Consider the following 57,671-nt stretch of genomic DNA (forward strand, 5'->3'; position numbering starts at 1 on the left):
CCCGATCAGCAAGTAAAACTGTATCAGAAAGTCCGTCTGAAGGCTGCTTAATGCAAAATAAATTGGGAACATTATCACGACTTTTCTTAAGCAATATTCGCTTTTTGAAAAGTCCTATTTGCTATGTTCTTTTTATGTAATTCTTTTTTTATATTTGGGGCTTGACTTTAATTAGCTGGTCTCTGTTTTCTTCTTGGCTGTAAGTCCTTGGGCAACGAAACTTTGCGGTTTAATCAAAATACCCAGGTCGATGAATAAGTAATGTTGCTAATCTGCCCTCAGGGGCGTAAGCACTAATTCCAAATTTTCTCGATACCACAGAATCCTTCGTGCAATAAGCTTGACTGTCAATATTCGTTAGCATGGTTAAAAGTCCTTCGCTTGTATTTGGAAACAACACTTTATCGTCCAAATATACTTCCCCCTCAAAAAACTCAACGGCTTCCAGCATGTTTTCTTGATTGTAAAAAGCATGGTAATTACCAAAGTCATCTGTAGTATTTTTTGAGAATCGATTTTTCTTAAATTCTTGAAAATCCCCAATTTTCGCCCGAACATCGCCTCTCGGTTCACTAAAGCGAATATTGTCAAATCCAGCATTGGCTTCAACGATATATTTCTTTGTCATTAGTTTTTTCCTCCGTTTTTAATTTTCCTTCCGACTCTAGTTTATCAAGATATTCTTCCGCTTCAGCGATTGCTTCTTCATATTTATCTCCGAATTTTTCTCTAATATCCTCAACATCCATCTCGAAAGCCTCGCGAAAATTCCCTTCCTTAATAAGCTTTTGTTGCTCCTCGCGATACGCTTGGGCATCTTTAGAATTACCACAGCTTCCGGTCTTTCTGTGGTCTTTTTCATCCATTATGATGGCAGGACCATCGGCTTCCTTTAAGTGCGATACGTCTTTCGCTGGCATATGATGAACTTCTTTCCCCTCGCGGTCATCCTGCTTTTTCAAGTCACCATATCTGCCACCTTTTGCTTCTTGGATTTCGTTACCCTTAATAGAATCTTGAAAAAACTCCCCGGAATCATCCGGAAGCTCGTATTTGTATTTTTTTTCACCTGAATCATCGGGTAACTCGCTCCGCTTCTCGGAGGTGTCAATCGGTGCTTTTTCTTCGGATTTCTCAGCTAAGAACTCCCCAGAATCATCTGGAAGCTCGCATTTGTATTTTTTTTCACCTGAATCATCGGGTAACTCGCTCCGCTTCTCGGAGGTGTCACTCGGTACTTTTTGTTCGGATTTCTCAGCTAAGAACTCCCCGGAATCATCCGGAAGCTCGCATTTGTATTTTTTTTCACCTGAATCATCGGATAATTCGCTCCGCTTCTCAGAAGTGTCAATTGGTGCTTTTTGTTCGGGATTCTCAGTTAAGTCAATATCCTTGATCTTTATTTCCATCATTTCACATTACACTCCCATATTGACGAAGATCGTTATAATACACCTCATCGCCACGCACTTGTTCCGCTGCATAATAACAAACTATTCTGCGTATCTCTTCAGCTATTGCCTGCCCTACATCTAATGTGTTCATAATATTTGCATCCATTATAGCAGGAATCATATCTTTGTTTCGTTCTGACTTCGTTCGTTCCAGAAGAACTTTGCCCTTGATTGCGCAATACAACGCATATCCCTTTTCAGTCGCAGACAAATTTTCCTTAATGCCCCGATACAAGATTTCCTTTGCCGCGGCACTGGTATCCAACCAATCAATCCATCGACTGATTTGATCAACTTCATCCATTGAAAACCATCTGACTTCATTAGGAGGAGTTATAAGGTTTTGCAGATAGATTTTCTGTAACTGCTTTTCTTCGTCAATGGATTGTTGGTAGCTGTATGGTCGAACCCTTTTCTCTTTTTTAGGATCGTCGGAATCAGCAAATTCCTCGACCTTACACAATACAGGTTCCAACCACTCATTCTGATATACGGCGGCAACACCGGTTTCAAGTTTTGAAAGCTCGGCAATCTGATCGTCATTTAGCCCAGCTGCCTTTCCAACAAGCTGGCGGTCGCCTTCATCGGGTAAACGCATAATAATTTTCGTATTGGTATTGCGGATAACCGCCATATCCAACAGGCCGGGAGCCTGGTCGGCAATGATAAACCCCTCGCCAAAACTGCGCAATTCCGCAATGGCATTCGCTAGCATTTCCACCGACTTGCCCTGCAAATTAGAACTATCCTGTGTTTGCTCAGAAGAAGTACATCGGAGCAAATTATGCGCTTCCTCCAGCACAGTAATATGGGATAGTCCGCTGTTCGGATGATTCTTACCTTCAGAACGTTGCGCCATCCGATGCTCTCGGAGTTTCAGGATCAGGATACCCATCAGAAGTGCTTTTGTTTCCATAGAACCAACCCGACTCAGATCAACAATGACATTGCAATCAAACAGCTCTTCTGCCGTCAACTCATTGTATGCGCAAAGCACTTGTCCATTGATACCATTGGTCAACGACTCCACTCGGGTCAGAAGCGCACCTTTATAGTCGCCTTGTGTATCCTTTGAAAATCCCTTGCTGTCGATTACTTCGGGTAGGGCTTTCATCACATCCCGGAATGTTGGAAATCTCTTGTTGGGATGTGCGGAGGCTAAACAGATGGATGCGGTAAGACTCCAGCCCGCGTTGGTGTATGCTCTCTCTACAGCCGCCTTCAATACGGCAGGCATGGCAGCATACATCGGCCAGCAGGCATTGAAGATTTCAATCAGACGATCAATATGCTCCAGCACATGAGTATCACTTGGGAAAGAAAAAGGATTTAATCGCAGTAACGGTGTTTTTGATTGATTGGTGCCATATACAAACACATCTTCATATCCGCCAAGCACCTCTTTATACTCTCCCTTTGCAGGTTCGATTACGAGGAAACGAGGCACTCTATCCGTATTTGCAGACAGGCACAATTTGTCCAAAAGTGTATAAACCGTATTGGACTTTCCTGAACCCGTAGAGCCGGTGATAAAAGTGTGAGATGTCAAGCTGCTTTTATTCAAACACACTGAGGTTGCTTCCTTATTACGCATATGAACAATCGACCCAAGGTCGATGTGCTTTGATTCGCGTTCATTTTCCGCAGTGATTTCATCCGATTTGTCAGAAACAGATATTACATTCCGGGCAAATTCCGCGCACTGAAACACCGGCAAACCCGGAATTGACTTTCGCGGCATATTGAGTGCCTGAGCAACTTCTGTGCCTGAGATAAAAGATGAAGCATAAACAGGTTCTTCATTTGAATCATCGAGGTTGCGCTTAAAGAGAGGATGCTCTAACTGCTTTAGATATGCAAATAATATTTTGCGTGTGCTGTCATTTTTTTCATCCAGATTGCCCCAGATATTCACTGCCGTCTGTTCAATGTATGAAGAATTCCCCTGCGTTAGCGACCGATACATCTGTGCAATATTTTCTGCAACAGAATACTCATCCGAAAGTACATAGGCGGCAAAACGCCACATACCAAGCGCTTCACACTGTGCCAGCTTCTTCATCTGTTCATCCAGGCGTTCCAAAAGCGTCTTGACCTGATGGTTGGTATAGGAAAGCGTAGAGCCTCGCCCGCCTGTATAAGAGTCATTTATCCCGTGTTGATCCTGTCGGTTTGCGCCATATGCAGCAGTAGCCCCCATAATATGCGGTATACCTATGTTGATGCTTCCATTAAGATTTCGGCCTGTTGATACGCTCTCCATTCTGCTAACGGTTTCCGAACTATTGGCATTGGTCTGCCAAGTGGCAAAAGGACTCAAAGCGGTATAGTATTGCGAAACGATCTCTTTTTGCCGCTTGATTTCATCAGAAGATAGAGGCTCACACAGCAACATCAGCGTATATTCAGAGGATTCCCGCATTGGTGTATAGGCATCAATCAGCTTTTCAATCCCCTGGCTGATGAATTTTTCGGACTTCTCAGATGCGATATTTGTGACCACTGCTACTGCATTTTTCTCACGAATACCAATCTTAGATATATCCGTCAGTGAAGAACCCATTGACACCCCTGGGAAATTCCCCTTCAATGACTGTTTAAAACGGTTAATCAACGAATTTGCCACCGAAGGATCATCGCTGTTTTCAGTCGAATAGACCGCCATATAGACATCGTAGCCCTTTCGAGTGCAGTTGAAAATCAGAGCAAATCGGCAAGGTGATGCAGACAAGACATTATAAGTGTTTTTTAACTTGTCAATATCATGCTCTGACGGGTCGGTTACCCAACGTCCAATCTTCAAAATCCGAAGACGCTCTGCTTCTTCTTTGCATTGTTCCGGCAATTTACAAGGGTAAAAGTCGGTCTCAATGCGCGGGAGATATGATTTAAAAACTCGTTCTGAGATGCTGTCAATGCTTTCCTGCAGCGACAGCAGTTGCTCGTCATTGAAAGGCTTATCCCATTTTGCTGCTATTTCTGCGCAAATACGTTCTTTTGCTTTCAAGTACAGCGTATCATCGTCAGTGTTTTCAAATTGCGCCAGAAAGTCTTTTATTTTCGAGATCGGTTCATCTAACTTTTTTAAATCCATCTCTATTTCACCCCCATATTTTTCCCAGCAAAAGAAACAAACACCAACCAGCAGTAATAACTCCGACAGCCCACAGGAGAATCCGCCCGGCAGATTTTAGTCGGTGCCGCCAGCGATAAACATCAGCCGATACCTCTGCAATATGTAGCAAATCTTCCTTGGAGACACCATACCTCGCTGAATCGGTCATTTTCTTAAGATACCGCCTGTCCCAAGGCTTTTGTTTAGGCGTGAACTGGGTTATGAAAAATGGCTTCTCATAGTTCTTTTCAATTCCTTCAATTGCCTTTTTGCTGTTGCCGTAAGAGATTTTACCGTTCTCCATCTCCGATATCAAGTACATGATTTCCTTACTGCAACTTTGACGGAGGTTCATTTCAATACCTCCTTCGGGAAATTCAGCAAATCAATCAACTCCTGCTCCACGGAGGAAAGGTTTTCGATTCGCTCACTCATTTGCTCAATTTCGTCTGCCATCCTTCGGATGGGCTCATCATACTCGCGTAGTATTAGGCTCACAGTTTCAAGTTTATTGTTAAAGTTTTCTTTGGTTAACTTAACCCAATGGTTAAACTGTTCCCGAAAATTAGTATAGGGAGTGATTACACATTCGTCTGTATGGAAGGCATTGAAAGACACTTTCAACTTCTTGGAATATCTTTCAGGGTCAATCCAATGGAAGCAAAGAAAATTTCCAAAAGCATTTTCGTGGTCAAATTTTGGAGAATTACTGGTTTTAAATTTGGGTATTTCATAATCCATCTGGTTCCAAAAATTCTCTTTTGTCTCATCTGAAAGTTCAGGATCTGCCTGAATGATTTCGGATAATCGTTCCCATGCTTTCTTTGTCAAATCCTGATTGCGCTTTTCTAAAAAATTGATCCTATCCGGAAAAGTCTTTTGTACATAGCGATTACAATGTGCAACCATATGTACGTCCACTTTCTCCTGATTCTTTATTCCTTCATCCCCAAAATCGCGAAACAAGCTGAATGGTATTTGATCCCACTTATGCTTGGTTTCCGATTGTAAGCCATTCAAAAACGTTGTATCCTGACTGTCAAATTTCTCTTTCATTTCATCAAGAATAGAGCGATATTCTTCATCCTTGATTGTAAATTTATTCAGTTTCTTATTCAACTCGCCTTTTTTTCTAGTTTTGGATTCTTCGTGCTCCTTTTTGCTTTCCGCCTCCTTTGCTTTCATATCCTCAAGCTGACACTTTGCTTTTTGCAGAGCGTCTAGCAAGTAGGTACGGCGCTGACGGGCTTTCAGATACCAAAGGAATTTCTCGGCATATATTTTTATCTCGTACTCGACAGAAAAAATTCCACAATCGTGGTAGAGAGGTTTCTTCGCAGTTGCTGCGATTTGTTCTAATACGGCCTTCTCGTTTTCATCAGGCAAAATCGCATACTGATACAAGCTGCGATAAAAATCATTGCCTTTACAAAAACTGTCCTTATTCTTGGAATATTTCTCTTTATATGCATCAACTAATAAGTTTCCATCCTTTTTGATTCCAAGAGCTACAATGGAGGACAGGAAAAGAATTTTTTTGAAACTCCACTCGTTCAAAGCCTCCTCTTTGAATCCTGCTTTGAGATCGCTCAGGCTTATTTGGTCTCCATGCGTGATTACAACCAGCATATTGGCAAGATCCATATTGGTGGCATAGTCTTTAAGAAGCTTTTTGAGAGTGTCATTCCCCCTACTCGCCATTGCACTCCGCTCAATCACCAATATAGGCAGAGCATTTGTTTGCTGCCCCAACGCCTCCTTTAGCGTTTCAAGATGACTGGGAGCAGTAGTCGCATTGCTCCCCGGCGTGTCGAAAATGTTGATAGACAATTCGTCATTTGTAACATCTCCGATGCGGAAGGGAAGTGTAATCTGAAGAAGAGGGGCTATTGAACAACTGATTCCATTAGTCTTGAGATCATTAAAAAAGCCGATTACAGCGTTCATCTGGACAATAGGATTCTCTCCGCTGCGTTCCTCTGCACATTCTTTAAGCTCTTGCAACAAAGTAGAAGCTTCTTCACAGAGTTTGTCTTGATGGAATTGAAAGCTTCCGTCATCCCAACGCATCTCAATGGTTTCTGGGAGATCTGCGTCCTCAGCGTCCCGAACAACACTAAACCGGATGGAATAGCGAGACGCAGAAGAAATTTTAAAAATTTGTGCCGTGACTGGATCTTCCCCTTGCGGTAGGAGTTCTTCACCGATCAGAGCATTAATGAAGGTAGACTTGCCAGAACTGTACGTACCTACAATAACCAGATTTAATTCCGACTTCGTGGCATCGTTGTATTTTTTGATAAGACTTGCAATCTCCCTCGTTTTCTCCGTTGCGGCACTGCCTTCGGCAGGAAATTCGTTCTTGATTCGCTCATATGCACTTTCGATTTTTTTGAGGGCTTCAGTTGAACTAATAAGCTCATAGTGCAATTTCTCATACTTGAGATCGTTTTTACTTAATTTTTTTGTATAACTAATCAATGTGTTACAAAAATTAACGTAATCAGATGATGTGCCACAAAATTCCACTTTAATTCCATCAGAATCATGAGCGTATTCCTTGCTTATCTCATCAAAAATCTCTGGTAAGCAATTTAGCAACGCAATACCCCTGTTCGTATATTTCGCCAAAGTTGCTTGGTTAGCTATATTATTGAAATTTTCACCATCGGAGGCATACTGGAAGTTGAACTGTTTCTCATATGGGTTATAAAATATACGCATTCCCTTCATTTTAAGAGGCTCCTTGAATTTTTATTTTTTAAATATGTTTTTCACATACTCCCATTGGCTTCTCAAACACATGTCAATTCCTTTTCTAAGCTACCGTGTATGTATCATTTTATTCCGTCAATAAAGGGCTGTTGGCAATCTATCCAGAACAGCATCTATATCCATACCAGAATACTTGAACTTTACGCTCTGCAAATTACCGCTATGCATGAACTGAATCCGCTTTCAGAATTCTTTCTATTTATCTTATTTTTTATGTTTATCTTTCAAAATTTTAGATAACTATACAAAACTGACTGCAATTCCACCTATCGCTAAAAATGGTACACCAAAATAAGCAATCGAGCACTAAAAGCAGCTAAAGCTGCTTCATTTATACCTCCCGTAACTCTACTGTTTAGCCAAAACTTAAAATTCCTAACTATATTCCAGTTTTATACTTCGCTAAATTCTTTTACAATTCCTTTTAAAATACCAATCACGACAAAATATGGTTATTTTATATGGCAACTATTAATTCTAAAAACCGATCTTACAAAAAAGATCGGTTTTTTACTGACACACATAAATATATGTATTCCCTTACTTCTTCTTCCCCTTCTGTCCATTCTCATCGTTAATATAGAAATTAGCTATACTTGATGTCCCTATAGCGCGGGCAGCCATAAAGGAACCTAAACCAACACTAGTGCTCATAAAGCCGCCTTGATAACCGGAAGCATCGCCAGCGTCAAAGCTCATCACATTGCCCTTGGGAATATTAAGATCAGTAGCAAGCACGTGAAGATTCTTACGAGCACCCAAATAAGTTACTGTCCAACGCTTTGTCGCCTGGACTGCTTGTAGCCGTTCTGCTAAGTTCTTTTTGTTAGCCTTACGCGACTGGTTTTCTTCCCCATCTGTAATAATAACAAGAAGAAAGGCTGTGTTTGCATCCTGTGAGTCCTGCTGTGCCAGTCCTTCATCAAGAGCAGCATGCACTGCATCAAATAGTGCTGTCATGCCATCTGGTTTATAATCATTCGCAGTCAACTCTTTGACTACATCTACAGAAACATTCTCTAGCACTGATAATACATCTGAATTAAAAGTGATCAAAGAAACGTATGTCTCCATCCCATCCTTAGTCATTTTGCGTAATTCCTGAACCTGTTCATTGAAGGCTCCAATGGTTTCTTTTTGGGCAATAGCCATAGACCCGGACCGGTCGAGCACTATTTTCACATAGGTTTTCTTATTAATCATTATTCCTCTCTCCTTTTAATATGTTATACCGCAATGAACTTCATTTTTCAAAAAGGATAAATTCTTGGCTGATGCACAATATTATTATGATTTCTGCCACTAGCATAACATTGTCCAATGGACATTAATTGTCTACTTGGCACATTATTTTCAAGAAAATATCTACTGTATAATAACTGTGAAATAATCTTACTCCATAAGTACCTCACGTATATTTTCATAAATCGTTTCTCGACGAGCCCTTTTCTCTGATACATATTATGATCAGCCTGCTTGATCACCTCTCTGAGGGTAGTAAAATCATATACTGTGGTAGCAAAACCAATCGACATGCTAAGGGGTAGGCTAGGATGCTCGTAATTATTATTTTCAATATGATTTTTGATGGAGTTGTGAAGACTCACCAACTCTCCCTCCGTTAGAACCTTTGGGATTAATACAATAAATTCATCTCCTCCCATACGAAAGATTTGCGCATTAACGGGAGATGCTTTACGCAAGACTTCGGCGGCTTTACGAATGATTTTATCACCAACCACATGCCCCAATGTGTCATTTATAATTTTAAGACCATCGATATCACATGCAAAAACAGACACTGGAGTCTTCTGTTTTTGGATCTGCTGGGCAAAGATTGCAAAAGAATTACGATTTTTGAGGGTAGATACCACATCATAGTCACTTCGAATCTGAAGTTCTTGCGTCAATTTTTCTTGTTTTTCAAATTGCTGGCAAAGTTGGTGATTCTGCCAGGCAAAAAATACTGCTACCCCCATGCCAATAAGCGTAAAAGAAATGAGCATACGAATCACCTGACGAATACGCAATACATCATGGTTGTCTATTTCTAATAACCATTCACCAAAAGAACAACAAATAGACACAACCACTATACTTAATAAAATCGCTATACTAATCGCTGGATAATTAGGTTTTGCTATGCCTTGTCAATACCGTTTCAAAATTCCCCAAAATCATCGGTCGAAAATTACTCATTTAGTCGGTTGAATTTGACTCAAATTTGCTAACATCATAAAATCCAGCCTTCTTTTTCTCCTTGATTCGATAGCTGTCACCCTTGATATTAATTGTTGTGGAGTGGTGAAGTAACCGATCCAAAATTGCTGTTGCTACTATGTTATCTCCGAATACATCACCCCAACTACCATACGATTTGTTAGAAGTCAGAATGATCGACCCTTTTTCATAGCGGTTTGAAACAATCTGGAAAAAGTAGTGGGCAACATCGGGCTCCATTGTAGCATAACCGACCTCATCAATGATTAAGATATCAGGTTTGCTGAGAGCTTTCATTTTTCTGTGAATACGCCCTGATTCGATATTTTCTTTGATCATCAAAATAAGTTCATGAGCACTTAAAAAATAAGCTGTGAACCCATTTCTGATGCCTTCTACTGCAAGCCCCACAGCTAGATGCGTTTTACCAACACCTGGCGGGCCGAGAAACATAACATTTTCAGAACGCCCAACAAAACTTAGTGTCTTCAGTTCATTGATTTTGCGTTGATTAGCACTTGGTTGAAACTCAAAGTCAAAGGTATCTAGTCCTTTCACATAAGGCAACTTAGCTAATTTTAAGTTTGTTTTCGCAGCCCTCTCACGTTTGAATTCAATTTCAGCCCAAAGTAGCTTGTCGAGAAATTCTAGATAGGATATACTGTCCCTAGAAGCTTCTTCTGCGTGGTGATCATAGACTGCGGCCATATGAGCGAGCCCAAGTATTTCAAAGGCTTGACCTAATTGTTCGCGAATCATACCATCACCTCGTTTGCAAGCGAGTCATAGACCTCTAGGGGTCTTTGATGCACTTTGAGTGTTTGATCCGGAATCAGAATTGGTGCTGTGGCGGCAACGTTCTTCTGAGACCAGGATGAGATTCCCTCAAAGTGCTTTTTATTTTTCTGATACTGATACTTTCCGACGAGTTTAGGGTGATTGGCAATGCAACGACCTAACTCATCATAGATTGCAATTGTACCATTTCGTAGATCTCTAATACCGACCCGACGGCCAGTATACCTGAATGGAACGGAGTAGTAGTTACTTTCAAAGCTGATCACGCAATCGTTCGCAACCTTTCTTGATTGAAGATCGGTCAGCAGGAATATTTCCTGATTTATGGTTCGTAAAGTTTCTAGTTTATGCTCGCTTAGCGGTACTTTTCGAGTTGTTCTATGTACTCTCAAATTACAGGTTGTATCCAGCCAGAGTCTTACTTGCGTATTTAAATCAGCTAATCCTGTCACGGTCTTAATTCTTGGCCAAAAATTCATTCGCAAGTATTTAACTCCGTTTTCAACCTTTCCTTTTGTTTGCGGGTGATAAGGACGACATCGTAGCGGATTGAAGCCGTAATGTTTAGCAAAGCGCAGAAACTTGTCATTCCATTTATTTTCGCCTTTTTCATGACTGTGTTTAACGACGGTTCGCATGTTGTCATACAAAATGGTTTCTGCAACACCGCCGAAGAATTGGAATGCTCGTTCATGGCAACCAATGAGTGTATCGATTTTTTCATCTTCTGTAAATTCGACGTACTTCATTCTGGAATAGCCTAGTATCATGACAAAAGCATGTACTTTACGAAATGATCCATCTGCACAAGTTAATTTAAACTCACCCCAATCGACTTGTGCCTGTTTTCCTGGTGGTGTTTCATAGCGAATGCTTGCTTTGGACATGACGGATTGTCGGTGAGGTTGCATAAATACTCTCAAAATTGTCATTTTCCCTTGATAGCCTAGCGCAGTAATTTCGTCAAAGATAATGCTCGCATTGATGCAACCTTCATTTATACGTGAAAGGATGTAACTTTTGAACGGATCGAGTTTGCTCGGCAAAGCAACTTGTTTTTGATATTGGGGGATCTGATCTGTGTGAAGCCACTTGGAAACTGTTTTTCGATCGATACCGAGCGTTTGTGCAATTTGAATGTTTGAGAACCCTTTGCTTTTTAAATCTCTAATCATGAAAAACTCCTCACGTTGTACCATATACTCCTCTCCCTTCTAAGAGGATGGTACGTTTTTTGTGGGTATTTTTCAACCGATTATTATGGGTAGTTTAGCATCGTTTACGACAGCCTTGCTTTAAATAAAAAATAATGCATTCCCCCTATAGAATCGTCTTCCATATCATAATAACAAAAGCAGATAGACCTTTTACGTCCATCTGCTTAAAAATTCTTATAAAAAGAGGTGACTTTTTTATTTGCCACCTAAAACTTATAACTGCAGGATTAATACATATAATTTTATGATTCGAGGAGTGGTTCCGCCTTACGATAAATTTTATTCATACGCTCAATGGTATCTTCTATCTCCGCCCGGAATTCCGGCGGACTTAATACTTCCAGATATTCTGCCTGACTCAGCAACCACATTTTAATACCCCGCCCAAATACTTCAGCTTCAATATACCTAATATTATCTTCCCTTTTAACCACTCTGGCATTAGGTAAACGATCCAATATGGCTTCTTCCGACACTCCCCAATATTTGAACTGGATTTTGATCATCTTCCCCGTCTGCATAAACTGAACCCGCTTGCGAAATTGCCCCTCCTCAAATCGATTGACATAAGGAAAAGAGAATTTATCTTCAGTAATTTGATAACTAAGTATCCTATCTATCCGATATACACTGGGGTCATTGAAATCTTTATCATGAATATTTCCAATCAGATAAAAATAATATTCAGCAAACATGACGCCCTGTGGCTTTATTAATCGTTCTACCACTTCTTGATCGATCCGTCGATAACTAATTTTTACTAGCTTTTGCTCACGCACCGCTTGGCTCAGCTCCCAAATAGACTGCAAAAGCGGTTTCCCATGCTGGACAGCGACATAATGATGTAGCTCGTTGCTGATGATTTCTTTTATTCGTTTAGCTTCCGCCGGATGGCACTGAAGGACTAGTTTCTTCAATAATTCATCCATTTCATTTTTTGAAAAAGCACGACTTTCCAATAAAACTCTTGCCGCCGCTAAAATTTGCTCATTAGTCAGCCAGGTTTCAGAATTTCCTATCAGCATATAGCCTTTATTTTTCTTACAATACTTAATTTCACCTAATCCTTGATTATTTTCAGAATCTCCCCAATACGTTCTAAGCTCCTCGATATCACGTTGGATGGTTTTCTTATCAACACGAAATCGTTTTGCTTCTTCCTCTTTACACAATATCTCTTTTCTGCTAAGCCGTTCAAACATGGATAATACCCGAAAACTTCCACTATGCCCATTTTCTTTCGTATCGATGATCCTCAGCACCTCCAAGCGCATGCTTCTATAATAATATCTACAAGTTAATCGATTAACCCTGATCCACAAATTATATAGCAAACATGACTCATAATGTTTGCAATCTTATTCCGCAAGACTACTGGTAGCACAGTTGCTATTCATCTCTTTTCCTTTCTTGTTCAGTCCTGTTTGCAAAGCAACATACCCATCATAAGTTTTTACCCCAGTAATAACAACAACATCAGTCAATGAAAATCCGCCTAACTTAAAACTACCAGCATGTGTGGCCAGTAATCGTTGTCGAAAATCAATCGTTATTATATTTCCATTTATATCGACTTCAAGTCCTTCGCCTAAGTCAACATTCCCAAATATTGCGTTAATTATGCCGAGACTTATCAATGAAAATATCCAAGATAACATTGGTTTATCTAGTAGTTTTTTCTCCAATAATTCGATTTTCATTACCGATTCAGTGCAATTATGCTGTAAGTCACGAATACGACAGTGCAATCGCACGTTTCCTAATTTCGTAGTTTCCAGATCCAATTGCAACTGCTGACCTGGCATTGACTTCACAATGATATTACTTACCCCTTCACTGTTAGTATTTTTCCGAGTTAAAGCTAAACCGCTATTAATTGCATCATCCTTAACTGATAGTTGTCCAGCTAGCAATCCGGCAAGAGTTTTTTTATCTACTATATTTTCAAGGATTGGGATAATATTTACAATGTCTTGAGGATCAATATCTTTAATACGCTTGACTTGAATTGCAACCTTTTTAGCTGCTTCTAAAGCATCCGTAAATATACTCATAATATCATTCCTCCTGCTTCATTTTGGCTATTTAACTTTTGACTTACCACTAATATTACTACTATTCCTTATAATCTCTCTGTTTTCCCCTCACAGCACCAGCATTTTTTTGCGTTGCTTCTACATGCTAATACAATCACAGCCAATTTATTCGACCAAAACCAATAATAACCTTTATTTCCAATACAATATCTTCCTAAATTCATATACAATCAATTAACACCCCACTTATATTTCATATAATAGCATTATTACATAGACAATAAATGTCCTTTTAAATTATCTACAGCACAAACAAAAAAATACCAGTCAGAGTGCTATCAAAACACCTTAACTGGCAGATTCCCTAAATCTCACATTCAATCGTTGTACTATCCAGTAAACTCACAACCACCCTACCACCATCATAAACCGTCATCTTCTCCACCAGCGCAAAGTACAAATCCCGTCATTACCTCAGCCTCCTTTATCATTGCAATAAGCTGCCTCGCCTTATATCTCTAAGCAAGTTATCATCCACCAAGCGTTCCTGCCATTTCTCAAGAATTATAATCCCTCGCCTTTAACTGAAACAACGTGAGTAGCGCTTTGTCAAAGCCCATTTTCGCGACTACTTTACTTCCTTGAGATTCAATAGCGACTATTGACAGCCCCTCTGGATTAGGCGGACTTATCTTCATTGAACTGCTGATGGCAATACTCTTTCCTTTTAATGATTGTTGTGTCAAGATGGCTTCCTCCTGTACATTTATTTCAAATCTCCCAGCATACATGAGGGTGTTGTATTAATTCATCCATTTCTTTATAAGTTTTTTCTTTATCATTATTACGATTTTCCCACAACTGTTGCAAATTAGCGATGGTATTATCACCCTCTGGAAAATATGCCAAGGCTTGATACAAAAAAGCTAATGCTTGATCAATATCCCCGATTTTATAAGATAAATCCGCTTTAAATCTGTATGAGTAATATAAGTAACTATTATTTTTAAACCTAACATCCCTTTCTGAAATTTTTTGATTGACCTCAAGCATTGCTTTATCTGCCTGATCTATATGATTCAACAACCACCAGCGATCATACCACAATTCACCTCGTTCAACAAAAGGGAATTTATCCGGTATGTATTCTGCCACTTGAATACTCATATCAATATATTTTATCGCTTTATTCGCGTCTTCTTCTATATGCCAAATACACAGCCCTAACTCCCACAACGCCCATGCCTTGTTTTCAATATCTTCAGGTTCAGTTACCTCTATATCTACTATAGAATAATATAAATCCATAGCGGGATCTAACTTATTAATGTTCTTACGCGACAATGCCCGCCCTAGCAAAATTCTAGCTTTCCAATCATTAATGCCGTTTTCAAAAAAAGCTTTTGGCATAGCAGTCTTTTCAACAATGTAATCCACCCATTTTTCAAACTCGCTATTATTCATGCATACCATCTCCTTTAAACCTTTTTCATAAAATTAACATAAAATGTCCTTTACAAACTCTGACATATATACTTCTGACTAATCTATTTTTCTTAATACATAGCATAAACTGCTTCACTGTTTAATATTTCGTTGCTGTTGGAGACGTTTTTTCAGAAATCTTGTATGCCTATACGAGATTATCCATGTTGATAAGATGGTATCACTCTCTGAGCAAACTCGATGATTCCAACCTTTCTTTGTAGTGGCAATTTTTTTACTGCTCTTTCTATGAATGCTAACTCAGCCTGTCCCGTTTTAAGACATACGCTAAAATCACGGACCAAAGAAACTGCCATCTTCTGATCATTAGGTAAACCACGCACCAATTCTCGATAAATAATTCTCATGCTTTTTTCTTGTATTTCATACCCGTTAGCCAACCGCATAACGTACATACCCAGCAGCCAAAACACATCAAAATCCTCATAGATAATATAGTTAAGTGAGCTTTCCCTTACTGCTAAAATTCCATTGCGTCTGGCTATACTTAAAATATCAATCATAATTAGTAATAATCGCTCATAATCATCACGCTGTCTGTCTAACGGTAGCTCATTGGCCATTTGCTTATAGTAGTTAAACGTTCGTGCTAAAAGTTTTTCTGCTATCCTGCACGGAACCACCCGTTGTATATTATCACTGCTGCTTTTTAAAACAGAGTTTGGTCTTATAATGAAATTGGATAGTTGTTCGGCTCTATATTTTATTGCTGTGATAAATAGCTTAGTACTTGCCCCATAGCTCCAATCGTTAAGTGGCTTTCCCTCTTTTTTAATGTCGTATTCACAAAAATATCTAACCCAGTATTTAATATCCTCCGGTATTAGGCTACGTTCTAAATCCTTTAAAGAATTACCGTCGGGCAGAGGCAACTTTTGATATTGTTGACAGTAACTGTTGCAATACCTAGGCAAAAATTTGCTTATATCATATAATGTTTCATTTAGATACTTCATTGCTATAGCACATTTAACTTGTGTAGAGTCACATACTTTTTTCACAAAACCACCTCCTTTGCTACCATGATGGACTCCTAGAAGGCGGTACCCTCCATTTACTAAGGGTAAGCTCGATTTCTTTTGGTGGTCGTGAGCTCTTTACTAAGTGTACATTTTCCACCGTCCAGTTTAAACTCTACAGTACCATACCAATGACGATGAGGTGATGCTTTAATTGTCACTATATATTCATTATTTATGTCCAGCACCGACTGAGTTACGGATTTATCATTGGAGGTAGTTGCCAGAGTAACAATAGAACTAACATATACTTGATACTGCCCCTGCCTTAAATATTTAGTCATTTCTACTGAGGATTTATTTTTAGTTCCGAAACCTTCATCAATATTGAATGATTTTGGTGTGTGGCTTTCTGTCACAAAATTTTTCTGAATCCAAGCTAACCGATCTTGGAATAGGACATGCTGAACAGCAACCTCTTTGGCAGTATCCCGATATAGTTCGGATGTAAAGTCAGTATCATTAGGCATATGAAAAGTCAGCGTCATCTGAGAATATAGCCAAAATAGGACACCTATTACAGCCAAATACACAAATTCTGAACCGCCTCCGCTCAGATCTTGGACAAAATACCGTTTACCATTGACTACATATAATAGGTCTTGATTTTTTGCCATAAGAAGCCCTCCTTCACAATACTTTTCTTGTTGCTTTATAAGTATTCCGTTATCAAAGGACGTTGTTATATCTTTATAATAACTAAAATAGATAGACAATTAATGTCCATATAAAAAACAATCCTATTCCAGGTGTAAATATCTTTTCACACAAATTCCTTAATTAATTTTAATTTTAAACAAAATTAAAAAAGCTCCGGTTTAACCAGAAGCTTTTTGTCTAACGAAAGGCCGAGCTATCGCGATGTTATATTTTATTTTCAAAGACTTATTCAGAAACCACTTTATTTACCATCGACTTATAAAAACAGCTAGCATTTATCATTTTTAATTATCCCAGTCTATTTTTTCAAATTCTTGAATGATCATACCCAATTTTTCATTTTTAAACTTAATATATTCTTTTCTAATTAATTCATTTATTTCTGAACTGTCTAGTTCCTGATATTTAGATTTCTCAACAATCGTTTTCTTAAATATACATATCCATTCTGCACTAGACTTTTGCGTAATGTTAAATAAGTCATTACCATTCGCCATATTGTATATTTTTTCTCTTATAGTTTGACTTCCTGGTCCATAATATAAACATAATTTTACTTCACAATTGTTATCTTTAGAATTCTGAAATTCGAACAGAACAATTCTATTTGACTTGGTCCACCCTTTGGCCATACGGGGAACAAATTCTAGCTTCTTCGGAATGAAATTAATTAATCTTTCACCTTTACGCTCTTCTAAATCCATTTCTTTGTCGTCTTTGAGCATGCTCACGATAAAATCAGCCACATCTTTGCGTCGAGAGCTTCCTAATGTCTTTTCTTTGACCTTATGCTCATTATTATTCAATTTCGCCTGATCTTCTTTAACTTTTAGAGAAGGAATAACCTGCTGATTTCCCATAATATCATAGTCCTCATTCTGGCCTCTTAATAATTGTCGAATCTTAAGTACGACACTCCCCACCTTCGGATCACTCATTCCAAAAGAAGATAAATGATCCATACAAACGATAAGACTTTGACCACCACAAGACTCTACTTTTGCCCAATAGATTGTCATATTTGATGGCAATTTGCTCTTAAAAAAGATAGGCTGCTTATCTTTAAAAATATGCTCAAATACCTTTTTCATAATGTCTTTTTTTAAACCTATGATTATAGAGAAGGGATAACTATTAAGTACACTCTTATAAATCTTTAACCTTTCATCACGCAATTTTTCATAGTAATCAATAGAAGGTTTAAAATCAAACGAATTTATATAATCCTCCTCACTTCCAGGAAAAAACCAGATTCCTTCCTTCTGCCTTGGTAGCGGTCTCCAGTCAGTGTAGGCAACACTTTTTCCCTTATTTGCATACTCATCTTTTCTTTTTCGATTATTCGGATCTTTACTAAACCACCTCATTGCTTCTTGGTCACAATCTTCAGCTAATGATAATAAAATTTTCTGCGTGAAATAAACATATGGTGTTGCTCGTGGTTCAGAGTGGGTAATATTTAAATCGCGATAACATTCTTCCCTAAGCATATCTGAATCCAGTCCGCTAGCCCAGTATCCATTATGTTTATTTTGTCCATCAAAATAAAGGCTTGCATCTTTTCCAAAGTAATCAATCCGTAACTTTATCTCCCCCAACTGTTTCTTAAGAATATCATCCGCTGCATGCCCCCCTAAACCTTCTTCAATTCCAAATACCAACACGTCGGTTCTAGCGAAATCACCAAACCCAATAAACGCATTTAATGTCATCATATCTGTCTCACTTAGAACAACTTTTTTATCCACAATACTAGCCATATGCCCCCCTTATTGTTTGAACGTCGCCCAATAAACTCTATCTATAATCTGGTTTCTAATTTCTTCTTATTGCCTTTACTTCCCTGCCACATCATCATAATTATTGACAAAATATCAGTTTCTGAAACATTTCTTCCGTCAAACAGTAAATTTACACGTTTATATTCTTACTAAACAAATATGAAAGGAACTTCAACCTCCTCCTTATTTTGCTTTCAAGTACTCCGCCAAGCCCTTAACAACCTCAGCCATTTGCTGATAATTAAGTGTATCCCAAATATCTGTAGGTCTATGATAATGAGAATTACGCAAAAAGGCAGTATCTGTAATCATCAAGCCTGGATAGCCTTGTTGCCAAAAGGACCAGTGATCTGAAAAACTAACCTCCTCGACTACGAATGCTAAGTTATCGACAATCATTGTCTTCATTGGAACTGTTGACGTCTCACTAAATTTTTCTTCCAGTTCATCTATCATCACAGTAGCTACCTGGTTCGCAACACCCATAATAAAGTTTCCTGTGGTAGGGAAAGAACATTCTTGTAGTGGCAAGGGTATCTCTTGCGAATTTGGTTCGTTGGAGTAGTAGCCTATCATTTCCAAGATTATGGCTAACTTTATATCTTCATTTCACTGTCTGGCATCTTTCGAATAAACTAAGCTCCCCATCATATCAGTATGAAAGAATGGTGGCTCCTCATTGGCAAAGGCAATGAATTTTATTGTTCTCTTAGTAGTTATTCCTGATAACAACCGAGCTATTTCTAACATCCCAGCAATACCACTAGCGTTATCATCAGCCCCAGGATTTTCACAAGTATCATAATGAGCACCGATGATCATTATTTCGTTTGGATATTCTTTTCCGATTTTTGTTGCAATGATATTACAAGCTTTAACTGATGGAGTATCCCTATTACCCTTGTCCATGCAGAATGGCTCATAATATGCTTCGCCTGAAACGCTATAGCATTGCCGATCAACTTGGTACCCATAGTCTTGAAATTCTTCATCAATATAGTTGGCAGTTCTATCCAATGCTTCTTTCTGCTCCACATTGCGATTACCAATGGTTTGGGATAAAGAAAATACATGTTTAATCAATTTTTCAGCTGTTTTTTCCATTTTATCGCCTCCCCAAAATTTATATTGATAACCGCCCTAAATATTGTTTTTCCTGGAGTCTCTATTAATTATTTATTCGGCTATACCAATTCGTCACGTTTCACTACTACAGCTCATTTTCATATTTCCCACACGTAATATTTCAATGGTCTATCTGTCCGTTGATATTTAATTGTCAAAGAACCATTTGGGCATAACGATACCTCACATTTTTCATTTCTTCTAAAAAAGCACAAAAAAAATAGACCTCACTCGAGGAATATACTTTTTTCACCTATATTATTTTCCACTTCAATTATCTTTTTTTCTACCCCCTTCACAAGTCTATATTTAACTTGTGCATATCATAGCAAAATAGATTTTAAAAGTCAATGATTCGTATACATTGTTGTCGAATTGTTGCATATTTCGACATTTCAAACATAAAATTTGAGTAAAATAAATGGTTCTGGTGCAAAAAATAAAGCCGTGATATAGTCGTTACCCTAAACTTAAAAGTTGAGGTAAAAAGAATGTCACAGCATTTATTTAAAGGGAAGCATTTCGAATCTGAAATTATAATGTTGTGTATTCGTTGGTACCTCAAATATCCACTAAGCTACAGAATGCTTGTTGAAATGATGCAAGAGCGAGGATTGAACCTAACTCACACAACAATTATGAGATGGGTCCATCAATATTCTCCAATTATTAGCGAGAAGATCAGAAAGCATCTTCAACCAACTAATGACTCGTGGCGAATGGATGAAACCTATCTGAAAATCAAGGGTAAAAATGCCTATTTATATCGAGCAGTAGATTCTCAAAGAAAGACTATCGACTTTTTTGTATCTGACCATCGTGATAAAGATGCCGCGAAAAATTTCTTTAAAAAGGCTTTAAAAGCTAGACATAATCAGCAACCAAGAGTAATAACAACTGATAAGTACGCTGCAACTGAAATTGCTATTTATGAAATGATTTATAGTGGCATCATTTCTGTCAAAACAATACTTAGGAAAGTAAAATATCTTAATAATATTATTGAGCAAGATCATCGATTTATTAAGCGAAAGATCAAACCAATGCTTGGATTCGATAGTTTTGAAACTGCTGAGAAAACAATTTGTGGAATTGAGGTTATGCATATGATCAGGAAAGGGCAGATTGAAGAAATTCAGTCTGCCCTCGCTGAGGTTGAGTTTATAAATAAGATTATGGGAATTTCAGCTTAACATTCTAGTACAAGCAGAGGGATCTCTGACTTTTTCAAGTTTTCGCACCAGAACCCCCATTATTAGCGAGAAGCTCAGAAAACATATTAAACCTACGAATGATTCTTGGCGGATGGATGAAACCTATCTGAAAATCAAAGGCAAAAATACATATTTATATCGTGCAGTAGATTCTAAAGGAAAGACAATAGACTTTTTTATATCTGAGCACCGCGACAAAGATGCCGCTAAGAAGTTCTTTAAAAAAGCTTTAAAAGCCACATATAATCAGCAACCAAGGGTAATAACAACTGACAAGTATGCTGCGACCGAGGTTGCTATTCACGAAATGATTTATAGCGGAATCCTCTCTGTCAAAACAACGCTTAGAAAAGTAAAATATCTAAACAATATTATTGAACAGGATCATCGTTTTATTAAACGAAAGGTTAAACCAATGCTTGGATTTGATAGTTTTGAAACTGCTGAGAAAACAATTTGTGGAATTGAGGTTATGCATATGATCAGGAAAGGGCAGATTGAAGAAATTCAGTCTGCCCTCGCTGAGGTTGACTTTATAAATAAGATTATGGGAATTTCAGCTTAACATTTTAGTACAAGCAGAGGGATCTCTGACCTTTTCAAGTTTTCGCACCAGAACCCCGAAATCGACCACGCTATTAAAAAACGGTTTATCTATATCTAACAGTAAGTCTGCTCATGTGCAGGAGATTGAATCTCAATAATGTCGTTAATACTGCCTTCTTGTAATATATAGATTCACTTGCCCGTCCGTATGGCCGCCGCTGGTGAAATTAACTCACTTTTTTCACGTACCTTGTTCAGCGATTCCTAGATAAATTCTTTCAGATCTTCATCTATTATATCATCAATAGCTTTAATATAAATTTCTTCTGCCAACTTGGCTCAACACATTGGCAGCTGTAATAAGCGAATTTCCCTCGATACCCTTTGGCAATGCCATCATTACATTTTCTTTGCCGGGTCTTTTTCCCCAGTTCCATTAGCTCATAGGCCATTGTGACTAACTCTTTTCCTGTGTAAACCCGGGACTTAACTGCCCGCTTCCTTAAAAAGACTAACCAAATCAGATGGTGATTCATTTACACTCAACATTATAGACAGAAGACTACATACTTGAGCAAGTTTATGTAGTGCAGTAATACTTGATGGGGAGGCTAGTCGCTCATCAGTAATCACAGCCATAGGCGTAGGACCTACTTTCTCACCAGCCTTATGCACAGAGTAGGTTTTTTAGTAGTTCCTCAATTATTCCAGTATCTCAATAAAATTTTCATTTAAAGACCAACGCTAATTTAACATATAAGAAACAATCAAAACTTAGCCGGACAGATTCGTTCGGATCATGAGCTAATGCTCATAACCCTTCGAAATTCTTATTAAAGATTTTTTTCACAAATAAAGCTTTCTCAGCCAACTGCAAAAGTTCGCTCACTAAGGTATCGCATATGATTATTTAAGGGGCAGGTTGAAGAAATTCAATCTGCCCCTCTGAGGTTGAGTTTTTTAATAAAATTATGGGTATCTCAGCTGAATATTCTTATGAAGATAGGTTGTCTTTGACTTCTTAAATTTTTCGAATCAGAACCCAGCTTTTCGCTATTAGATCATAATGACTTAAGCAATTTCAATCCACACCTGACTCCCCTTCCCTGCGGATTCGGCCGGTTCGACTATCAACCGACGTGGCATGCGTTGCTGAAGCTCAGCAACATGACTAATGATGCCAATCGTCATTCGCTCTAAATGCAGTGTTTCTAATGTCGATATCACCATATCTAGTGAACTTTGGTCCAATGAGCCAAATCCCTCATCAAGGAAGAAAAATTCTAATGGATGTTTACCCCTTAATTGAATCTGCGTCGATAAAGCTAAGGCTAATGCTAACGATGTTTGGAACGTCTCTCCACCGGACAAAGTTGCTACTGGACGCCTGACTCCGCCATTAGCATCATCTCTGATCATAAATCCGCCGTCCGAATCTATTTCCAAAGCGTAACGATTACGCGTAAGTTGCTTTAGCCTTTCCGAAGCATACTGCAAAACAAGCTCCATTTGTTCCTGGGCCAAGAATTCCACAAACATGTTGCCCTTTAGCAGATTTTTCAACATCTGTAAATGTCCAAGTTCGACCCGAACGTCTGCTAGTTGGATTTCCAGTTTCGCCCACCGCTGGTGTTTTGCTTGCAAATCACGGTACTCCTTATCAGCCACTATACGTCTTTCGATTATTTTATTTGTTTCATCAATAGCCTGGGCTAATTCCTGCTGAATATCTATCCACTCTTGAGGTAAAATTCTTTTGCCACCAAGATTACTAACAATTTGATCACACTGAGCTGACAATCGTTTTTCATAATCTCGATAAGTATTTATTTTATTCCTTTTTACCTGTAGCTCGGTAGGTTCTATGGCTGCTTCGCCAACTTCATCCGCCGAACTAAATCCTTTTTCTTTCAATTGATCGATCAGTTTTTCATTAACTTGTTGAAGCCTTTCTACCAGATTTGATAACTGTGCTTCAGCCTTAGCTTGCTCTTGTTCAGCCTTCACACAGGCTATATTATTTTCATCATAAGTATTCTTGGTGTCTTTTTCTGTCTGCTTAATCTGAAATAAATTATCTTCAACTTGTGACAATAGGCCCTTTACTGGAATACCCTCAGTAATCTCATTTAATTGTGACCACTTATCCTTTACAATTCGTTCTTCAGATTCAATACGAGATTGTAACCCTGATAATTCTACCCTTAGTTGCTGTTCAATCTTCTGTAAATTATCAACTTTCACCTGAGACGAACTAGCTTCCTGCCGCAATCGATCTAATTTAATTCGCAACTGCTCGGCGTACTGGTCTTTTTCGGTAACTTCAGTTGCTAATTTGCGAATACATTGTACACCAGTAATACCTATATCCTGAATAGTTATACCTAATTTTTGTAAAACATTAGCAAGCAAATCAATATCAACGCTAAGCCGTTTTTCAGTTTCAGCTAGTTCAATATTTGCCCTTGCTAACTCCTGTTCTTTCGAATCACCCTTTTGCTGTTCCCCAATAACCTTAGATTTAGCATCAGCAGCCTGTTGGCGCAATTTTTTCAGTATATCTTCAGCTTTTTTTCGAGCCTCACGCCATGTTTTTAAATTATCCTTTTGACCCCGTATATAGCTTTCTTGAGTTATAATCAAATTTAGAAAAAAGTTAGTAAATGGTCTGCCTGATGCATCTTCCCCTAATTCATCTGCTAATACACTCCTAATTGCCTCAATACTGTCACTCAATACATTGCTGTTTGCTAATACTGATTCTAACCTCGTCTGTTCTGAGATAATCCTATCCGCAATCTTACGTAATTCGGCTTCAGCGGTGTCAGCTCTGAGCTTAGTCTCTTCAATTTCTTTTTTCAAATCATCCTTATGGCTAGAGCTATCTTCAACCTCGTCAAAAGCAACTGCTACACAAGGATGATCTAGCGCACCGCATACGGGGCAAGTCTGTCCTTCTTCTAGTTCTGCTGCCAACTTTGCTGCTAATACTTTCTTATCACTTAATATAAATTCCGTTAGTTTCTTATTTAGAAATTCCAACTTTTCTTTATTATCTTGATATATTTTCACAGCTTCAACTTGCATTTGCTTAGATGTATGTAAACTTGTTTGTAAAGTCGTTATAAGCTTACTCTCAGAATCTATTTTTGATTCAAGCTCTCTTAATTGATTAACCTGGATCTTCATGCCAGCCAATCTTACGTCTACTTGCGCCAACGTCTCCTCATTAACTAAACTCTGTTTCAACGCCTCATCCTCACCATGTTCCACCAATAAAACTTCTTGCTCATTTTTTAGTAGAATTTGTTCCGCATTGACTTGATCTGCCCTTATCTTAGCGAGTTCATTTTGTCGATCCTTCACACTCTTCTTTTCTTTGAGTAGAATTTGCATTTCACGTTCGACAGCATTAGCTTTCTGCATCCCATCTTGTATCTGAGCACGATGCTCAGTTTCAACAGTATTTTGATTTAATTCAATTTGATCTTTACGAATCGTTTCAGTGAGTTGCGCCAGAATATTACTATCATCTCTAATGCTAATGACAATTTGCTGTTGTTGCTGAATTTGCTCCATATATTCTTGACGAACCTGATCAATGATTCCTTGCAACACACTCACTTCATCTTCCATTTTTCTGGCTGATTCAAGTTGAGTCATGCGTACAATTAGTTTAGGTTCATTTTCAACTCGTTCCTTGTGCGCCAAATCATACTGTACCTGCAGACCTTCTGCCATTTTTTTTAGCCGCAATGTCTCCTGGCAAGCTCTTCTGCAAGTTACTTGCCCTGTAGCCTCCTCCATTGCTAACTTATTTCGTTCTTCAATAACTGGAAGAATAATCATAGCTTTTTCTGCTAAACAAATCTCGTTAACTATCTTTTCAATTTCGGACTGTTGCTCCTTATGTCTTTCAAATTCCTGCTCTTTATTATTCAATTCAAGTTGTAAATTATAAATCTTTTTCGCTTGTTCATAGCTCTCTTTTATCGACTGCAATTGTTGATCAGCTATTAACTCTGCAGCTTTAACTTGTACCAAAGTTTCTTCAGATTTTTGTAGCACTACACTTGATGCATCACCCAGTCCTTTTTGTTCACCTTCAAGTTGATCGCGGCTACTTGATGCTTCATTCAATCTAGTCTTTAATTTTTCCTCTAGCCCCTTACCATACTGTTCCAGTGAAAATAACCGTTCTAACATTTGCCGCCGATCCTTGCTATTCAGTGTTAAAAATTCGGCAAAACGTCCTTGGGGTAATACAACAGCACGCGTAAAGTCGTCAGGAGTTAACCCTAATAATTGAGTAATGTGAGCCGTCACTTCTCCATCTTTCTCTGCAACGACAACGTCCGTATCATCTATCGTTTCAATCAAACGACTCTGTACATTAGCGACCGAAAGATGATCCTTTGTTTTATAACTACGCTCTACTCGGTAAATTTTACGGTTAGGTGCAGTTCCTAAAGCAAATTTAAAAGAAACTGCTAGTGTTTTTTCCGCATGATTAATAATTCCCTGCTTATTATTTTTAGCTCGCACAACTGTACCATACAGTGCCAAGGTCATAGCGTCTAATATTGAAGATTTACCGCTACCTGTTGGTCCAAAAATACCAAATACACCAAGATCTGATAATGTATCAAAACGAATTTCCTGTTCGTCACGAAAGCTATGTAATCCAGAAACTTTTAAACAAAGTGGCTTCACGCAATTTCACCCTCCAAATCTTTGACTGATTCCTCTTTGTCAGCACTTTGGGTCAAGTCTAAGAATAACTTAACAAGGGCATCATCTGGCTTTAGTCCACTATTATACCGTTCGAAAAAACGAATGAACATTTTATCAATTGGTAGATTCCTTATCTCTTCTATAGTCAATACACTTTCTTTCCCATTTTGACTAATGACTGGTCTAATATGAATAAATCGAGTATATAGACTACGTAATTTCTGGATTTCATCCATTGTTAGCGGCTTAGTAATATGAACTTCAACGTCAATCCATGCATCTCTATCTAGGCCACTTTCGACCCAATGGCACACCTGAGCGATACCTTCCTTAGCCGACCATTTTACTAATGGCCTACCTGAAGATAGGTAAATTTCACGCACTTGGGCTTCCTGCCCAGGTAAAGCCTCTACTAATGTTACTGATTTCCTGTACCCTACTTCAGAGAAACTATAAGCAAGCGGTGAACCAGCATAACGACCAGGTGCAATACAACCATCTATTTTCTGTGGCCGGTGTAAATGCCCAAGAGCAACATATTGCGCTCCAGAAGGAAACACTAAAGGGTCGACTGCATATGCTCCGCCTACCTGTTGGATTTTATTTTCTGAGTCGGCACCTGATTCAATTCCTCCCTTAACGAAGATATGGCTCATGGCTAGATTTACTGTATCACGCCGATAATTAGCACTTAGTCTAGCCATCGTATCAGCTATACACTGATTGTAGCCTTTCTGCATATCAACTTCGAGTAAATTCTGCGTAATAAGTTGTTTCAATCTCCCCTCTGATGGGTACGGTAATGCCGCAATAATTGCTGAATCTTCACATCCTGGAATAACCAATTCTAACCACGATTGACCACATGCAATTCGTTGCACCCGCTTACCATTTCCCCGTGAGGATATCCTAATTTCATCTTTAGGAAGTCCAATTAATGTAATTCCCAAGCGCTCTGCCAAGGGTGAAGGGGCGCATAAACGCTCAGGATTATCGTGGTTTCCGGCAATTACAACTACTCCCCGTGTACCATGATTTGACAACCGATCTATAGCATCATAAAACAATTCTTCCGCAGCCGCACTAGGATTGGATGATTGGAATACATCTCCAGCAATCAATACTAAATCCACTTTTTCCTGTTTGCAAATTTCACAGATTTCCTCAATAAATTGCACCTGTTCAGGAAGTCGATCCCTGCCTTCTAGAGTTTTACCAAGATGCCAATCAGCGGTATGTAGTATGCGCATCAATATCCCTCCCGTGAGTTCATGCTATATAACACGTGTAGAAATTCTCATTTAATTCATATATAGTAATTTAATATTGGAAGCCATGATACTAGCAACAGAGAAAACTATCTAATTTTCAACAATGGTTGTAATTTTTTAAACCATACGTTCTGCACTCACACCATTTTTTCGAGCAATTAATTGGTATATCTTAGATGGAACTCCTTCGTTTTCTAGTTTTCTCTGAAAAAATTTAGCTTGTATGGAATCATGAGTACTCATCATTACTTGATAATCCAAGTCTATAATGTAATCTCTTAACACGTCAAATACTGACGATGCATGAACAAGATCATGATGTTGAGTAGGATCATCTAAAAGTAGAGCTTTCCATTGGGTCCATTGATATTTATTAGCCATTGATAGCATAAGAGTTAATTGTAGGTCAGTAAGTTGAGCTTCACTTGCTATATTTGCAATATCAGTATTTTGTTTATGAATAGTTGCAGAAGTTTTAGCTATTGGCTTATTCCTTAAAGTAGAATTGCTCAATAAAGGAGCAGTAGATATCAATGGATTAATAACAATCCTCTTTAACAATCTTTTCCAAGGCTCATTAATGGAGTTTAATTGTTCATTAATCCGTTCAGATTCTAATGTAACTTTTGAGAAAAACAAATCCATAGCCCTACTTTTTTCTTGAATCTTAAGTAGTGTACTATTTTTTTTGTCTACAGAGATTCTAAGAAAATCCAAATAGGCTTTTTCACTAGAATCACCTATTTGTTTTTTTATCTCATTTTCAGCATCCTGAAACTTTTCAGCCGTTCGCCAGCTAGCTAAATCTTGTTCGATTACATTTAAACTTGTATCTACTTTTTCTAATTCATCAATCGCTTTTAAAACTATTTCGTGTTTTGCATCTAATATCTCTTTATTTGGTTGCGCTTCAAGTCCAGCTTGTTTCCATTCAGTACTGATACCCTCTTGACTACCTTTTATTTTGGAAATGGCTTCATTCTCGCTTAATAAGGATTCCTGACATTCTTTGAGTTCCAATTCATTTTTAGATAATTCTGCATCCGCCTTCTGAATGAAATCTATCTTTTCTTCCTCTTGGATTAACTTTTGAGAAATCATTTCAGAAATTTCTTTTTTTTCTTTCCCACTCAAAGATTCATTAATATTGTTAATATCTGCTATTTCGATTTTAATCTCATTTTGCAAATTTCTATTTTTAATATTTAATTCATTTATAGATCTTTCGTCTTCACTTTTCTTCAGATTGGCATTGTCTATTTCTTGAATAGCCACTTCTGGCTCAAGCTCACTTTTACTAGCCTCTAACTCACTAATCTGAGATGTAATTTGAGCAATCTGTTCCTCAATATATGTATTAGCTTCCTCAGGGGTTTTTAAGCCAGGAAATTGTGGGAGGAAACTTTCCGAAATTTTCTTTTGATTTGCTTCTAATTTGATATGCTCTACATTTAATTCAGAATCAATATCAAGTAGCTTTTGATTTTCGCTTTTTCTTTTTTCTTTAGCAGCTTCAAGAGCCGCTAAGGAGTTTTTCTCTTCAATAATAGCTAGTGGTGTAGCGGGATTTAATTTATTAAGCGATACTTCTATTCGCGTAATTAATTCATTCGGTTCATAATTGGCTTGACAAACAGGGCAGTATTCTTGATTCTCAGTTAAGTGCTTTCTAATATTACTAACAGCATCTTGTATAGCGCCAGTGGCCTTATTTAGAGACTCAAGTATATTCTTTTTCGTCAAATATACTTCTTCTGCTTTAGAAACTTCATTATCAAAGCCAAATATTAATTTTAAATATTCATCTTTTTTCTTTTCAAATTCAGGTATTCTTTTTTCAAGAATTTCTTGGTTAATAGTTGAAAGATTTTGCCATTTCCCTTGAAAGTCTCTCTTCAATTCTGTTTGAGTTAGAAGTTCTTTTTCCTTTTGAATTGCATCCTCTGTAAGCTTATGTTGATCTCGAAGTCGTTCATTTTTTTTAAGGTATTCAATCGTCGCCCCATAAGATTTCTTTAATTCATCTAGCACTTTTTCATTCTGCTTTAGCTCTGTTTCTTTTATAATAAGAGATACTTTTTTATGTTCAACTTCTTCGAACATAGATTTGACTGAGTTTAGTTTCTTTATTTCATCTTTAATACTAGATAAACTATCCTTTACACCTTGGATATCTTTTTTTATCTGTTCTACAATTGGCGTTAACTTAGCTATTTTATCCGAACATTCAGTAATAACTCTGTATTTATAATTCAATAACTCTAAATTTGAAATATAAAGTGGCACTCGCTCTTTTAGAGTATTTAGCCTTATAACTAAGTCTTTTTTAATGTTGTTCTTTTGTTTAATTGAAACTCTAATTTTTTCAAAATAGGTATTAATAGGTGTTACATTATGCTCATCATTATAATCTTCATAATCAGTTAATTTACTAGCAAGTCGAAGTTTTTCTACGATTTCTTCTAATGGAGTGAGCGTGGAAACGGTAGCAAGTCCATCTCTTTTGGCTATTAACTTTTCAAATTCAAAAAGAATTTTTTTTGACTCATTTAAAGCATTTTCTGAATTGGTTTCAGTTCCTCCAAGTGCTCTTAAAAAACTAGTCTTTTTCGACATAATATTTTGTAAATCTTTTCCAATCGGTAGTTGAGTGAGAAGACTACCTGCAACTTTATCATCTTGTTCAACCAACCACTCTTTGCAACGTTGTTCAAGAAAATGAGTTAGCCTAAATAGATAAGGCAAGGATACATTATTTTCAGTTTCAAATAATTCTCCATAATTGCCTTCTTTTATGCATACCCCACCTCTACTATAGTTAACTTTACAATATTTACCTTTTGAAAATTCTAGTCGGACATTCATTTCTGATAATCCATTTCTGATAATAGCATCCGAGAAATTTTCAATTCGTTTAATCCTGCCAGTTAAAGCCAACTCAAGGGCTTCAAAAACAGTAGTTTTGCCCGTTCCATTTGGAGCGAGAATGATTGTAGCTCCTGTACCGAAATCAAATTCAACATTTTCACCTAATCTACGTGCATTGTTTATTATAATTTTTTCTATGTGTTTCATACTAACTCCTCCTCTTTGAGAAGTGCATCAACAAGTTCACTCCCTGAAAGATCAGAAAATGCTTTCTTCCATGTTTTTTGGATTTCAGGAGTTAACCATTTGTATTTTGCAGCAGTTTCAGAAAATGCTCTTTCCAATGGATCTTCACCATCAATAGTGGCTCCGCTATTGATGAGTTTTTGAAGAAAAGTGCGGTTCACAAATTCAGAAATTTCTTCACCTGGTAATAGAACATATTTACGACAAAACTGCTCTGTAGATTCAATACGGAGGCATTCTTCTATACAAACCTCACCATTAAATGCTAAAAAAAGATACAGATCGGTACTCTCAGTTCCTAAAAGAAATTCTTTTACAGCGGCTAGCCAGCTAATGGCTTTTTTTAGTTCAACTTTAATGTCATTTTCATCATCGGCTTCTATTTCAACTAGTGCAAGGGTTTTCCAGCTATCAACTTTTATGCCCAAACGTTTAATTCGAAGAATTCCCTTATTCTTGAGATTTTCATCAGCAAGACTTAGTAATTCACTTTCAAAAATAGCATTATCCTCAAATTCAAAGCGATCATTGATCATATCACGGATTTTTGATTTTATTCTATCGAATTTCATACTACCACCTCATCTTACTACTTCATTGACTGCAGATTCTCTAATATTTTCGTATTTATCTAAGCTACCTTGGAAATACTCTCTTAACTCTGAAATAATACCATCTGCTAGCTTTTTTTTAAAATTTCTGTCTTTCGTAATCAATAATTTGGGGTAATTGGGATGTGTCAATAATCCTCGTTTTGTCGTATCACCAGATATATCATCTTTAAAAAATTCTGTATCCGTAAGTTCTGACTGGGGAATTATTATTATTTGCCCTGATTCATTTTCAAGTAACTTACCGATACCACTATCATCATCAATTTCAATCACATTACTTGTTCCTTCTGCAGGGCCACTCCAATAAACAAGACCAACCGAGGTCATTTTTAACTTATTTGTTACGGCCACCCAGCTTTTGTTATCTTCATCGCTCAAACATACAGATACTATTAATAAAAGGAAAACCGCCTCACATAATAGCTCTGCCGTTTTGGGGCCAACTCGTAGTTCTCCAGAGATTGATTTTCCTTCAGCTTTAGGATGAAGTATTTTTGAAAACAGTTTTCTTTGTTCTTCTACATTGTTTTCAAGTAAATATTTCCAAGTTGTCCACCGGCTTTCTACTTCAGTTCTGAGCTCACCTCTGTTCATTTCTCGAATCTTATCCAACATTGCACTATTTACAAGTTTTAAGGTGGCCTTATGCATTTCATTATGTAGTTCTTCAGCAAGTTTTTCCTTTGCATCAATTGTAGTAAACTCTTTTTTCTCACTTGGCGAAGAGGGTTCTAACCCATCCAATATCCGTAAATCATTGAAATCATTTTTTGCTAAGCCAAGAGTTCCTCCTGTTTTGGTTTTAATTGAATTCTTCCAACCAGATTTATCAGAACATAGAATATCAAATGAGCCTTGAGGGTGTAGTGATAGACGCATTAAGCTCTCCGAAACAAGGCAACTCTCTGGACAATCTCCATAAATTTTTAAAAAACGGGCATTTGGATTGCCTGTAGCCCATAATGAAGGGACAATAACAGAGGATCTTTCAATCTCATTATTATCTTCTAAATCATGGATCCCTGATATATCCCATGATGAACCATCTGTCTTGAATTGCGTCCATCTAAAAATATTAGGAAGTAAATAACCTTTCAATTCATGCAATAAGTGGCGAGGTTTTATTGCACCTGCAAAGGTTGCATTTTCGTCTAAATATGAAAGAATCAACCTGTGAACTTGTTCAATTTCTGTTGTTTTAAATATTTGGCTAAGGTTACTTTTCACTCGAGCATGAATATCCGTTTCAAACCCAGATGTTTTTATTTTCAGGATTCTAAATGCTCTAAGGATATGCTCCCAATTTAAAAAATCACACCAAGTTGTTAACCACAAGTAAATATTATGAGCGTTTGAATCCTTACTAGCTAGAGCTATCAGATCGGCTGGAGTAGTAATATTTTTAATTTGAACTTCACAAAGGTTTCTCAAATGCCTAATTTCAAGTCCTTCTTTAATTTTTGTTGAACTTTCCGGTAGTTCTAACCAAAACTCCTTTTGCAAATCATTTGAACCAGATTGATTTCTTATTCTTTCTCCTAGACTTTTGAGTGTCTCATCAAGAGGAGATAGATCTCTAGGTATATCTTTTCTTTTTCCTTGAACATACCTATCTCGTGTAATTGGATCAGAAGAAAAATCAGTTATTTGCCTTTTAACTTGCACATGGATATACCGACCGGAATTGGTCTTAATTACTAAATCATCCCATTTATCAATATCGCCTTGTTCAGCACCAATTGCTAGATGGTGTGGACGACCATTTACAAATGATACCAACATTATAGATATTTCTTCTAAGGCAAGGCATTTCTCATATACCTTGGTTTGATCAAGCCCAAGTTTCTTTAACATTTTATCATCTCCAAATTACTCCACAATTCACAAAATCGGTTTCACAATCAGAACTATTAAATATTTCACCGTGGTGAAGGTTCTTTCTTAAATTCGAGTATGGTAGCATAAAAATAAAAATCTAATATAATACTTTAGCCCTCAATAAATGATCATTTATATATAGTTATCTTCATCATTTTTAATCAATTATCTAAAGCGATCCCCTATTAACCTGATGTCCTGAATCGACATAATTAACCAATAACAATAACTATAACCATATGTATTACTTCTTCTCATTGGATTAAATCACCTGCCAAATTATTAAAAATATTGACAAAATTTTACTGATTCTACAATGCGCAACAATCTTCGATCCTAATGAATTTCTGCATTGTAAAATTATACGTTATAGTTTTTAATGTCCGATACGGATAGTATTAATTTTGTATGTTAGGTATAAATTACCACTATGAGACAATATATGCGACCAATATAGTTTCGTAACTTCTTATAGGTGAATTCTCAATTCTTTATCCATATATGTCAGCCACATTCATATATAATTTCCCTTAGTGCATCTCAGTCAGATAATCTCCTACAAAATACCTTGCTATTGAATTTAGAAGATATGCCCTCAATTATAAATTTAACCTTCATTTCAAATATATTCTATTATTGATATAAAAATAGGGCTGTGATAAAACTTAAAAAAAGAATTATCAACGGCCACTTGTAGAATTTATTCTATAATAATATTTGGTTTATGGAATCCTCTTTTTCTTGTAGTTTAAAAATCGGATCGTAATAAGAATAATTGATTTTATTCTACATTTATAATTTTAGGCATAAACAATGGAGCTGCCTCAAAATGATAGTTTGAGACAGCTCCATTCCATTCACAACATTTTATAAGAAATCTAGATTCAATAAATAGAAGAGAGCAGAGCGAACGGATAAAAACTAAACTCCAGTTTAATCACATATTATCCAGTTCAATAATTTATTACTGATACACTATACTAACATACACAACGCCGAGCTCCTAATGATGGATATCATTCACTAAGATCACTTACAACTACTATAACCACTAGAAATGCCCATCACCCACTATCAAACTTCTATATATAAATATATATAGAACAAATTACTTTATTAAGTAAAAGGAAGTATAAGCTTGCCAAATAAAAAAAGAAGCATAACATTGCCGTAGTGGCAAGATTATGTTCTCTGTAACAAAAAAGGTAATCTTCGCTTCATATCTTGTGGTGGAGGCGAGGTGAGTCGAACGGATAAAACCAAACTCCATGTTCAATAATTTATTACTGATTCACACTGCTTGGCTCCACATAGATAGTTTTTAAGCATAGGCAAAATGACACAGAAAGTGTCATCTCCAGTTACGATAATATTACTGGTTTAAATCTATATTCCTTGTCCACAAAAAAATGTGCAATATTATTTAAGCTTAGGCTTACATATGTAAGTACTGAATAAGCATATTTTAACCAAACTTATTCTTCCTTAGTATGTTAGCTATTTGCTCTTAAATATCCCAACATGCAACCTTTAAACGACCTAAAATCTAACAGAACCTTTACTCAACGAGCCTATCTTCCATATAGAAAATTATATACTCATTATCAACGTCACAAGATGCCATTTAATAAAATTGATACGCCTAAAGCACTCACCCGAGCTTCTCATAACGAAACCCTCATGTCAAAAGTAATCCTTGCCCCTATCTCTGTATTGTGACTTCACCCCTGTTTCAAAAAAAGACAAATGGATTCTATAGCACCATTAGCATTGTGCCATAGAATCCATTTATTGGTACTCTTAACCACGATAAGATTATTAACGTAACATTTATCTCTCTAAAGGTATGTGCGACCTTGTCATATCGATTTTTACTTATTATCCATTAATGGTATATTTTTTACAAATGCAAAAAGTCTACACAAAGTACCGATATTATTTTCTAAGGAGCACTAACTGATGTTCCTTCTCTAGTAATAATATTAAGCTCCAGTTTAATCACATATTACCCAGTTCAATAATTTATTACTGATACACACAAACACGTACATTATATTTTGCGTTGCGAATGATGAATATCACTTACTAGCGTCACCGGAAATAATATATTGTATATTTATGCATTATATTGCATAAATATCTTATTAGCCGGTTTCCAACTTTATTTTATGCCTCCAGGCATTTTTTATAGCAGAGTACCATTCAAATGCTGTGCATCATTAACCAATGATACCATCACATTCTCATCATAATATTCCAGTACATTAATGGCTGTGTTATCTTGTTTGATTTTCCAGAGATGATTCAAATGAATATTAAGAACTGCACATAATACGGTACGTATTGTTGCACCATGAGAAACGATCACGATGGTTTGATCTGGATGTTGAGCTACTAATTTTGTGATCGCATTGATCGCTCGTTCTTTCACTTGGCGAAAGGTTTCGCCGCCAGGAATGATAATTTCATCAGGATGGGTAAAGAGTTTTGAGCGTTCATCCTTAGACTGACTATTGATACTTTCAAAAGTTAGCCCTTCCCATTCACCAAAATTGATTTCGCGCAGTTCAGGAACTGCGGTCACAGGCAGATTATGTTTTGCCCCTATGCATTCAGCAGTTTTTAAGGCGCGACTTAAATCACTGGCATACAGTGCAGAAATATTTTCACCAGCCAAACGCTGAGCGGCTAGCATGGCTTGCTCGACACCTTTTTCTGTTAATTCAATATCACAATGACCTTGATATTTCATATCTAAATTCCACTGTGTTTGACCATGACGTACTAATATTACTTTTGTCATTCTATACCACCTATAATTTGCTGTAATGCAGCAATTAATTTATGATTCTGCTCTGGACTTTTGACTGCTATGCGAATATAGTCTGGTGACAATCCTGGATAATTACTGCAATCCCGAATTAAAATATTGTGTGCTGCCAGTGCCTGCCGTAGTTCTTCAGCAATTAAATTGGTATCTTTTATATTAATTAAGATAAAGTTTACGGATGGTTTATAAGGTTTTAAACCTGGTATGGTCAGTAAACTATGATATAAATCCATATTTACTTTTTTGATAAATTCCTTACTCTTATGCTGATATTCTTCATCACGCAGAGCAGCTACGCCGGCATTTTGAGCTAAGGTATTGACATTCCAAGGATCTTTCCCAGCATGAAGTCGATTCGTAAGCTCTGGGTTAGTCAGAGAAAAACCTAATCTGAGTCCTGGAATGGCATAAAACTTAGTTAAGGAATGTAATATGATCAGGTTATTATATTTTTCTAATAAGGACCGACAAGTATATGTATGATCATCTAGCAAAAAATCAAGAAATGATTCATCAACAACCACATAAGTTTGATGGACTTTTGCCATCGCTACTAATTCTTCAATTTGCCCATTGGATAGCAGTTTACCCGTTGGATTGTTCGGATTGCAAATAAATACAATATCTATAGCAGGGAGTTGCTGAGCAATCCCTTGAATATCAATCGTAAAATCATCAGCAGCATTTAAATAAAAATACTCAATGGCTGCGCCACTGGCCCTAGCTGCTGATTCATATTCACTAAAGGTTGGAGCAGTCACTAACACACGCTTTGGTTTTAGCATATGGCACAAAACATACATCAATTCTACAGCACCATTACCAAGTGTGATTTGTTCTTGTTTCACATGATAATAATGACTCAGTTCTTGTTTTAAAGCATGTCCCTGAACATCAGGGTAATGAATAATCGACTCTAAGGATGCGTATAATGTTTGACGGATCTGTTCAGAAAGACCAAGAGGGTTAATATTGGCGCTAAAATCAAGGATTTCATTCAACGATCCACCCTTTTGTCGCATGGCCGCATATAAATTGCCCCCATGTTTAGGAGCATTGTTCCCACTCATTGCAATCACCTTCTTGTTTCGTTAACCCTCCAGAAATAAACTGTACTGTACGTAAATAGTGAACCCCAGTACAAGTGCTTTCGATTGCCTCAATACAAGGAGGGCAGTTTTCAATTTTATCCATAGGAAATAACACACCAACTACTGTACCACTGTGTGCAATATTGACGCCCACGGCTCCCCAGGATAAACCGATGGCAATCATATCTTCTAAATGAGGTTTATATAAAATTTTTTGATTAGCCAAGGCGCTAATGGTCGCACCTTTACCAACCAAGGATATGTCCTTACTTGCAATTCCGTCCATGATTAAATTTATGGCACGATGTACTTCAGATTCATTTTCTTGATTTAATTTTTTTAAATCCTGCCGTTGGTTAAAGTGTAATGTATCAATCTCTCCACCAACATCAAAAATTGCAATATACATGGGAAGAGCATTTCCTAGATGTTGTCTTATGCGACCATGTACATGGTCAAAGAGTACAATACCAGGATAGAAGATACCATCCGTTGGTTCAATGGATAGGGCAATATCAGCGATCTCATCCGGCGATAAGACTTTACCAGCACTTAAGGCAAGACTTTGGCACGCTGCACTAATATCTGCACTGCTAGAGGCCATTCCCTTACCGAGTGGCAGATCCGATTTAACTTCTACTTGGAATTGCTGACCTTCTATTTTCAAATACTGCCTTGTTTTATCAATGGCAGTGATGACTTTACTGCCTATATTGGTGGGCACACATTCCCCAGTTCCTATAGTTACCTCTGAATATACATCAATTGGGCAAGTAATTAAAAAATTTTTCCCATTAATAGTACCTTGTGCTAATTCGCCACACGAACCAGGGGCTTTGACAGTTACCTTCATATATATGCTCTCCATTATTTATCGATCCTATTTAAAGTTCACTATATCGTCATGGATATTTTTTGTCAATAAGCAAACATCGCCTATATCACTTACTTTGCCAATAGCAACGTATGAAATACGTGGCGCAGACCCACAATTTTTCACAAATTTAAAATAAAAAAACAAACAATACGATAATTTCGCCCAATTCACTCAGAGCGCCATAGATATCTCCAGTTAAACCACCGACTAACTTTGTAGCGTAGCGAGCAAATAACATCGTACACAAACTCACAATTCCTAAGCAGAGGATCGCTTGTTTACCTATCGGAATAATAAGCAGCAAGGTAAGGGCTATGCCAATATATAACGTATATTTATCCGCATATTGAGCAAACGCTTTCCCAATACCATCTGGACGCGCATATGGAAATACAGTAATACCGACGAGCATAGCAAAACGACCAAGAATCGGCATTACAAAAAGAGACGATGGCAGTAATAGTGGTGACATCTCAGTGATCAATGACCATTTCAATAAGACAAGTAAGACAAAAGCCATGACACCATTGGCCCCGACTCGGCTATCTTTCATAATTTCTAACATTCGTTCCTTAGAACGACCAGAAAAAAGACCATCCATCGTATCCATGAAACCATCACAATGCAATCCACCTGTTAGAACCACATTAGCAATCAACAATAAAATTGCTAATACATGAGGTGGCATATACACTCCAAAGAAGGGTAAGTACTCGGCAAATAATTGATTGATCATAACCAACAAGATACCGAGTATACCTCCTATTAATGGAAAAAACTTTACGCTACGCCCAAAGCTTTCTGGTGACCATTCCGTTTGTTTGGCAACATAAATACGTGTTAAAAACTGTAACCCAGTGATAAAATGTTTCATTATTATAGACCTTTCATTCCCTAATTTATCCGATGAATAAGCCTGAGTCCCACCTAATCAAGAATTCCTTATCTCCCCATGAATAAAAAGATAGTGATACCGATTGTAAACAACATGGTTGACACATACATCATCTGAATGGTTTGTTTAATATGTATAGGACCAAGAACAGTGGTTGCCGTCCCCATATAAGCTCGCTGTGAGGCAACACCACCATAATAATTTAAACCACCTAAACGGATACCTAAGGCCCCAGCGACTCCTGCTTCTGCAAAACCGCTATTAGGACTAGGATGTTTGGCAGCATCTCTCCATATAGCAGTGATTGTACCATATACATTAAGACGTAACAAGATAGCAGACAGTACTAAAAGTATCCCTGTTACACGCGCTGGGATATAGTTAAATACATCGTCAACCCGCGCAGAACACATACCAAAATCTCGATATTTGTCATTTTTATAGCCAACCATAGAATCTAAGGTGTTTACAGCTCGATATAAAAAGGCCAAGGGTACACCACCAATCATAAAGTAAAAAAGCGGTGAAATAATACCATCAACGATATTTTCAGCGATGGTCTCAACTGTTGCTCTTGTCACCTCGGCAACATCTAGCTGATCTGTATCCCGCCCTACAATCCAGCCAACTTTATATTGGGCTTGTTTTAGATCTCCAGTGACAAGATAACGATGAATTTCATTCCCTGCTTTTGCTAAGCTATCAGGTGCAATGGTGAAACTTAGTAGGATGGCTCCCCCTATAAATTGGGCCCAGGGGTGGATCATTCCTAATAAATTCATGATCCACCATGAAGTACCATATGTTATCCCGAGGACCAAAACGACAAGAACTCCACCTGTTACGTTTTTTAATAAAGACGAATGTTGTAGTTTTAACAATTTTCTTTCAAAAAATGCAATCAAATTACCAATCATCACAACAGGATGCAGACTCGAACGAGGATCACCGACTAACCGATCAATAATAACAGCCAGTAGTGGTAGATAAGCCTCCACCACTATTTTCCCTCCAACATTTGATAGACTAAATCCATATTGAGGCTGCTTCTAACAGTATCAGCTAATCGGTTATAACTATTTTGTTTACGTGTATAGGTATCATTGATTTCTGTAATCGGTGCTAAGCCTTTGGCGACTCGCAGGGCATTTAGTAAGTCACGACGATATACATCATTATCAAAAATTCCATGAATGTAGGTCCCCATCACTCGTCCATCAGCACGTACTACACCATCAGCTGAAGAAATTTCTTGTCCTGAACGACTAGTAATGGTGAAAGCATGCTGAACTGGGCTCAAAAAGTCCGTCCGTCCCATATGTATTTCGTAGCCAGTCAGATTATCACAAGTTGTCTCAAGTCCGAGGAAACCATTATGGCTACACTGAGCCGTAACTTGGTGAGTCACTTTATCAGCAGCAAAGGTGGTTTCAATATCAAGTAAACCCATCCCTTTGATCGTATCAAGATCAGATTCAGTATGCTCAGGATCATAGATTTGTTGACCAAGCATTTGATAACCGCCACAAATACCAATCAGAGGCGTACCTTGATTGACCAATTTAATAATTTCGTCCTCATACCCCTGGGTGCGTAAATAGGATAAATCTTCAATCGTATTTTTACTGCCCGGCAATATGATTAAATCAGGATTGCCAATAGGCTCGCCTGGACGGATATAACGAACGCTGGCATCAATTTCAGTCGTAAACGCATCAAAATCCGTAAAATTCGAGATCTTCGGTGTTCGCATGACCGCAATATCTAATTCTTTTATTTGATTACTCTGCTTATCATCAAGAGAAACAGAATCTTCATCGTCAATCCCGAGTTGATCAAGATGAGGTACTACACCAACGACAGGTTTACCTGTTTTTGCTTCCAAAAAGTCTAAGGCTGGTTTTAATAAATCAATATCACCACGGAATTTGTTAATGATAATACCTTTTACTAATGCTCGTTCATCTGGTTCTAGTAATTCTAAAGTACCTACAACAGATGCTAATGCACCGCCACGATCAATATCTGCAATTAATAGTACAGGAGCTGTTAACATTTTGGCAATGCGCATATTGACAATATCATTCGCCTTTAAATTAACTTCAGCTGGACTGCCTGCTCCTTCAATTACAATGGTGTCAAATTCGGATCCTAGTTTATCCAAACATTCTTTAATAACGCCGAGTGCTTTTAGACTGTACCCAGTATGATATTCTTTGGCTGACATATTGCCAATGGGTTTCCCCATTAAAACCACTTGTGAACACGAATTTCCCGTGGGTTTTAACAGTACTGGATTCATTTCGACAAAAGGTTCAAGACCAGCAGCTTCAGCTTGGGCTACTTGCGCTCGTCCCATTTCTCCACCTGTTTTCGTGACATAAGAATTAAGGGCCATATTTTGCGCTTTAAAGGGTACAACTTTTTGCCCATCTTGCAAAAAAATACGACACAAAGCCGTTGTCAGTATACTTTTCCCTACATGTGAGCTTGTCCCTTGGAGCATAATCGTTTGAGCCATACGACTACTACACCTCCCTATTAAAATTGACTGCTATTTTTTTCAGTTCTACAGTTAACCCACTCACGACCAAATAAACTTCATCCGCCACGGCTGCCACCTTTTGATTAGCAGATCCAGAGAGATCACGGTACTGGCGCGCCAAGGCATTACTCGGCACGATTCCCATACCCACCTCGTTCGTTACAAAGATCACTGTGGTCTTCGTTTTTTGGGCACTCATGATGAGTTTATCAATTTGTTCTATCATATATTGGTATTTGTCTTCAGGCTCCTGAGAACCATTGGGATCCAATAGTAAATTACTTGTATATAGAGTCAAACAATCGAATAAAATAACCTTTGACCCTTGAGCGGCTTGTTCGATTGCCAAATGAGCATCATAAGGTGCTTCAAAAGTTTGCCATTGATCGGCACGGCGCTGACGATGAAGAGCAACACGTGACTCCATTTCTTGGTCGTAAATTTGAGCTGTGGCAATATAAGCTAAGGGGCCACCTTGTGAAATCGCATATTGTTCAGCCGCCAAACTTTTTCCGCTTCTAGCTCCACCTGTGAATAGGATGATTTTTCCCTTCATGGTTATTCTTCTCCTCTAGGTACTTCTAGTGCCTTTGAGTTAAACTCGTTACATTTTGTAATGAAATGACTTGCCGCTTGCTCATGACCTGTAAAATGCATATGTAAATAAGATGCAAGTACATTTCCATGAGCATATCCTCCTGGATAAACAGCACCTGTACGGGTTTTCTTAAATTCAAAAGCCCATGGAAATGCCCCTAAACTCTCATCAATATCCATGAGAGAAAAATGAAACTCATGACCACGCATGGAATGACCAGCCTCACATAATACATTATCCTTAAGAGCTGTCGCTTCCACATAGCCTACCGTTTGCAGCTTAGATTGCATACTGCAAATCGCCGGAATGGCACCGACCATCTCATAGTGCTGTCCATCAAAATCCACAATTTTCTGCGTCAAATACATAAAGCCACCACACTCAGCATAGATGGGCATGCCATTCTTGCAAGCTTCATAAATTGATTGGCGCATAGTGATATTACTAGAAAGTTCACGGACAAACATTTCAGGGAAACCGCCACCAAATAATAAACCATCAACCTTAGGTAACTGCTTATCATTCAAAGGACTAAAGGGTACAATCTCTGCTCCCATACTTTTTAACACGTCAAGGCTTTCTGGATAATAAAAAGAAAAGGCTTCATCTTGAGCGACACCAATTCGTACAATGGGTGACTGGTGTATCACATCCTGATTCTCTCTGATCGAAGGTAATTCAGGAGCGTTATTAGCAATGGAAATGATTTGCTCAAGATCCACTTGCGCAGAAATTTGTGCGCATAATTCAGCAATCCGATCAGAAGCATTATGTTCCGTGACAGGCGTTAATCCAAGATGTCGTTCTGGCATACTAATGCCTTCATTTCGATAAATAGAACCAAGTACAGGAATGTTGATGCGCTCTAAAGCATCACTAACCATTTTTTGATGTGAAGGGGAACCTAATCGATTCACAATCACTCCAACGACATTCACATCTTGATCATACATCTTATATCCTAGAGCAATCGCAGCTGCACTTTCACCCATGGATTTAGCATCAATCACGAGTACTACAGGCGCTTTGAGCAGTTTTGCAATGGTTGCTGTACTACTTACACCTTGACGGCCCCCATCATAAAGACCCATGACCCCTTCAACAATGACGAGATCATTATCAGCCGCTGTTTTAGTAAAAATAGGAACTACTTTATCCGTTGGTACTAACCATGTATCTAAATTATGAGCAACTTTGCCACTCGCCAATTGATGATAACCTGGGTCAATATAATCAGGCCCTACCTTATAGGATTGGACATTGAGTCCTTGCTGTTTAAGCGCAGCTAATAATCCTGTCACAATTGTCGTTTTACCGACACCACTATGGGTACCTGCAATAATAATCCTTGGTATCTTTGCCATAATTCACCGCCCTCTTTCATACTCTATACCTTATCTGACATGAAAGAGGCAGCAACAGCTCACCTGTATAGCCGCCTCTTTTTAAAAATGACTTCACTATAACATCGTTAACATTGATGATTCACGTCATATTGTTTACCGTTTATGCATATAAAGCAGTGCATTGGTAGTCGCAGCAGCAATCGGGCTGCCACCTTTATTCCCACGAACAGTGATATAAGGTACTGGAGACGTTTCAGCTAAGAAATCCTTTGATTCGGCCGCACCAACAAAACCTACAGGTACGCCAATAATCAACGCTGGACGTATATTAGTTTCTTTCATCATATTCAGCACTTCAAACAAAGCTGTAGGTGCATTGCCAATGGCGACAATGGAACCATGGAGTTTTTCGCCAAAGGTACGCATGGCGACCATAGAGCGGGTAATGCCAAGTTCTTTAGCTGTTGCAGCGACCTCTGCATCGCCAATCAAACAATGGACCGTGCCGCCATTTTCAGCTAAACGAGTTTTATTAATACCCGTACGAACCATCTCGACATCACAGAAAATATCACAACCAGCAGCGAGGGCTGCGCATCCTGCGGCAATCGCTTCGGGATGAATTTCAATGACTTTAGAATATTCAGGATCGCCAGCGGCATGAATGATTCTTGAAAATACTTTGGTAGCTTCTGGTGATAAATTAAGACTTGCTAAATAAGGAGCAATAATCTCCATACTACGCTCTTCAATGACCATAGGTTCAGTAATGTATTTCATCATTGGGCCTCCTTAATAAATTTGATTACATCTTCAATTGCATAGACAATTTTCCTATAGTGAATGGTCGGTCGATCAATGACGACAAGGGGGAGGCCAAGGGCCATAGCAGCTGTTATTTTTGTATCACTGCCGCCCACTTGACCACTGTTTTTAGTGACAATTACATCCGCTTCGTATTCTTTAAATAAAGCCATATTCAGTTCATGGGAGAAGGGACCTTGTATGGCGATAATATCTTTTGGTGAAAAACCAAGATCAATACACTCCGTTAATACACTGGGTTCAGGCAGTACACGGGCAATGATGCGATGATGTGCTAAACAGGCTGCATCCTTAAATAGTTTCAGATGGCGACTGCCTGTCGTGAGAAAAATACTTTTCCCTAAGACGGCCACTTTTTCGATTGCCTGCTGATAATCAGTGACTACATGCAAGCCTTCATATGATGGCATAGCAGCCCGAGGCCGTTCATAACGAATATATTGAGTTCCTGTTTTTTCGCACGCTAGCATCCCATTTTGAGAAACATTTACAGCATAAGGATGACTTGCATCCACCATGATTTCAATCCCATTGCGAGTGATCAATTCGGCAAGACCATGTTCATCCAAAGGTCCTGTGTGAACACAAACATTTTCAAGCTGAATTAATTCTCCCCCATACTGGCTAAAGGCAGAGGCCATCACCTGGTAACCGGCCTTAGCTAATAAGGCGATTAAATCCCGCCCGTCTTTCGTCCCAGCCAGTACTAAAATCATACTTTATAACCGCGAGGGGTAATCATCCGGCCTTCTTGGATATACGTTTGGCTATTACCGATAATGACTAAGGAAAACATATCAATAAATTCATTGGTAAAGTCATCTAGGTTAGAAAGAGTCATATTTTCCCCTTCTCTTGTGGCATGATGAACGATACCAACTGGAGTAGAAGCTAAGCGATGTTTTAAGGCAATTTCCCGTACTTCTTGAATTTGGCTAGTACGACGTTTACTTTTTGGATTATAAAGGGCAATGACAAAATCACCAGCAGATGCCATCTCTACGCGTTTTTTAATCACATCCCATGGAGTTAACAAATCACTGAGACTAATGACCGCAAAGTCATGCATTAAAGGTGCGCCTAAAATAGCCGCTGATGCGCCTACAGCGCTAATTCCTGGAATGATATTCACTTCAGGACGAATGTCTGCTGGGTACTTCATAGCAAGCTCGAGGACTAACCCCGCCATACCATAAACCCCTGGATCACCACTGGAAATAACAGCGACTTTTTTTCCTGCCAAGGCTTCTTCGACTGCCTTTTGGCAACGCTCTACTTCTTGCATCATAGCTGTACCAATCACTGGTTTATCCGTTAGTAAGTCTGCGACGAGTTCAATATATGTATTGTAACCCACTACAACATCGGCATTTTTAATGCTTTCTAAGGCTCGTGGCGTCATATCAATTAAACTGCCTGGTCCGATTCCAATGACTGCGATTTCACCGGGGCAATGGCCACCGTTACATTTTTGTATTTCGTTTTGGGAAGCAGAAGTTTGTTCGTCTGCCCCATTAAGATTGCTGCTGCTGCACATACATTTCCCACTCCTATTTGTTTTTGTACGAAACTTGATACATCAAGTTGATATTCATCGATACATTGTTGTAATTCTTCATTTGAAAAAAAATGGCTAGGTACAGCCAATTGCTCAATAAGAGCTAAAAGGCCAACCTCGTCTTGCTTTACTACGGTGCTACCAATCATGGCGATATGCGAAGTGGTAGAACCAATGCTCTGACAAGCCGCAGTTACAGCCGCTAAAATATCAGCGACTGGGGTATCTCGTCTACATCCAATCCCTACTGCAAGAGGTATGGAACGTAAATAAAGATGTGGCTTATTCACCGCAAGGGTTTCATCTGTAACGAGGACTGCGGCATCATAGCGAGCTGTCGTCACGTCCTCTATAGTATCCAATCGAATACCAAGTTTTTCAGCAGTTTGTGTATAAAACTCTTGATTAGGTATTCTTTTATCAATAAAAAATCGGACTTGGTCACCGTGAACAATGGCACCATTAATTTGTTTTAAAGCTGAAAAAGGCTGAATATCCCGATTTAACTTGACTGCTAACACATCGGCAGCGGGTTTTTTACCAACATCTGTTGCCGTTGTAATCACAGGTATTGCGCCAATTCGATGTCCAATCATTTCACAAAGCTCATTAGCGCCGCCAATATGTCCTGCCAGCAAACTAATGGCATATTGCCCTTGTTCATCCATGACGACAACGGCAGGATCAATCCGTTTATCTTGAATATAGGGTGCAATGACGCGCACCACAATTCCTGTCGCCATAATAAAAATAAATCCTTCATAACGAGAAAAGCTCTTAGAAATCAGTGTACTCAGTGAGTCATAAGAGGCATGACCTAAGGGATTGCGTCCCTCTTTTGCAAATAGTTCGATTTGATGACCTACTAGTCTCAGTTGGTCTGCTAACTGATTTGCCAGTTTTGCGCCTTGATTTGTCACTGAAATTACAGCGAGTTTCATTTGCTTGCTTCTCGGTACATATGAGTAAATTCAGGGGCATAAAGACGAGATAAAGCATAGTCGCTATCTAAACAACGTCCCACCACAATCATGGCCGTACGATCGATTTTTGCATCGGTTACAATCGCCGCAATCGTTTCAATGGTTCCACGGAATATTTTTTGTTCAGGCCAAGATGCTTTTTGTACAATCGCAACAGGGGTATCTGGCGTATAACCACCATCAATGAGTTCATTCATGACATTTTGAATCATATGAACGCTCAGGAAAATACACATGGTTGCATTGTGACTGGCAAGTAACGCCAATTTTTCTTTTTCAGGAACAGGCGTACGCCCTTCAAGACGTGTAATAATGACAGTTTGCGAAACATCAGGCAAAGTATATTCACATTTTAATGCCGCTGCTGTAGCCAAAAATGAGCTAACACCTGGTACAACATCGTATGTGATTTTCTTTTTCTCAAGAGCATCCATTTGTTCTTGAATAGCGCCATAAATACTAGGGTCTCCAGTATGAAGACGCACAACTTTTTTGCCGACGGCGACAGCCTTTTCCATCGTTTCAATGACCTCATCAAGGGTCATGGAAGCGCTATTATAAATGGCCGCTCCTTGTTTGGCTAACGCTAACAGGGCAGGGTTTACAAGAGAACCTGCATAAATAATGACATCAGCCTCGCCTACCAAACGTTGTCCTTTTACAGTAATCAGTTCAACATCCCCAGGACCGGCACCTACGAAAGATATATCCATGAAAAAACCTCCTCATTTCTACGCTTTTTTTGTACATGTAATAATATAAATAGGATTTAAAGCTTGTAGCATATTGCTTGTCTTAATTTGCTTAATTCGTGAAATCTGGGCACTAAAGGCTTCAACAGTAAACTCAGGTTTTTCTTGCATGATATGCAAAGCTTCATACAACGTTTCTATGGTAATAGCCGTAATGACCAGCCTACCTTGTGACCTAAGTAACTGATCACTTTGATTTAAAATTTCAGTTAAGTGTCCACCACTGCCACCAATAAAAATGACATCACTCATGGGTAAACCCTCAAGTGCTTCTGGTGCACTGCCTAAAATAGCTTCTACATTCTCTGCGCCAAATTTAGTCCCATTGGCACGAATGAGCTCAATGCCTTCTGCATGCCGTTCAATGGCATACACTCGGCCTTTAGGAGCTTGCAGAGCAGCTTCAATGGATAAAGATCCAGTACCTGCCCCAATATCGATAATCACATCAGTCGGACGGATCTTAGCTTTTGCTAAGACTAAAATTCGGATCTCTTGTTTAGTCATGGGAATCTCACCACGGATAAACTCATCATCATTAATTCCCAGGAAATAGGTCATGCCATCACCACCATTACACAATGGGTAAAGCCAGTTATATCTCTCGCTTCACCTAAAGTTAGTTTTTTATGATTTTCTTCTTCATAGGATAAGCCTTCACCAAGCCACACTTGTCCATCGATTGGCCAACCATGGTCCATAAGCACTTGAGCAATATGGCTAGGATTATGCTCATGATCTGTTAAAATACCCAATTTTTTATTCGGTTTATACGCTAGATCTTCATCGCTGGCTTTGCGGCCATGCATGCTAATAAGGCGTGCATCTTGCCACACCTCAGACATACGGGCAAAAGCCAATTGTACAGAACTGATGCCTGGTATCACCGTGAGTTGTGAGGGTGTAAATTTTGACCGCAAGGCTACGAGTAAACTATAAAATCCTGGATCACCAGACACCATAACCACAACATCACTCGTCATGAGAGATTCAGCAATAAAAGTCAGTACGCCTTGAATATCCCGGTCAATCACTTTTGTTTTGCTATCACTTGGAGCGAAGGCATCAAGGGCTCGCTTACTACCGACTACTACCTGAGCCTGCGCAATCGTACGACTTGCAATTGGCAGTATATAGTCAGGTGAACCTGGTCCGATTCCTACTACGATTACTTTATATTCCATCCCAAACTGCCTCCAATTTCTCGCGCCGTATCATCAAGTCCTAAGATATCACCTTGCAACGTGACAATGACTGTACCGACGATTAAATCACCAAATACATAACGTTTGGCGCGTGCACTGGCTCGCTCTGCCAAAGTCTGATAAACACACTGCAACTGATACTGTTCAATAATTGGCATAGCCCCTTCAGTAGTGGTACATGCTAAAATTTCTAGGATAGCCTGCTGAGGAGCACCCGCTGCTGCCATATAAGCCGCTAAGGTTTCAAAACGAGCATCTGCCATTCGATTGTGAGTATGAAAAATCCCTGCAGCAACCTTTACCAGTTTACCCAAATGACCAAATAACAACACTTTTTTCATGTTATATTGTACAGCACTTTCAAGCATATGACCGATAAAGTTACTAGTCTGAAGCACTGTTTCGGCTGGTATGCCATAACGATGAATGGCAATATCTTGACCGATTTTTCCAGGAGCGAATACCACTTGATCATACCCTAAGGCTTTCACCATATTAATCTGTGGCGATAGAGAATTTTTAAAACCGTCTTCAGACATGGGCTCAACAATTCCTGTCGTACCGATAATGGATAAACCACCAACAATGCCTAAGGTCGGATTGAGTGTCCGCTTCGCTAGCCGCTCCCCATCAGGTATGGAGATCGTAACAATAGCGCCATACTCATCTGGTAATACATCTTGTACTGCCTGTAGGATCATTTTTCTTGGGCCTGGATTGATCGCAGGTTCACCAATGGCAACTGACATGCCTGGTTTAGTCACTGTACCGACTCCGATACCTGCTTTTAAGACAGTATCAATTCCTTCCTGTACCTGAACCTCGGCAATAATGAGAGTGCCATGAGTTACATCAGGGTCATCTCCAGCATCTTTTATAACGGATGCTCTGCCGCCATTCATAATTTTTTCACATGTTTCAATTTTCACATGGATCTTAGTGCCTTGCGGCGATGTAACATCAACGCCCTCCGTAAAAGAGCCAGACCAGGTCATAAGAGCAGCTTTTGTAGCCGCTGCTGCACAAGTACCGGTTGTAATACCCGAGCGCATTTTTTTTTGCATAATGAAAACCCCCTGCAAGCAGGGGGTACAATAAACAAAATTAATTTATTCTACCCACCTGCCTATCTTCCGTAGGTCATAACGGTGTGTGTTAGAATAGGCAGGTCTCCTGACTATGGTTCATCATATCACTAAACCTTCCCGGGTTTCCCCAGTGGTATATCTTAGCCATACTCCCCAACACAGTGGCGGGACCGTGCCGGTCTAGTTACCGGACTTCCCTTTTAAGCATAAAGCACCTATTCCCATATTATTATTAGATTATAGCAATGATTAGGACAATCATTGGATTTATAATTCTATATTCCATCACGAATGAAGTTTTTCCTGCTATTATTTACTTTTTAATTTTAATTTATCGATTGTTTAGATTATTGTAAGACTTTTACTTTGTAAAATGAGAGTACAAAAGAATCAAAACCCCATTACAGGAAAAATCCAATCCAAGTCAGATTTACCTTATCATTTGTAGGATGTTTTTTTCTCAGCTTGTAGGACGATCAAAATATTTTTTGTAAGGTTCTCTATTTATTTTTTCAAATTAGAACATTTCAGTCTTAAAAAAATCCAATTACCTCTTTAACTATATACAAGTTTTTATATTATTTAGTTAAACTTTTAAAAACTTCTTTCTATATATGAGAAACATTCTCCTTTGTTTGTAGGATTGTTTTTTAATATTTTGTAAGAAAAAATAATATTTTTTTAAAAAAAATAGAGGATATTTCTATTAAATTGCGAATAACATGAATATAAAGTTACTGGTCAGACCACCTTACCAGCACAATAAAGGAGTATGAATAATGAAAAAAGTATGTGAGAATTGGAGAAACGCTTTTCCATTAGAGAACGTAGGAGATCATTTATTTCCTGAATTCGAAAAAAGGGCCTCAGCTGCCGCTACTGAAATATTTCGCGTTAAAACTGCTGTAGAAGCCCGCGAAATCGTGGCTAATATGGTGAAGTTTACAAATGCTAAAAAGATAGTTACTGTAAATAGTCCTTTACAACAAGCTACTGGTATCAATGAAGAATTACATTCCATGGGAATTTCTGTATATACTGAATTAACAGACATTACAGAACATGCTGAATCGGCAGATATCGGTATTTCCACTGTGGAATTTGGCATTGCAGAAAGCGGTAGCGTCTGTATGGATGGATATGCTTTCGAAAGTCGCTTAGTATCCATGCTCCCCCCCATTCACGTTGTCTTTATGAACAGTAAGAATGTTGTGCTCGGTATTACTGAAGCCTTTGAAGTCATTTCTAAAGTATATGATAATGGCTATATCAGTTTCATTACAGGTCCTAGCCGTACTTCTGATATTGAAAGAGTCTTGACCATCGGCGTACATGGTCCAAACCGTTTTGTCTTAATCGCCATTGATGAAGAAGTATCCGGAGGTGCACTGTAATGGAAACAAATAATCGTAATGTAAAAAATGAGATTGCCGAAAAATTAAGCGATGAAACATTGCGCGGTTCCTTAGGACGTTTTGCTGAAGCCTATCCAACTGCTCGCGCAAAAGCATATGAAAATGTTGAAGATATTGATGCCTTACGTGAACAAGTACGTCAAATGAAAATCGGCACTGTTGCAGAGATTGAAAAAGTTGCTGATAAATTTGAAGCAGAAGCAATCAAACGTGGCGCAAAGGTATTTCGCGCTAAAGACGGCGATGCTTTGAAAAAGTATCTACTTGATTTATGCGAAGAAAAAGGCGTTAAGCGTATCGTAAAATCAAAATCCATGGCTTCAGAAGAAATTCTTCTCAATCATACGTTAGAAGATGCTGGACTGCATGTGAAAGAAACAGACCTTGGTGAATGGATTATTTCATTGGCCGGTCATAAACCTTCGCATATGGTTATGCCTGCCATTCATTTAAATAGAGATCAAGTCGCAGGTTATTTCTCCAAAGAATTAAAGCAAGAAATACCGAATGATATCCCTTTCATGGTACAAGCAGCTAGACAAAATTTGCGTAAAGAATTCCTTCTAGCCGATATGGGTATCTCAGGAGCGAACTTCGGGATCGCAGAAAATTCCGCAATCGGTTTGGTAACAAATGAAGGGAATGCACGTCTCGTCACCACCCTTCCTAAGATTCATGTAGTAATCATGGGTTATGAAAAATTAATCCCTACGATTAAAGACGCAGCACCGATTTTACGTACCTTGCCTCGTAATGCGACCGGTCAGCTTATGACAAGTTATATGACGATGACTGCTGGTCAAACACCTGTCATGGTCAAAAAAGATGGAAAATGGGTCGAAGAAAAGAAAGAATTGCATATTATCTTGTTAGATAACGGTCGTCTTAAAGCCGCTCATGATGATAAGTTCAAAGAAATTTATCAATGTGTACGTTGCGCTTCTTGCCTCAACGTCTGCCCTATTTATACTCTTGTTGGCGGCCATGTGTATGGTCATATTTATTCCGGTGGTATTGGTGCCATCTTAACAGCACTCTTAAATAGCCAAGAAGATTTCGATAAGATTAATGAACTTTGTATTGGCTGTCGTAAGTGTGTTGAGATCTGCCCAGGTAAGATCAACATCCCTGGCTTGATTGATGAATTGCGTTCTCAAACGGTTAAAGAAAAAGGCTTGCCATTTGGCGTACGTATGGTCTTTGAAAATGTGTTAGCCAATCGTAAAGTATTCCACAATTTACTACGCCTTGCTTCTATTGGGCAAAAACCATTTACGACTGGCAATGTGATTCGCCACTTACCGCTCTTTTTAGCAGGCATGGCGAAAGACCGTAGTTTACCTGCAGTAGCAGATGTTCCATTACGTGACCGCATTTCCAAAATCACCAAAAAAATTACGAGACCAACCAAACGTGTTGCCTTTTTTGCTGGCTGTAATACAGACTTCGTTTTCCCTGAAACAGGTGAAGCAGTCTATAAAGTATTGCAAGATCTCAAGATGGAAGTTGTTTTCCCTGAAGATCAAAGCTGTTGCGGTAAACCTCTGCTTGGTATGGGTGATCGTGAAATCGCCAAGAAAATTGCTAAACGTAATATCATTGCTTTCGAAGAAGCGAAAGCCGATGTCATCCTTTCTTCATGCCCTACTTGTACGGAAACATGGCATGAAACCTATCTCGACCTCTTTGCCGATGATGCTGAGTGGAAAGCACGTGCCGAAAAATTGGCTCATAAATTCCGCGAGTTCACTAGCTTTGTTGCTGAGCACTATGAAAAAGCTGGTCGCTTAAAGAAAGTTGCCGGCGGCAAAAAAGTAACCTATCATGATTCTTGTCATGCGAAACGCGGTCTTGGAATTTCCAAAGAACCACGTGCTTTACTTGCTGCAAGTAAAGGCTACGACTTAGTAGAAATGAAAGATTGTGACAAGTGTTGCGGTATGGCTGGTGCATTTGGTATTAAATATACGGAAATATCTATGCCGATCCTTAAACAAAAAATCACTAACATTAAGGATACAGGTGCCGAAATCATTGCTGTCGGTTGTCCGGCTTGCATGATGCAAATTCAAGGTGGTCTTGATAAGCAGGCACCTCATATCAAAGTAAAACATGTCGCTCAATTATTAGCTGAAGACATTAAAGACTAAGAAAAAAATTAGTTGTTGCTACTTCCTTAGATAAATTTTGTTTTCGTAAAAAAACAGCCGAATTCTTTCGAATTCGGCTGTTTTTTCACTGTCAATAAAAATTCTTACAATACTCGTTTAGCGCCATAATATCGTTGTACAAAATACCGTTCGTTCATATCAGCAATCGCAACTACACCTTTGGAAAAAGACGTGTGAATGAATTTATCGTTACCGATATAAATTCCTACATGAGAGGCACCTGGCTCATAAGTAGTAAAATACACCAAATCTCCTGGTTGCAACGAAGATAAAGATACAGTTCTTCCCACTAAAAATTGAATGTCAGCTGTACGCGGCAAATGAATCCCTGCTTGTTTATAGACATACTGTACTAAGCCTGAACAATCAAATCCTTGGGCTGGCGTGGTTCCGCCCCACACAACTGGCTGACCAAGCATTTCCTTTGCTACTGCCACAATTTGTTTCGCCTGGCTTGACTGACTAAGCTGGTTAGTAGACAAAGTAGCAGAGCGAGCTGCAATTTGCTGTTCGTCAGCTACTGGCATGACCGCCCCCGCTACGATAGAATCTAAGGATTGCATAAACTGGCTATAACCAGAGTTAGGAGGAGAAGCCAAGGCTATCTCTGTGCCGTTAAAGAGAATTCCGGCAAATAGTATGATGATCCATTTTTTCAGCATAGGCTTCTCCTCTCTAGCTATGATCATTTGTGCGACATTGTTTGTAAGTGTGCTGTCGCTTCTTTCATGATCTCTTGCATGGTACTCACTTTACTCTCCATGGCTCCCGGATCCATTTTACCAGAATTCACTGTATCTTTAATGTCCATAGCGGATTGTTTCAAACGATCTTTCAGACCATTATCCATCATATGAGGCATTACTTTATCCGTAAGACCTACGATCTGTCCCGCTGTTTTTTGGGCTTCCATGGTTTGACCGGATTTCACTTGTTTCATCAAATCTTTCGTTTGCTGATCCATCTCTTTCATCATGGGCATAGGATCGTCCTTCGGCATCTGCATGCTATGGGTATCATGACCTGCAGCTTGCTCTCCTCCGTTTGCTGGCATGTTCTTCATGTCATGACCCGCTGCTGGTGGATTGGCTGCCGTTTTCTCAGAAGAACTACAACCAGCCACTAATACGACAACCAATGTCAACGCTAGAATACCAACTACTACTTTACTTTTTTTCATGATATGCCTCCAATAATTGTTTCTTTTCCTGCCGTTCATTCCAGACATAATAAAGACTGGGAAGAACGATGAGTGTCAAAATAGTGGCCGTTACCAGACCTCCTACCACCACTGTAGCCATAGGACGCTGCACTTCAGCTCCAGCACCGCTGGTAAATATAAGGGGAAATAAGCCAAGACTCGCAACCAGAGCCGTCATCATAACGGGACGAAGACGATCGCTAGCTCCCTCAACAATTGCTTCTTCTAAGGTTTTCGTCTTCCTGAGATGTTTGATATGGGTCACCATGATAACTCCATTTTGGGTTGCAATACCGCAGAGAGCGATAAACCCGACGGCGGCCGCTACGGTTAGATACATACCAGTGGCATATACAGCCACGATGCCTCCTACCATGGCAAAAGGAATATTCATCAAGATAAGCGCCGCATCTCTGGCTGAACTAAAGGCCATGTATAAGAGGAAGAAAGTAAGCACGATCACCGCTGGCACTACAATAGCAAGTCTAGCCTTGGCCCGTTGTTGATTTTCGTACTGCCCAGTCCACTTAATCGAAAAACCTGGTGGTAATTGAACTTTTTCTTTAATCACTTTGTTAGCTTCATCTACAAAACTAACAACATCCCGCCCCCGAGTGTTAAGTTGGACGATTACCCGATATATGCCATTTTCACTGCTAATCATGGATGGTCCATCTACCACTTGGAACTGAGCGACTTCACCGAGGCGAACGTAAGCCCCGCTTGGTGCAGCTCCACCAGCAGCACTGCCGCCCATACCACCTCCTCCCATACTGCTGCCGCCAGCAGCTTTCACACTGCTACTTCCAGCTATGGGAACAAGGATATTTTGCATGGCATTAATATTTTCTCGGTTATCCCGATTGTAGCGAAGAAGTACGTCGAAACGTTTTTTCCCTTCAATGGTGGTCGTCGCCACTCGGCCGCCTACCGCCAGCTCCAAAGCATCCTCTACATCATTGATGCTTAAACCGTAACGCGCCACTTTTTCCCGATTAATCTGCACTTCTAGGTAAGGTGCACCAAAGACACGTTCTGCGAGCAAATCACTAACTCCTGACACACCAGCAAGGGCTTTTTCAATTTCAAAGGCTTTTTGCTGCAGTACTTTAAGATCATCACCGTAGATCTTAATACCAAGTTCAGTACGAACACCGGTAGTCAGCATAGATAGCCTCCCAGCGATAGGCTGGGTAAAAGCTAAATTAAGTCCAGGAAGATTCGCTAATTTACCCATCATTTCTTGTTCAATGTCAGTTTTGGTAAATCCTTGCCGCCACTGTTCTTTGGGTTTTAACGTAACAATGGTCTCAATCATGTTAATCGGCGCTGGGTCCATAGCCGACTCGGCCCGCCCTACCTTACCGACGGACATGTCAACTTCGGGAATCTCCATGATGAGTCGGTCCATTTTTTTAGCCGATTCTACCGCCTCTGTTAAGGATACACTAGGCAGCATGGTTGGCATCACCAGGATCGTCCCTTCATCCAAAGATGGCATGAACTCAGTACCGATCAATGGTAATAGAGAAAATCCAGCGATCATAACAACAATCGCAACTCCGATAATGGCTTTACGGTATTTAACAGCTCCCTTCACCATGGGCAGATATGCTTGATGCATCTTCTTAACAATCCAGGTATCTTCTTCTTTAACTTTACCTCGCAGTAAGATGGTGCAAAGTACTGGCACCAGAGTAAATGCCAAAATAAGAGATCCTGTCATGGCAAAGGTTTTCGTCCAAGCCATGGGAGTATAAAGTTTACCTTCCACCCCAGTCATTGTAAAAACGGGTAAGAAAGTCACGATGATGATGGTAATGGAGAAGAAAATCGGCGCTGCCACTTCTTTCGCCGCTTCCATGGTCACATCTACAATACTGCGTTGTCCGCCATTTCTAGCTAAATGACTATAAATATTTTCCACCATAACAATCGCCGCATCGGTCATTACACCGATACCAATAGCAATACCGCCTAATGACATTAAGTTAGCCGATAAATGAATGCCTTTCATCCAAATAAAAGCAATCAAAATACCAATCGGAATGGCAGAGGTGACAATGATACTGGAGCGGATATTCCCCAAAAAGGCAAGCACAATGATAGATACTAGGATAAATTCTTCGAGTAAGGCTCGATCGAGAGTCGCAGATGCTCTTTTCACCAGATCCGTTTGATCGTAATAAGGGATAATTTTCATCCCCTGAGGCAGAGTTCCTTGAATTTCAGTGATTTTTTCTTTGACTTGATCAATCACATCAATCGTATTGGATCCCATTCGCTGAATGACGATACCGCCAGCTGCTTCTTGTCCAGATTTAGTCAATACGCCGCGACGAAAATCTGGTCCTAGATTGACTCTGGCTACATTTTTTACATAGACAGGTACATTACCATTTTGACCAACAACAATATTTTGGATATCATCCACAGACTGTACTAAGCCAAGACCGCGAATGACATACTCTTGGCCGTTTTGCTCAACCACTTTGGCACCAATATTAGCATTGTTGCCACTGATGGCACCAAAGACTTGGCCGACACTTACCCGATAAGCTTTCAACAGGTCAGGATCAATATTAACCTGATACTGGAGTACATAGCCGCCAATGCTGGCGACTTCTGCTACTCCTGGCACAGCACTGAGCTGGGGTTTAATAAGAAAATCTTCAATGGTTCTAAGTTCCGCCAGGTTATGACGATCACTTTCCATGGTGTACATGAACACTTGTCCCATGGGTGTACTCACTGGCCCTAAGGCTGGCTGCACTCCACGCGGCAGTTTAGGGATCGCTTGTTGAACCTTTTCGTTAACTACTTGCCGAGCGAAATAGGTATCTACATCATCTTCAAATATAACGGTGACCATGGAAAAGCCAAGGGAAGAGGCAGAGCGTACATCTTTGACCTTTGGCAAACCACGTAAAGCCGTTTCCAATGGATAGGTTACCTGATCTTGCACTTCCTGAGGCCCTCGCCCCATCCAATCAGCATACACCAGTACTTGATTTTCGCTTAAATCTGGATAGGCATCAATGGGCGTATCCCGCACCACAAAGGTTCCCCAGATAATCACCAAAACAGACATAGCAATTACCAATACTCTATTTTTTAAGGAGATTTCAATTAACTTATTCAGCATGTTTCATCCTCCTAAAGACCAGTGTGACCGGTATGACCACTATGGTCAACAGCCGGGGCAGAACCTGTC

General features: G+C 38.9%; 46 protein-coding genes, 1 pseudogene and 1 riboswitch (1 of these 48 running past the window's edge). Of the genes and pseudogenes, 4 read left to right on the forward strand and 43 right to left on the reverse strand.

The window, feature by feature from the left end; translation table 11 throughout:
* Window positions 1–229 precede the first annotated feature (229 nt).
* From ACAN52_RS17570 to ACAN52_RS17655, 18 genes are all read right to left on the reverse strand, one after another.
* Window positions 230–628, reverse strand: a complete 399-nt coding sequence (locus ACAN52_RS17570) for a hypothetical protein (RefSeq protein ID WP_378956259.1) — start codon at window positions 626–628, stop codon at window positions 230–232.
* The gene (locus ACAN52_RS17575) at window positions 606–1,412 is read right to left on the reverse strand and encodes a hypothetical protein (protein WP_378956260.1); all 807 of its coding nucleotides are present in this window, start codon (window positions 1,410–1,412) and stop codon (window positions 606–608) included. Before ACAN52_RS17575 ends, ACAN52_RS17570 begins: the two co-directional genes overlap by 23 nt.
* 1 nt (window position 1,413) lies before the next feature.
* A complete protein-coding gene (locus tag ACAN52_RS17580; RefSeq protein ID WP_378956261.1) occupies window positions 1,414–4,548 on the reverse strand; it encodes an ATP-binding protein in 3,135 nt (1,044 codons plus the stop codon).
* A gap of 7 nt (window positions 4,549–4,555) precedes the next feature.
* Window positions 4,556–4,924 (reverse strand): hypothetical protein, encoded by a 369-nt coding sequence (locus tag ACAN52_RS17585; protein ID WP_378956263.1) that lies wholly within the window; start codon window positions 4,922–4,924, stop codon window positions 4,556–4,558.
* Window positions 4,921–7,302, reverse strand: a complete 2,382-nt coding sequence (locus ACAN52_RS17590) for a dynamin family protein (protein WP_378956265.1) — start codon at window positions 7,300–7,302, stop codon at window positions 4,921–4,923. Before ACAN52_RS17590 ends, ACAN52_RS17585 begins: the two co-directional genes overlap by 4 nt.
* A 582-nt stretch (window positions 7,303–7,884) precedes the next feature.
* Window positions 7,885–8,547: a VWA domain-containing protein gene (locus ACAN52_RS17595; protein WP_378956266.1), complete on the reverse strand. Its 663-nt coding sequence runs from the start codon at window positions 8,545–8,547 to the stop codon at window positions 7,885–7,887.
* A gap of 47 nt (window positions 8,548–8,594) precedes the next feature.
* Window positions 8,595–9,431, reverse strand: coding sequence for a GGDEF domain-containing protein (locus ACAN52_RS17600; RefSeq protein WP_378956267.1), 837 nt, complete (start codon window positions 9,429–9,431; stop codon window positions 8,595–8,597).
* Between the two features lie 112 nt (window positions 9,432–9,543).
* The gene (gene istB, locus ACAN52_RS17605) at window positions 9,544–10,323 is read right to left on the reverse strand and encodes an IS21-like element helper ATPase IstB (RefSeq protein WP_378956268.1); all 780 of its coding nucleotides are present in this window, start codon (window positions 10,321–10,323) and stop codon (window positions 9,544–9,546) included.
* Complete coding sequence (gene istA / locus ACAN52_RS17610; protein WP_378956269.1) at window positions 10,320–11,561, reverse strand: IS21 family transposase; 1,242 nt, start codon at window positions 11,559–11,561, stop codon at window positions 10,320–10,322. Before istA ends, istB begins: the two co-directional genes overlap by 4 nt.
* 260 nt (window positions 11,562–11,821) lie before the next feature.
* Window positions 11,822–12,841, reverse strand: a complete 1,020-nt coding sequence (locus tag ACAN52_RS17615; protein WP_378956357.1) for a helix-turn-helix transcriptional regulator — start codon at window positions 12,839–12,841, stop codon at window positions 11,822–11,824.
* Window positions 12,842–12,937: 96 nt separating this feature from the next.
* Window positions 12,938–13,633 (reverse strand): hypothetical protein, encoded by a 696-nt coding sequence (locus ACAN52_RS17620; protein WP_378956271.1) that lies wholly within the window; start codon window positions 13,631–13,633, stop codon window positions 12,938–12,940.
* A gap of 539 nt (window positions 13,634–14,172) precedes the next feature.
* Window positions 14,173–14,361: a hypothetical protein gene (locus ACAN52_RS17625; RefSeq protein WP_378956272.1), complete on the reverse strand. Its 189-nt coding sequence runs from the start codon at window positions 14,359–14,361 to the stop codon at window positions 14,173–14,175.
* Between the two features lie 25 nt (window positions 14,362–14,386).
* Window positions 14,387–15,079 carry a hypothetical protein gene (locus ACAN52_RS17630; RefSeq protein WP_378956273.1) on the reverse strand — a complete coding sequence of 231 codons (693 nt, stop codon included), beginning with the start codon at window positions 15,077–15,079 and terminating at the stop codon, window positions 14,387–14,389.
* A gap of 179 nt (window positions 15,080–15,258) precedes the next feature.
* A complete protein-coding gene (locus ACAN52_RS17635) occupies window positions 15,259–16,122 on the reverse strand; it encodes a hypothetical protein (protein WP_378956274.1) in 864 nt (287 codons plus the stop codon).
* 56 nt (window positions 16,123–16,178) lie between these two features.
* The gene (locus ACAN52_RS17640; protein ID WP_378956275.1) at window positions 16,179–16,757 is read right to left on the reverse strand and encodes a hypothetical protein; all 579 of its coding nucleotides are present in this window, start codon (window positions 16,755–16,757) and stop codon (window positions 16,179–16,181) included.
* A gap of 327 nt (window positions 16,758–17,084) precedes the next feature.
* Entirely contained in the window at window positions 17,085–18,560 is a 1,476-nt protein-coding gene (locus tag ACAN52_RS17645) for a hypothetical protein (protein ID WP_378956276.1), read from the reverse strand.
* Between the two features lie 204 nt (window positions 18,561–18,764).
* The gene (locus ACAN52_RS17650; RefSeq protein ID WP_378956277.1) at window positions 18,765–19,067 is read right to left on the reverse strand and encodes a M28 family peptidase; all 303 of its coding nucleotides are present in this window, start codon (window positions 19,065–19,067) and stop codon (window positions 18,765–18,767) included.
* Window positions 19,068–19,190: 123 nt separating this feature from the next.
* Window positions 19,191–19,685, reverse strand: coding sequence for a M28 family peptidase (locus tag ACAN52_RS17655; RefSeq protein WP_378956278.1), 495 nt, complete (start codon window positions 19,683–19,685; stop codon window positions 19,191–19,193).
* 512 nt (window positions 19,686–20,197) lie between these two features.
* Here ACAN52_RS17655 and ACAN52_RS17660 point away from each other — a divergent pair.
* A complete protein-coding gene (locus ACAN52_RS17660; RefSeq protein ID WP_378956279.1) occupies window positions 20,198–20,899 on the forward strand; it encodes an IS6 family transposase in 702 nt (233 codons plus the stop codon).
* A 91-nt stretch (window positions 20,900–20,990) separates the two neighbouring features.
* Window positions 20,991–21,485: pseudogene (locus ACAN52_RS17665) on the forward strand (IS6 family transposase); the annotation flags it as partial.
* A gap of 1,052 nt (window positions 21,486–22,537) precedes the next feature.
* On the opposite strand, the gene ACAN52_RS17670 reads toward ACAN52_RS17665, so the two are convergent.
* From ACAN52_RS17670 to cbiD, 21 genes are all read right to left on the reverse strand, one after another.
* Entirely contained in the window at window positions 22,538–26,179 is a 3,642-nt protein-coding gene (locus tag ACAN52_RS17670; RefSeq protein ID WP_378956280.1) for an AAA family ATPase, read from the reverse strand.
* The gene (locus ACAN52_RS17675) at window positions 26,176–27,450 is read right to left on the reverse strand and encodes an exonuclease SbcCD subunit D (protein ID WP_378956281.1); all 1,275 of its coding nucleotides are present in this window, start codon (window positions 27,448–27,450) and stop codon (window positions 26,176–26,178) included. The genes ACAN52_RS17670 and ACAN52_RS17675 overlap by 4 nt, the downstream gene beginning before the upstream one ends.
* 138 nt (window positions 27,451–27,588) lie before the next feature.
* Window positions 27,589–30,546 (reverse strand): hypothetical protein, encoded by a 2,958-nt coding sequence (locus tag ACAN52_RS17680; protein ID WP_378956283.1) that lies wholly within the window; start codon window positions 30,544–30,546, stop codon window positions 27,589–27,591.
* A complete protein-coding gene (locus tag ACAN52_RS17685; protein ID WP_378956284.1) occupies window positions 30,543–31,157 on the reverse strand; it encodes an ABC-three component system middle component 1 in 615 nt (204 codons plus the stop codon). Before ACAN52_RS17685 ends, ACAN52_RS17680 begins: the two co-directional genes overlap by 4 nt.
* A gap of 9 nt (window positions 31,158–31,166) precedes the next feature.
* Entirely contained in the window at window positions 31,167–33,053 is a 1,887-nt protein-coding gene (locus tag ACAN52_RS17690) for an ABC-three component system protein (RefSeq protein WP_378956285.1), read from the reverse strand.
* A 2,209-nt stretch (window positions 33,054–35,262) separates the two neighbouring features.
* Window positions 35,263–35,880 carry a histidine phosphatase family protein gene (locus tag ACAN52_RS17695; RefSeq protein ID WP_378956287.1) on the reverse strand — a complete coding sequence of 206 codons (618 nt, stop codon included), beginning with the start codon at window positions 35,878–35,880 and terminating at the stop codon, window positions 35,263–35,265.
* Window positions 35,877–36,977, reverse strand: a complete 1,101-nt coding sequence (cobD, locus tag ACAN52_RS17700; RefSeq protein ID WP_378956288.1) for a threonine-phosphate decarboxylase CobD — start codon at window positions 36,975–36,977, stop codon at window positions 35,877–35,879. Before cobD ends, ACAN52_RS17695 begins: the two co-directional genes overlap by 4 nt.
* Window positions 36,955–37,851, reverse strand: a complete 897-nt coding sequence (locus tag ACAN52_RS17705) for a GHMP kinase (protein ID WP_378956289.1) — start codon at window positions 37,849–37,851, stop codon at window positions 36,955–36,957. Before ACAN52_RS17705 ends, cobD begins: the two co-directional genes overlap by 23 nt.
* A 151-nt stretch (window positions 37,852–38,002) precedes the next feature.
* Complete coding sequence (cobS, locus tag ACAN52_RS17710; protein ID WP_378956290.1) at window positions 38,003–38,749, reverse strand: adenosylcobinamide-GDP ribazoletransferase; 747 nt, start codon at window positions 38,747–38,749, stop codon at window positions 38,003–38,005.
* A 68-nt stretch (window positions 38,750–38,817) separates the two neighbouring features.
* Window positions 38,818–39,768: an adenosylcobinamide-phosphate synthase CbiB gene (gene cbiB, locus ACAN52_RS17715; RefSeq protein WP_378956358.1), complete on the reverse strand. Its 951-nt coding sequence runs from the start codon at window positions 39,766–39,768 to the stop codon at window positions 38,818–38,820.
* Between the two features lie 2 nt (window positions 39,769–39,770).
* Window positions 39,771–41,291 (reverse strand): cobyric acid synthase, encoded by a 1,521-nt coding sequence (locus ACAN52_RS17720; protein WP_378956291.1) that lies wholly within the window; start codon window positions 41,289–41,291, stop codon window positions 39,771–39,773.
* A 7-nt stretch (window positions 41,292–41,298) separates the two neighbouring features.
* Complete coding sequence (gene cobU, locus ACAN52_RS17725; RefSeq protein WP_378956292.1) at window positions 41,299–41,871, reverse strand: bifunctional adenosylcobinamide kinase/adenosylcobinamide-phosphate guanylyltransferase; 573 nt, start codon at window positions 41,869–41,871, stop codon at window positions 41,299–41,301.
* Between the two features lie 2 nt (window positions 41,872–41,873).
* Window positions 41,874–43,277, reverse strand: coding sequence for a cobyrinate a,c-diamide synthase (locus ACAN52_RS17730; RefSeq protein WP_378956293.1), 1,404 nt, complete (start codon window positions 43,275–43,277; stop codon window positions 41,874–41,876).
* Window positions 43,278–43,412: 135 nt separating this feature from the next.
* On the reverse strand, window positions 43,413–44,039 hold the full coding sequence (locus ACAN52_RS17735; RefSeq protein ID WP_378956359.1) for a precorrin-8X methylmutase: 627 nt from the start codon (window positions 44,037–44,039) through the stop codon (window positions 43,413–43,415).
* Window positions 44,039–44,800 carry a cobalt-precorrin-6A reductase gene (locus tag ACAN52_RS17740; protein ID WP_378956294.1) on the reverse strand — a complete coding sequence of 254 codons (762 nt, stop codon included), beginning with the start codon at window positions 44,798–44,800 and terminating at the stop codon, window positions 44,039–44,041. Before ACAN52_RS17740 ends, ACAN52_RS17735 begins: the two co-directional genes overlap by 1 nt.
* Window positions 44,797–45,486 (reverse strand): precorrin-3B C(17)-methyltransferase, encoded by a 690-nt coding sequence (cobJ, locus tag ACAN52_RS17745; protein ID WP_378956295.1) that lies wholly within the window; start codon window positions 45,484–45,486, stop codon window positions 44,797–44,799. The genes ACAN52_RS17740 and cobJ overlap by 4 nt, the downstream gene beginning before the upstream one ends.
* A gap of 5 nt (window positions 45,487–45,491) precedes the next feature.
* Window positions 45,492–46,583, reverse strand: a complete 1,092-nt coding sequence (locus ACAN52_RS17750; protein ID WP_378956296.1) for a cobalt-precorrin 5A hydrolase — start codon at window positions 46,581–46,583, stop codon at window positions 45,492–45,494.
* Window positions 46,580–47,338 (reverse strand): precorrin-4 C(11)-methyltransferase, encoded by a 759-nt coding sequence (gene cobM / locus ACAN52_RS17755; protein WP_378956297.1) that lies wholly within the window; start codon window positions 47,336–47,338, stop codon window positions 46,580–46,582. The genes ACAN52_RS17750 and cobM overlap by 4 nt, the downstream gene beginning before the upstream one ends.
* Window positions 47,339–47,356: 18 nt before the next feature.
* Complete coding sequence (cbiT, locus tag ACAN52_RS17760) at window positions 47,357–47,938, reverse strand: precorrin-6Y C5,15-methyltransferase (decarboxylating) subunit CbiT (RefSeq protein WP_378956298.1); 582 nt, start codon at window positions 47,936–47,938, stop codon at window positions 47,357–47,359.
* Window positions 47,935–48,561, reverse strand: coding sequence for a precorrin-6y C5,15-methyltransferase (decarboxylating) subunit CbiE (gene cbiE, locus ACAN52_RS17765; protein WP_378956299.1), 627 nt, complete (start codon window positions 48,559–48,561; stop codon window positions 47,935–47,937). Before cbiE ends, cbiT begins: the two co-directional genes overlap by 4 nt.
* A complete protein-coding gene (gene cbiD, locus ACAN52_RS17770; protein WP_378956300.1) occupies window positions 48,546–49,646 on the reverse strand; it encodes a cobalt-precorrin-5B (C(1))-methyltransferase CbiD in 1,101 nt (366 codons plus the stop codon). The genes cbiE and cbiD overlap by 16 nt, the downstream gene beginning before the upstream one ends.
* A gap of 81 nt (window positions 49,647–49,727) precedes the next feature.
* Window positions 49,728–49,904, reverse strand: a riboswitch (cobalamin riboswitch).
* Between the two features lie 545 nt (window positions 49,905–50,449).
* Here cbiD and ACAN52_RS17775 point away from each other — a divergent pair.
* A complete protein-coding gene (locus ACAN52_RS17775) occupies window positions 50,450–51,064 on the forward strand; it encodes a lactate utilization protein C (protein WP_378956301.1) in 615 nt (204 codons plus the stop codon).
* Window positions 51,064–53,235, forward strand: coding sequence for an L-lactate dehydrogenase (quinone) large subunit LdhH (gene ldhH, locus ACAN52_RS17780; protein WP_378956302.1), 2,172 nt, complete (start codon window positions 51,064–51,066; stop codon window positions 53,233–53,235). The genes ACAN52_RS17775 and ldhH overlap by 1 nt, the downstream gene beginning before the upstream one ends.
* Before the next feature lie 104 nt (window positions 53,236–53,339).
* Here ldhH and ACAN52_RS17785 read toward each other — a convergent pair whose 3' ends face one another.
* The 4 genes in view from ACAN52_RS17785 to ACAN52_RS17800 are tightly spaced (at most 23 nt apart) and all read right to left on the reverse strand, a layout consistent with a single transcriptional unit that may run on beyond the window.
* Window positions 53,340–53,918, reverse strand: a complete 579-nt coding sequence (locus tag ACAN52_RS17785; RefSeq protein ID WP_378956303.1) for a C40 family peptidase — start codon at window positions 53,916–53,918, stop codon at window positions 53,340–53,342.
* Between the two features lie 23 nt (window positions 53,919–53,941).
* Window positions 53,942–54,436, reverse strand: coding sequence for a hypothetical protein (locus tag ACAN52_RS17790; protein ID WP_378956304.1), 495 nt, complete (start codon window positions 54,434–54,436; stop codon window positions 53,942–53,944).
* Complete coding sequence (locus ACAN52_RS17795) at window positions 54,423–57,602, reverse strand: efflux RND transporter permease subunit (RefSeq protein ID WP_378956305.1); 3,180 nt, start codon at window positions 57,600–57,602, stop codon at window positions 54,423–54,425. Before ACAN52_RS17795 ends, ACAN52_RS17790 begins: the two co-directional genes overlap by 14 nt.
* 11 nt (window positions 57,603–57,613) lie before the next feature.
* Window positions 57,614–57,671 carry the 3' end of an efflux RND transporter periplasmic adaptor subunit gene (locus ACAN52_RS17800; protein WP_378956306.1) on the reverse strand. The gene runs 1,232 nt beyond the window's last position, so 58 of the gene's 1,290 nt are visible here — the last part of the coding sequence; its start codon lies beyond the right edge, outside the window — the gene reads right to left on this strand; its stop codon occupies window positions 57,614–57,616.

The organism is Pelosinus sp. sgz500959 (genome assembly GCF_042610375.1).
GTDB lineage: Bacteria > Bacillota > Negativicutes > DSM-13327 > DSM-13327 > CTSoil-075.

Excerpts from the sequence above, each read along its gene's own strand:
- cobM (WP_378956297.1), bottom strand. The coding sequence starts at position 47,338 with ATGGATATATCTTTCGTAGGTGCCGGTCCTGGGGATGTTGAACTGATT.
- ACAN52_RS17660 (WP_378956279.1), top strand. The coding sequence starts at position 20,198 with ATGTCACAGCATTTATTTAAAGGGAAGCATTTCGAATCTGAAATTATA.
- ACAN52_RS17575 (WP_378956260.1), bottom strand. The coding sequence starts at position 1,412 with ATGATGGAAATAAAGATCAAGGATATTGACTTAACTGAGAATCCCGAA.
- ACAN52_RS17735 (WP_378956359.1), bottom strand. The coding sequence starts at position 44,039 with ATGAAATACATTACTGAACCTATGGTCATTGAAGAGCGTAGTATGGAG.
- ACAN52_RS17795 (WP_378956305.1), bottom strand. The coding sequence starts at position 57,602 with ATGCTGAATAAGTTAATTGAAATCTCCTTAAAAAATAGAGTATTGGTA.
- ACAN52_RS17650 (WP_378956277.1), bottom strand. The coding sequence starts at position 19,067 with ATGGGTGTTGCGAACCAGGTAGCTACTGTGATGATAGATGAACTGGAA.
- ACAN52_RS17785 (WP_378956303.1), bottom strand. The coding sequence starts at position 53,918 with ATGCTGAAAAAATGGATCATCATACTATTTGCCGGAATTCTCTTTAAC.
- ACAN52_RS17585 (WP_378956263.1), bottom strand. The coding sequence starts at position 4,924 with ATGAACCTCCGTCAAAGTTGCAGTAAGGAAATCATGTACTTGATATCG.
- cobD (WP_378956288.1), bottom strand. The coding sequence starts at position 36,977 with ATGAGTGGGAACAATGCTCCTAAACATGGGGGCAATTTATATGCGGCC.
- ACAN52_RS17685 (WP_378956284.1), bottom strand. The coding sequence starts at position 31,157 with ATGAAATTCGATAGAATAAAATCAAAAATCCGTGATATGATCAATGAT.
- ACAN52_RS17705 (WP_378956289.1), bottom strand. The coding sequence starts at position 37,851 with ATGAAGGTAACTGTCAAAGCCCCTGGTTCGTGTGGCGAATTAGCACAA.
- cobU (WP_378956292.1), bottom strand. The coding sequence starts at position 41,871 with ATGAAGGGAAAAATCATCCTATTCACAGGTGGAGCTAGAAGCGGAAAA.
- ACAN52_RS17595 (WP_378956266.1), bottom strand. The coding sequence starts at position 8,547 with ATGATTAATAAGAAAACCTATGTGAAAATAGTGCTCGACCGGTCCGGG.
- ACAN52_RS17695 (WP_378956287.1), bottom strand. The coding sequence starts at position 35,880 with ATGACAAAAGTAATATTAGTACGTCATGGTCAAACACAGTGGAATTTA.
- ldhH (WP_378956302.1), top strand. The coding sequence starts at position 51,064 with ATGGAAACAAATAATCGTAATGTAAAAAATGAGATTGCCGAAAAATTA.
- istB (WP_378956268.1), bottom strand. The coding sequence starts at position 10,323 with ATGATTCGCGAACAATTAGGTCAAGCCTTTGAAATACTTGGGCTCGCT.
- ACAN52_RS17590 (WP_378956265.1), bottom strand. The coding sequence starts at position 7,302 with ATGAAGGGAATGCGTATATTTTATAACCCATATGAGAAACAGTTCAAC.
- cobJ (WP_378956295.1), bottom strand. The coding sequence starts at position 45,486 with ATGACGCCACGAGCCTTAGAAAGCATTAAAAATGCCGATGTTGTAGTG.
- ACAN52_RS17790 (WP_378956304.1), bottom strand. The coding sequence starts at position 54,436 with ATGAAAAAAAGTAAAGTAGTAGTTGGTATTCTAGCGTTGACATTGGTT.
- ACAN52_RS17620 (WP_378956271.1), bottom strand. The coding sequence starts at position 13,633 with ATGAGTATATTTACGGATGCTTTAGAAGCAGCTAAAAAGGTTGCAATT.
- ACAN52_RS17655 (WP_378956278.1), bottom strand. The coding sequence starts at position 19,685 with ATGGAAAAAACAGCTGAAAAATTGATTAAACATGTATTTTCTTTATCC.
- cobS (WP_378956290.1), bottom strand. The coding sequence starts at position 38,749 with ATGAAACATTTTATCACTGGGTTACAGTTTTTAACACGTATTTATGTT.
- ACAN52_RS17630 (WP_378956273.1), bottom strand. The coding sequence starts at position 15,079 with ATGAATAATAGCGAGTTTGAAAAATGGGTGGATTACATTGTTGAAAAG.
- ACAN52_RS17750 (WP_378956296.1), bottom strand. The coding sequence starts at position 46,583 with ATGAAACTCGCTGTAATTTCAGTGACAAATCAAGGCGCAAAACTGGCA.
- ACAN52_RS17645 (WP_378956276.1), bottom strand. The coding sequence starts at position 18,560 with ATGGCTAGTATTGTGGATAAAAAAGTTGTTCTAAGTGAGACAGATATG.
- istA (WP_378956269.1), bottom strand. The coding sequence starts at position 11,561 with ATGGTACAACGTGAGGAGTTTTTCATGATTAGAGATTTAAAAAGCAAA.
- ACAN52_RS17675 (WP_378956281.1), bottom strand. The coding sequence starts at position 27,450 with ATGCGCATACTACATACCGCTGATTGGCATCTTGGTAAAACTCTAGAA.
- ACAN52_RS17570 (WP_378956259.1), bottom strand. The coding sequence starts at position 628 with ATGACAAAGAAATATATCGTTGAAGCCAATGCTGGATTTGACAATATT.
- ACAN52_RS17730 (WP_378956293.1), bottom strand. The coding sequence starts at position 43,277 with ATGGCAAAGATACCAAGGATTATTATTGCAGGTACCCATAGTGGTGTC.
- cbiE (WP_378956299.1), bottom strand. The coding sequence starts at position 48,561 with ATGGAATATAAAGTAATCGTAGTAGGAATCGGACCAGGTTCACCTGAC.
- ACAN52_RS17740 (WP_378956294.1), bottom strand. The coding sequence starts at position 44,800 with ATGATTTTAGTACTGGCTGGGACGAAAGACGGGCGGGATTTAATCGCC.
- ACAN52_RS17720 (WP_378956291.1), bottom strand. The coding sequence starts at position 41,291 with ATGGCTCAAACGATTATGCTCCAAGGGACAAGCTCACATGTAGGGAAA.
- ACAN52_RS17775 (WP_378956301.1), top strand. The coding sequence starts at position 50,450 with ATGAAAAAAGTATGTGAGAATTGGAGAAACGCTTTTCCATTAGAGAAC.
- ACAN52_RS17640 (WP_378956275.1), bottom strand. The coding sequence starts at position 16,757 with ATGGCAAAAAATCAAGACCTATTATATGTAGTCAATGGTAAACGGTAT.
- cbiD (WP_378956300.1), bottom strand. The coding sequence starts at position 49,646 with ATGCAAAAAAAAATGCGCTCGGGTATTACAACCGGTACTTGTGCAGCA.
- ACAN52_RS17690 (WP_378956285.1), bottom strand. The coding sequence starts at position 33,053 with ATGTTAAAGAAACTTGGGCTTGATCAAACCAAGGTATATGAGAAATGC.
- cbiT (WP_378956298.1), bottom strand. The coding sequence starts at position 47,938 with ATGACCTATTTCCTGGGAATTAATGATGATGAGTTTATCCGTGGTGAG.
- ACAN52_RS17580 (WP_378956261.1), bottom strand. The coding sequence starts at position 4,548 with ATGGATTTAAAAAAGTTAGATGAACCGATCTCGAAAATAAAAGACTTT.
- ACAN52_RS17680 (WP_378956283.1), bottom strand. The coding sequence starts at position 30,546 with ATGAAACACATAGAAAAAATTATAATAAACAATGCACGTAGATTAGGT.